Origin of the sequence: Aeromicrobium alkaliterrae (genome assembly GCF_039529015.1) — a bacterium.
Taxonomy (GTDB): domain Bacteria; phylum Actinomycetota; class Actinomycetes; order Propionibacteriales; family Nocardioidaceae; genus Aeromicrobium; species Aeromicrobium alkaliterrae.
Genome location: NZ_BAAAME010000002.1, coordinates 758,471 through 805,533 on the forward strand (window position 1 = coordinate 758,471; position 47,063 = coordinate 805,533).

A 47,063-nucleotide genomic window follows, 5' to 3' on the forward strand; every position below is an offset into this window, starting at 1 on the left:
GCGGGACGCTCAGTCCTGCTTGCGGTTCGCCTCGCGCTCGGCCAGCGCAGCGGCCTCCTCGGCCTCCTGCTCCGGCGTGCGCTCGGTGCCGTCGGGGTTGAGCCCGGCCCGCACGCGGCGACCCGAGACCGTCAGGCTGACGATCGCGGTGATCGACAGCGTGCCGACGATGACGCCGAGGCTGAGCAGCGTCGGGATCTCCGGGACCGGCACGTGCTCGCCGCCGTTGATGAACGGCAGCTCGTTCTCGTGCAGGGCGTGGAGCAGCAGCTTGACGCCGATGAACGCCAGCAGGAACGACAGGCCCTGCGACAGGTAGATCAGGCGCTTCAGCAGGTCACCCAGCAGGAAGTACAGCTGACGCAGACCCATCAGGGCGAACACGTTGGCCGTGAAGACCAGGTACGGCTCCTTGGTGAGGCCGTAGATCGCCGGGATCGAGTCCAGCGCGAACAGCAGGTCCGTCGTGCCCAGCGCGATGATCACCAGGAACATCGGCGTGATGGCGCGCTTGCCGTTCTCCCGGATGACGAGCTTGAGGCCGTCCCACTGCTCCGAGACGTTGAAGCGCTTGCGCGCGAACTTCACGACCGCGTTGTCGCCGTCGTCGTCGTGGTTCGTGTCCGCCACGAGCTTGACTGCGGTGTAGATCAAGAAGGCACCGAACAGGTAGAAGACCCACGAGAAGTTGTTGATCGCGACGGCGCCCAGGGCGATGAAGATGCCGCGGAAGACGATCGCGATGATGATGCCGACCAGCAGGGCCTCCTGCTGGTACTTCCTCGGCACCTTGAAGCTGGCCATGATGATGAGGAAGATGAACAGGTTGTCGACCGAGAGGCTGTACTCGGTCAGCCATCCGGCGAAGAACTGCAGACCGTAGTCCTCGTCCTTGCCGGGCCCGTCGTGGAAGTAGATGACCCACAGGCCGAAGGCGATCGCCATCGAGACGTAGATGCTCAGGTAGATCGAGCACTCCTTGATGGAGGGCTCGTGCGGCTTCCGCGCGACGATGACGATGTCGAACAGCAGCACCGCGATCGTGACGCCGATCGTGATGCTCCACTCGAGCGTAGAGACGTTCAAGGTGTGATCCTCCGGTTGAGCTGACCGGAGGTCTCTTCCGCCGCCTCACGGGCGACCCACCTGCCGGACCGCAAGGGCGCGATCGTGATGACGAACAGGTGGCTGGGGAGTACTCCCCTCCGCGGAGCATTCTGACAGGCCCGGTGGAACGGGGCGAATCGAGACACGCCCACCGGGCCGCAGACGTGCAGCTCAGGCGGTCGTGACCTCGTCGATCGCGCCCGTGGCGACGTCGAACACGAAGCCGCGCACGTGGTCCTTCTTCGGCACGAACGGGCTGGCCTTGATCCGGTTGATGCCCTGCACGACGTCAGCGGCGGCGTCGGGGAAGGCCTCGGCCGACCAGCTGGGTCGGATGCCGGTCTCGGCCTCGATGCCCTGACGGAACTCGTCGTCGCTGAAGGTGACCATGCCGCAGTCGGTGTGGTGCACCAGGACGATCTCCTCCGTGCCGAGCAGGCGCTGGCTGATCGCGAGCGAGCGGAGCGCGTCCTCGGTCACCACACCACCGGCGTTGCGGATCACGTGGGCGTCCCCCTCGGCGATGCCGAGGATCTTCGCCGGGTCCAGGCGTGCGTCCATGCAGGCGACGACGGCGACCTTGCGGGCGGGCGGGAGCGGGAGCGGGCCGTCGAAGCCCTGCTGGTAGGCCTTGTTGGCCTCGACGAACTCGTCGGTGGTGGTCATGGTTCCTCCGGAACGTGGGGGGGGTGGTACCCCCACCGTGCCCCTGATCCCCGTGCTCGGACCGCCGTGTCAGCGGGCAAGACGATCGGCTGGACGACGACATCCGTGCTACCGGCCAACCCGTTCATACCCTGGCGCGCATGAATCACCCATCCCACCGCACCCAGGAGGAGCGGACGGCACACACCCGCGGTCGCATCATCGACGCAGCGATCACCTGCCTGCAGGAGCGAGGCTACGGTGCGACCTCCGTTGGTGCCGTCCAGGCGCAGGCCGGAGTGGCTCGCGGCACCCTCCTGCACCACTTCCCGACCCGTGCGTCCCTCATGGCAGCCATCGGCGAGCACGCCGTGGACCAGCGGCTCGAGCTGCTGACGGCCGACGTGACGCCGGGCGAAGACCCGTGGGACGTCGTGGTCGAGCTGGTCTGGCGCGACTTCCAGTCAGCGACGTCGGCCGCCGTGTTGGAGCTCTGGGTCGCTGCTCGTACCGATCCGTCACTGCGCGACGCACTGCTGCCGGCGCAGGAGCGCCTGGTCGTCGGCTTCACCGAGCGGGTCAGCGAGCTGCTCGGCACCAACGACGATCCACGCGTGCCGACGCTCCTGCTGCTCACGATCGATCTGCTGACCGGCAGCGCGATGACCAGCATCCTGGTCGACCCGGAGCAGATGGCTCAACGGGTCGGGACCTGGCGGCGGACGTTGCCGGTGCTGGCCCGCACCGCCGCTGCACTCTAGGCATCGGCGGCGATCATGCCGCGCAGCTCCTTCTTGAGGTCGCCGATCTCGTCGCGCAGGCGAGCCGCGACCTCGAACTGCAGGTCGGCGGCCGCCGCGTGCATCTGCTCGCTGAGCGACTCGATGAGCGCGGCGAGGTCGGCGGACGGGAGGTCGGCCAGCGAGGCGGTGTGCTCCCCCAGCGGCACCGCGGCACCCTTGCGGCGCCGGTCGCCCGTGGCGGCGAGCAGCCGGTCGGTGTCGGCGTCCTCGCGGGCCAGCATGTCGGTGATGTCGCCGATCTTCTTGCGCAACGGCTGCGGATCGACGCCGTGCGCGAGGTTGTAGGCGACCTGCTTCTCGCGCCGTCGGTTCGTCTCGTCGATCGCCAGCGCCATCGAGTCGGTGATGCGGTCGGCGTACATGATGACCTGACCGGAGACGTTGCGCGCCGCGCGACCGATGGTCTGGATCAGCGAGCGCCCCGACCGCAGGAAGCCCTCCTTGTCGGCATCGAGGATCGCCACGAGGCTGACCTCGGGAAGGTCGAGGCCCTCACGCAGCAGGTTGATGCCGACCAGGACGTCGTACTCGCCCATGCGCAGCTCGCGCAGCAGCTCGACGCGGCGCAGCGTGTCGACCTCGCTGTGCAGGTAGCGCGTGCGGATGCCGGCCTCGACGAGGTAGTCGGTGAGGTCCTCGGACATCTTCTTGGTCAGCGTGGTGACCAGGACGCGCTCGTTGCGCTCGACGCGCTCGCGGATCTGGGTGATCAGGTCGTCGATCTGCCCCTTGGTGGGCTTGACGACGACCTCGGGGTCGATCAGGCCGGTGGGCCGGATGATCTGCTCGACGAACTCGCCCTTGGCCTGCTCCATCTCGTACGTGCCGGGCGTGGCCGACAGGTAGACGGTCTGGCCGGTGCGCTGCAGGAACTCGTCCCACGTGAGGGGGCGGTTGTCCATCGCACTGGGCAGCCGGAAGCCGTGCTCGACCAGGGTGCGCTTGCGGGACATGTCGCCCTCGTACATCGCGCCGATCTGCGGCACGGTGACGTGCGACTCGTCGAGGACCAGCACGAAGTCCTCGGGGAAGTAGTCGAGGAGGCAGTTGCCGGGGCTGCCGGGCTCGCGGGCGTCCATGTGCCGCGAGTAGTTCTCGATGCCGTTGCAGGTGCCGATCTGCTGCATCATCTCGAGGTCGTAGGTCGTGCGCATGCGCAGGCGCTGCGACTCGAGCAGCTTGCCCTCGCCGTCGAGCTCGGCCAGGCGCTCGTCGAGCTCGGTCTGGATCGTGCCCATCGCGCGCTGCATCGTGCTGGAGCCCACCGCGTAGTGGGTGGCGGCGCCGACGTACAGCTCGTCGTCCTCGCTCAGGACCTCACCGGTGAGCGGGTGCAGCGTCATAAGGCGCTCGATCTCGTCGCCGAAGAACTCGACCCGTACCGCGAGCTCCTGGTACACGGGGAAGATGTCGACCGTGTCGCCCTTGACGCGGAACGTGCCACGCGTGGAGGCGACGTCGTTGCGGACGTACTGCGCCTGCACGAGGGTGCGCAGCAGCTGCTCGCGCGGCATCTCCTCGCCGACCTTGAACCCGATCATGCGGTCGAGGTACTCCTGGGCCGAGCCGAGGCCGTAGATGCACGAGACCGTGGCGACCACGATGACGTCGCGGCGGGTCAGCAGCGACCAGGTGGCGGAGTGGCGCAAGCGCTCCACCTCCTCGTTGATCGAGGAGTCCTTCTCGATGTAGGTGTCGGTCTGGGGCAGGTACGCCTCGGGCTGGTAGTAGTCGTAGTACGAGACGAAGTACTCGACCGCGTTGTCGGGGAAGTACTCGCGCAGCTCGGTGGCGAACTGCGCCGCCAGGGTCTTGTTGGGCAGCATGACCAGGACCGGGCGCTGCAGCTTCTCGGTGAGCCAGGCCACCGTCGCGGTCTTGCCCGTGCCCGTGGCGCCGAGCAGGACGTTGTGGCGCTCACCTGCGTCGATGCGCTTCTCGAGCGCGGCGATGGCCGCCGGCTGGTCGCCCGCAGGCTGGTAGTCGGAGACGACGTGGAACGGCGCCACCTGGCGGCTGAGCTCGGAGACAGGCCTCATGCCCTTGAGCCTACGACCGACCACCGACAGGACCCAGCGGGCGACGGATCGTTAGGGTGACCCGCATGGGAGTCGACGAGAGGCGCGCAGCGCGGAGGCGCGAGATCATCGCCGCCACGCGGGCGCTCTTCGACGAGCGCGGCGTGCGCGACGCGCAGATCGAGGACATCGCGCGGGCCGTCGGCATCAACCGCGCCATCATCTACCGGCACTTCTCCAGCAAGGAGGAGCTGTTCGCGGTCACGCTCGTGGAGTACCTGCACGAGCTCGAGGCCGCCTTCGCCGCAGGCGTCGACCCGTCCGACCCGCCGCGACGACGCCTCGCCTCGATCGTCGCCGCGTTCTTCGACTACGGCGTCGCCCACCCGGCGTTTGTCGACTGCGCCCAGACGCTGCTGCGCCGCCGCGGCACCGAGCTGCAGCAGGAGGTCGGCGACGCGGTGCTGATCGAGCTCGGCACGGCCATCAGCGCCTGCCTCGCCCACCTGGTCACGACGTTGACCGAAGGCACCGACGCCGGGGACTTCCGGGTCACGGACCCCTCGCTGGTCGCCAACGTGCTCTACGCGCAGGGCCTCGGCGCGCTGAACCTGGCCCACCTGCAGTGGTCGATCCGCGAGCACAACACCGGCATGCCGGTCGTCGACGACGTCGCCTCCGACACCCTGCGCACCCTGCTGGTCCACGGCGCCCTGGCCATGGCCACGGGCTCCAGTCCACGCCCCGCCTGACCCACCCCACCCCGCCCGGGGCGGTGAGCGAGGGACGTGTCGCTGGCTCACCGCTCGCCGGGGTGAGGGACAAGCGGCACGGACAGGGAGCCGGGCTGGACGAGGTCTGATGCGTTGCGGCTGCCCCAGCGACCGAAAAGCATCAGACCCGGTCCGTGCCAAGGCAGGTCTGATGCCTTCCGGCTGCCCTGGCAACCGCAAAGCATCAGGCCCGGTCACCCGACGGTCGGCGCACGCCCGGCTCGTCCGTCCATGCCCGCTTGTCCCCCGCCCCGGGTAGAGGAACCCCCGGGACGGCCGGACGGCCGAACCGGGGGTTCCTCAGCAGTGCGAGAGGCTCAGCTCTCCAGGATCGCGACGACGCCCTGGCCGCCGGCGGCGCAGATCGAGATCAGGCCGCGCTTGCCCGGGCCGGCCTCGTGCAGCAGCTTCGCCAGGTTGGCGACGATGCGGCCACCGGTCGCGGCGAACGGGTGCGCCGCGGCGAGCGACGAGCCCTTGACGTTGAGCTTGGTGCGGTCGATCGAGCCCAGCGGGACGTCCAGGCCCAGCTTGTCCTGGCAGAACTCCGGCGACTCCCAGGCCGCGAGGGTCGAGAGCACCTGGCCCGCGAACGCCTCGTGGATCTCGTAGTAGTCGAAGTCCTGCAGCGTCAGGCCCTGGCGGGCCAGCAGGCGCGGCACGGCGTAGGCGGGCGCCATCAGCAGGCCCTCGGAGCCGCTGACGTAGTCGACCGCGGCGGTCTCGTAGTCCACGAAGTACGCCTGGACCTCCCAGCCACGCTTGGCGGCCTCATCCTCGGAGGCGAACAGCGCGACCGACGCGCCGTCGGACAGCGGCGTGGAGTTGCCGGCCGTCATCGTGGCCTCATCACCGAGCTGCTTGCCGAAGACCGGCTTGAGCTTGGCGAGCTTCTCGACCGTCGAGTCGGGACGCAGGTGGTTGTCCTTCGTGACGCCGTTGAACGGCGTCACGAGGTCGTCCTGCCAGCCCGCGTCCCACGACGCGGCCAGGTTCTGGTGCGACGTCGCGGCCAGCTCGTCCTGCGCCTCGCGCGTGATCTTCCAGGCGTGGGTCGTGATGGCCTGGTGGTCGCCCATCGAAAGGCCCGTGCGCGGCTCGGCGTTGCGCGGCTGGTCGGGCGCCAGGTACGACGGACGGATCTTCGTCAGGAGCTTCACGAGCCCCTTCTTGTCACCCTTGGCCGAGAGCTGGTTGGCCTCGATCAGGATCTTGCGGAGCTTGTCGTTGACCGCGAGCGGCGCGTCCGACGTGGTGTCGGTGCCGCCGGCGATGCCGGTCTCGATCTTGCCGAGCGCGATCTTGTCGGCCACGACGAACGCGGCCTGCAGACCCGTGCCGCACGCCTGCTGCAGGTCGGTGGCGGGCGTCTCGGGCGACAGCTTCGAGCCGAGCACGGTCTCGCGCGTCAGGTTGAAGTCGCGGGCGTGCTTGAGCACCGCGCCGGCGACGACCTCGCCGATCCGCTCGCCCTCGAGGCCGAACCGCTCCACCAGGCCGTCCAGGGCCGCAGTGAGCATGTCCTGGTTCGAGACGTTGGTGTAGACCGTGTTGCTGCGCGCGAACGGGATCCGGTTGCCACCGATGACCGCGACGCGGCGCACACGCTGGGCGTCGTCGGCCGCGGGCGCGGTGGCGACGGCGGTGTCCGTCACGGTGGCCTTCTCGGCGACCGGGCTGGCCGCCTTGGCCGGAGCCTTCTTCGCGGGCGCCTTCTTCGCAGGTGCCTTCTTCGCGGGGGTCTTCTTCGCGGGCGTGGTGTCAGCCATTGGCGGGACTCCTCGGGTGTGGTCGATGATGGTTCCCGAACGTGACGTGTGCCTCGTCGGAGCAGAGTGGACCGGTGTTGTCACACGAGGTTACAGTCAGGTGTCGCATTCAGATACCACCGGTATTCGAGAGATAGGACACACCCCGTGAGCGATCGTTACCAGGATCTCGCGCACAACCCCGTCGGCAAGTTCCTCGTGAAGAACCTGGGCCTGCCCAACCCGCCGTACCTCGACCGGTACTCCGGCGGCGCGCTCGTGAAGGGCAGCGTCCTCACGGGCAGCGCGACGAGCGGCGCGAAGGCCGGATCGGTCGCCAAGGAGGTCACCGCCGCGCTGAAGGCCTACGGCATCGACGCGACCGGCGTCCGCGCCGACGGCAAGAAGTACAAGGGCCTGGTCTTCGACGCGACCGGCATCGACTCCGCCGCGGGCCTCGTGGCGCTGCAGGAGTTCTTCACGCCCGTCCTGCGCCAGCTCGCCGGCAGCGGCCGCGTCGTCGTGATCGGCTCGCTGCCCGAGGAGGCCGCCACCGAGAGCGCCGCGATCGCCCAGCGCGCGCTCGAGGGCTTCACGCGCTCGCTCGGCAAGGAGATCGGCGGCGGCTCCACCGCCAACCTGGTCTACGTCGCCGCTGGCGCCGAGAAGACGCTCGGCTCCACGCTCGGCTTCCTCCTCTCCCCCAAGTCGGCCTACGTGTCGGGCCAGGTCGTCCGCCTCGGCACGACCGGCATCACCAAGGTCGCCCCGGTCAAGGACGTCACGAAGCCGCTCGCCGGCAAGGTCGCCCTCGTGACGGGGGCCTCGCGCGGTCTGGGCGAGGCTGACATGCGCACGCTCGCCCGTGACGGCGCGACCGTGATCGGTCTGGACGTCCCGCCGCTCGCCGACGACCTCAAGGCGCTCGCGGAGGAGCTCGGCGGCGGCTACATCGTCGGCGACATCACGTCGGCCGACGCCCCCGCGCAGATCGCCGAGTACATCAAGACCCACCACGGCGGCGTCGACATCATCGTCCACAATGCCGGCATTACCCGCGACAAGCGCCTGCGCAACATGAAGCCCGAGAACTGGCAGCTCGTCGTCGAGATCTCGGTCGGCGCCCCGCAGCGCATCACCGACCACCTGATCGAGGCCGGACTCGTGAACCGCGGCGGCACCGTGATCGGCATCGCCTCGATCGCCGGCATCGCGGGCAACAACGGCCAGACGAACTACGCCTCGGCCAAGGCCGGTGTGATCGGCTGGATCCAGTCGCTCGCCAAGCGTGTGGCCGACCAGGGCATCACGGCCAACGTCATCGCCCCCGGGTTCATGGAGACCGAGATGGTCAAGACGATCCCGCTCGGCATCCGCGAGGCCGGCCGCCGGATGAACTCGATGTCGCAGGGCGGTCTGCCGGTCGACGTCGCCGAGGCGATCGCCTGGCTCTCCAGCCCGGGCTCGGCCACGGTCAGCGGCAACGTCATCGGCGTCAACGGCCAGATGCTGCTCGGAGCCTCCTGACATGGGAGAGAAGGTCTTCACGCAGGCGCCGTCGACGCTGCCGCTGATGCTCAAGGCGGCGCTGCCGGCCATCCCCGTGGTCGGCAACCTGCCGGGCGTCAAGCACGCCTCCGGCGGCGCTCCGGACCTGACGCTGCGCCGCAGCGGCGTCACGACCGACGCCGACCACCTGGAGCGGTACCGCGAGGTGTGCGGCTTCGGCCGCGGCGAGGCGCTGCCGGCGACCTACCCGCACATGGCGGCCTTCGGGCTGCACATGTCGCTGATGACCGACACGTCCTTCCCGTTCGCGCCGATGGGCCTGGTCCACCTGCGCAACGCGATCACGCAGCACCGTCCGATCACGGCCGACGAGACGTTCGACGTCTCCGTGCGGGCTGCCGACCTGCGACCGCACCCCAAGGGTCGTCTGATCGACCTGCTGACCGACGTCACCGTGGACGGCGAGACGGTCTGGAGCGAGGTCACGACCCTGTTCGCCCGCGGTCGTGGCGGCTCCCCCGAGACGACCGAGGCGCCGCTGGAGGGAGTCTCGGTGCCCAGCGGCGTCGTGCACTGGAAGCTCGCGGGCAACCTGGGTCGTCGGTACGGCGCGGTCTCGGGTGACCGCAACCCGATCCACCTGTACCCGCTGACCGCGAAGGCGTTCGGGTTCCCCACGAACATCGCGCACGGCATGTGGACCAAGGCCCACGCCCTGGCCGCGCTCGCCAACCGGCTGCCCGACGCCTACCGCGTCGACGTGGAGTTCAAGAAGCCCGTCCTGCTCCCGGCCACGGTCGTGTTCGGGTCGCGCTCGGTGGGCGACACCACGGAGTTCGGCGTCGTCGGCGCTCGCAAGCCGGTGCCGCACATGGTCGGACGCGTCACGCCCCTCGGCTGAGCGCTGCTGTAACTCTGCGTCTACTGTGTCGTTGGTCACGCTGACACGGAGGTCACAGATGCGTCTCTTCACGGCCGCAGCACTCACGGCTGCCGCGCTCGTCGCTCCCGCGGCGGCGACCGCGGCTCCCCCGGCCGCAGCACCGCTCGCCGCGGAGCAGGTCGCGCCCACCGACTCGGGGTGGGAAGCGCGGCCCGAGGACTATCCCTCGACCGCGACCGAGGTCGACCTCCAGATCCCGACCTCCGACGGCACGGTGCTGCTGGCCGACCTCAAGCGTCCGGTCGACGCCGACGGCCAGGTCGTCCAGACGCCGCTTCCCGTCGTCGTGACCATCACGGCCTACAGCAAGACCGCGATCGGGAGCCCGGCCGGCGCGACGCTGGGCGGAGCCGCGCCCGACTACCTCGTGCAGCGCGGCTACACCCAGCTCACGGTCGACGCCCGGGGCACCGGCGGCTCGGGCGGGACCTGGCAGGTGTTCGGCGAGCGCGAGCAGCTGGACTCCAAGGAGATCGTCGAGTGGGCCGCGCAGCAGCCGTGGAGCGACGGCGCCGTCGCGATGTCCGGGCCGTCCTACATGGGCATCAGCCAGCTGTTCGCCGCGGGCCAGCAGCCCGAGGGGCTGAAGGCGATCTTCCCGCAGGTGCCCGGCGGCGAGGTGTACCGCGACGTCGTGGCCTCCGGCGGCCAGCTCGACACGGGGTTCATGCCGCTGTGGCTCGGTCTGGTCAACCTGACGGGCCTCGTGCCGTCGACGTCGCCCCAGGCCGTCGAGAACCTCGTCACCCACCTGGTCGGCAACGGCGCGTCCTCGCTCCAGCTGCTGCTCGAGGCCGCGCTCGGCGGCCCCCAGGCGTACGACGGCGCGTTCTACGAGGAACGCAGCACGCTGACCAGGTCGGTGCCGAACATCGACGTGCCGACGTTCCTCATCGGCGGCGAGTACGACCTGTTCCAGCGCGGGACGCCCCTCATCTACCAGGCCCTGCGCGAGCGCGGCGTTCCCGTCAAGATGATCCTGGGCCCCTGGGACCACCTGCAGGGCTCCAGCGGCAGCGAGGTGCCCGAGGCCGGTCTGGGCACGCTGTCGGAGCTGCAGCTCCGCTGGTTCGACCACTACGTCAAGGGCATCGCCGACCCGGCGCTCGACAGCGACATCCCGAGCTTCACGTACCACGAGCTCGGATCGGGAGAGTGGAAGTACCGCGACTCCTACCTGAGCGACCAGAGCGCCGCGTCCTTCAAGCTGTCGGGCTCCTCCACGACGCTGGGCGGCGCGAACGGCGTCCTGACGCAGGGCGAGGTCGTCGCCGGGTCGTCGCAGATCCTGCCGATCCCGGTCGCCGGGCTCTGCTCCCGCAGCACCTCGCAGTGGACCGCCGGCGTGCTCAACCTGATCGGTGCCTGGGAGACCTGCAACCAGAACGCCGCGCTCAACGACATGACCGGCGTCGTGTTCGAGACCGCGCCCCTGACCAGCGACCTGGAGGTCCTGGGACCGATCAATGCACGGTTCTACACCTCGAGCACGACCGGCGACGGCCTGCTGTCGGTCAGCGTCTCCCGCGTGACCCCGGACGGCGTGGTCGACCGGCTCACCGGGGGCTGGCAGGTCATCTCCCAGGCCGAGCTGGACGAGTCGCGGTCCGTGACGCTCGACGGCGAGATCATCCAGCCGTGGCACCCGTTCACGCAGGAGTCGCGCCGCGTGCTCGCTCCAGGCGAGATCGTTCCCGTGGACGTCGAGGTCTTCCCCACGGGCGCCGTGATCAGCGAGGGCGACCGCCTCCGGGTCTCGGTGCAGTCCTTCGACACCCCGCACCTGCTGTCGCCCCTGACCAACGTGGCAGGACAGCTCGGCGTCATCACGATCCACAACGATGCCGAGCACCCCTCACGCCTCACGCTGCCGACGCTGGGGTCGACGGGCTCGGAGAACGCAGCCGCCGAGGCGGCGGTGCTCGACGACGTCCGCTCCGCGCTCGAGGCGGCGGACGCCTCCACGACCGACGACACCGGCCCGGGCTACGACGGCGGCGACGTCACCGACGCGCCCGAGGGCGAGACCAGCGAGTCCTTCGTGCCCGGGTACACCGCGACGTCGGCGACCACGACGAGCCGGGAGCAGCCCGGCAGCCCGATGGTGTGGGTCCTGCTGGTCCTCGCGACGGGGCTCGTGCTCGCGTCGTCGGCGCGGACCTACGTCCGTCGTCGCCCGGTCGACTGACATCCGGCGCACTAAACCAGTACATCCGTACAAGAAAGTTGCTCGGAAGCCGTGACCCGGGTCACAGGCGCGCGTTGAACCTGGCGTGAACCCCTTGCGCCGCGCCTCCCTGATCGTCGCCGCCGTGGGCCTGCTGGCCCCGTTCCTGGTGGTCACGAGCTCGTCGCCGGCCCTCGCCGACACCGCGACCGAGCAGATCCGCTTCACGACGTCCGACGGCGTGCAGCTGCAGACGACCCTGACCGGACCCGGGCCGATCACGGCCCGTCCCACCGTCATCGAGTTCACGCCGTACGGCCCCGGCAGCGCGACCTTCACGCCGGACGAGAACTACAACCACCTGCTGGTGCAGCTGCGCGGCACGGGTTCCAGCTCCGGCTCGTTCGACGCCCTCGGCCCGCGCAGCCAGCAGGACGTCTCCGAGACCCTGCAGTGGGCCTGCCAGCAGCCGTGGAGCAACGGGCGACTCGGCCTGCACGGGTTCTCCGCCAGCGCGATCATCGTCTACAACTCGATGCACCTGGAGCTGCCGTGCGTCGACACCGCGACACTGCGGTCGGGAACGTTCGAGCTCTACCGCGACCTGCTGGTGCCCGGCGGCGTGAGCAACATCGTGCCCGGCGCCGCCGTGATCCTCGGCATCGGCGGGCTGGCCCTGATGCAGGGCCCGAACCGACTCGCGACCGACCCCCTCGCGTCGGTAGACGCGATCGTCGGCCTGCTCGACAGCGGCGTGCAGGCCGGGCTCCTGCACCCGACGCTCGACGCCTTCTGGCGCGACCGCGGCTTCCGCGGCGACGCCAACGACCTGCCGATCCTCGCGGTCAACGGCATCTTCGACGTCGAGTCGCGCGGCGCCTTCGAGGGGTACCAGGAGCTGCGTGACAACGGCTCCCACCTGCTGCTGGCCGGCGGCCACGACGGCTACCCGGCGGGCACCGACGGAGGTCAGGCCGACATGCAGGCCTGGTTCGACCACTACCTGCGCGACATCGACAACGGGATCACCGACGAGCCGGCCGTTCAGCTGACGCTGTCGGACGGCGACCGCGAGGACATGCTGGCCGGTCAGCTCCTGCACCGGGACGCGACCGACTGGCCGGTCCCGGGCACCACCTGGGAGGCGTTGAACCTCGACGCGACCAGCAGCGGCACGGCGCACACCCTCAACGACGGAAGCCTCACGTTCGGCCCGGCGAAGCAGGCAGGTCCGCAGACCTACGTCCCGCTCCCCACCAACCCGCTCGCCACCGACTCCCCCACGGCGAGCCTGCTCGGCGTGGCGGGGCTCAACATGCTGACGGCGGCGATCCCCGGCCTGAACGACATGAACGGTCTGATCGGACTGCCAGGCTTGAGCTACACCTCGCCGGCGCTCGCCGAGGACGTCGTCGCAGCAGGCCCGGCCTCGCTCGAGGTCAACCTGTCGACGACCTCCCCGGAGACGGCGATCTGGGCCGTGGTCTCCGACGTCCATCCCGACGGGACGGCGCACCCGTTGACCGTCGGTCGCCTGCTCTCCTCGTTCCCTGACATCGTCGAGGAGAAGTCGCTGAAGGACGAGAACGGCACGGTCGTGCAGCCCTACGGCGACTACAGCACCAAGACACCGCTGGCCGGCTTCCTGGCCCCCCGCCTGTACCAGGTCGAGCTCTGGCCGATCGCCAACCGGTTCAAGGAGGGACACCGCATCCGGCTCGACATCGTGGGCGCCTCGGCGTTCTCGCTGCCCACGATCCCGGGCATCAACACGGTCAACGTCGGCGGGACGAGTGGCTCGCGCCTGCTCTTCCCGGTGCTGCCCGAGAGCGACCTGAGCGCGGCGCTGCCCGCTCCCGCTGCCGTCGCACCGCCAGCGGTTGTCGCACCGCCGGCTGCACCTGCGGCGCAGCCGACTGCGTCGACTCCCCCGGCGGCGCCCGTCGCGGCGGTCCTGACGTCGCTGCTGAAGACGGTGGGCGGCCTCGTCCCGGGACTCGGGTCCCTGCTGGGTCGCCGCTAGACCTGGCGGATCAGGCCCTCCTGGGCCACCGTCGCGACGAGGGTGCCGTCCGCCTGGAAGACCCGGGCGGTGCTGAGACCGCGGGCCCCGGAGGCCGACGGCGAGGACTGGTCGTAGAGCAGCCACTCGTCGACCGCGACCGGGCGGTGGAACCAGATCACGTGGTCGAGCGAGGCGGGCTGCAGCTTCGGTGAGCCGATGTAGACCCCGTGCGGCACGAGCGACGCCCCGAGCAGGCTCAGGTCGCTGATGTACGTGAACGCGGCGTTGTGGATCAGGCGGGAGTCCGGCAGCTGACCGGACGCGCGGAACCACAGACGCTGGACCACGAGACGGCCCGACAGATCACGCTGGGCCTCGTCGCGGTTGTCGCCCACGTAGCGCAGGTCGAAGGACGACCACTCCTTGGCCCACCGCTCGTAGTACTCGTCGCCACGGGCGCGCACGATGTCGCCGAGCGGGATCGCGTCGTCCGGCGACGGCACGGCCGGCATCGGGTCCTGGTGGTCGAAACCGGGCTCGGTGACCTGGAACGACGCGGTCATGTAGAAGATGATCTTGCCGTGCTGGCGTGCGGCGACCCGCCTGGTGGTGAAGGAGCCGCCGTCGCGCACGTTCTCGACGTCGTACACGATCGGGATGCTCGGGTCGCCGCCCAGGATGAAGTAGATGTGCAGCGAGTGCAGGTGCCGGTCCTCCGGCACGGTGTGCTGCGCGGCCACGACGGCCTGCGCTGCGACCTGCCCGCCGAAGACTCGCTTCAGCATCGAGCTGGCCGGCTGGCGGCCACGGAACAGACCCACCTCGAGCTGTTCGAGCTCGAGCAGGTCCAGCAGTTCAGTCAAGGAAGCAGGCACGACGCGATCCTAGCGAGAACGCGACCTACGAGTCGCCGTCCTTGCGCTGGCGCGCCAGGTACTGCTCGAACTGGCCGGCGAGCTCCTCCGCACTGGGCAGCTCCTCGTCGCTGGCGAGCAGCGACTGCGCGGCTCCGCGGGTGAACGCGTCGTACTGCTGCTCGAGGCCGCTGACGAGCTCGGAGCCGTGCTGGTCGGCGATCTGCTGCTCGATGTCGACCATCGTGCCGGCGTGGCGCTCGCGCAGCGGCGTCAGGTCGAGCTGGAGGCCGATGCGGTCGGTGACCGCCTCGAGCAGCACGACCGCGGCGCCCGGGTAGTCGACCTGGGCCAGGTAGTGCGGCACGTGCGCCACGTAGCCGGCGGCCTCGTGGCCCCACGACCCGAGTCGGTACTCGAGCATCGACTGCGCCGAGGACGGGACGACGAGCTCGGCCGACCACAGGTTCGTGCGGTCGATCAGCTCCGGCGACGTGCCGTGCGCCGTGACGAGCATCGGCCGCGTGTGGGGAACGCCCATGGGCACGGCGCCGAGGCTCAGGGTGAGGTCGATGTCGAGGTCGTCGACGACCTCGCGGACCTCGGCGGCGAACCGCTCCCACAGGAAGTCGGGCTCGGGGCCGGCCAGCACGTAGTACGGGCGGCCGGTGAGATCGTGCTCGCGCACCACGTCGAGGCGCGGCTCGTCGTAGTCGAGGTAGTGGTCGCGGTGGAACCGCAGCGTGGGACGGCGCGCCCGGTAGTCGAACATCGCGTCGATGTCGAAGGAGTGCATGATCTCGCCGTGCCCGGAGACCAGGTGCTCGGCGGCGATCCGCGGACCGCTGCCGGCGGAGAGGAAACCGTCGAGCGCGACGATCAGGACGTTCTGGTCGTCCACGGGGCCGGGCTCGCTGGAGAGGTCGTCGGGCAGGGTGACGCCATCGGGCGCCTTGTCTTCACGTCGTCGGGACCACTGCATCGTCAACCGCCCCTCAGTGGTCGCTATTCCCGGCGAGGCGGGCGAGCGTGGCGACGGTGTCGGCGGCCACCGCGGGGGCCGTCAGACCGAGGCGGTCGAGCAGGACGTCGCGCTTGGCGTGCGGCAGGAACTCCTGCGCGACGGCGTGCACGCGCACCGGGACGGGCAGACCGGCGTCGCTGACGGCCTGGAGGATCGTGGACCCGACGCCGCCCTGGCGACCGTTGTCCTCGACCGACACGACGAGGCGGTGCCGCGCGGCAAGGTCGAGGACCTCGGCGGGCAAGGGCTTGACCCAGCGGGGGTCGACGACGGTCGAGGCGATGCCCTCGGCGGCGAGCAGCTCGGCCGCGGCCACGGCGGTGCCGGCCATCGATCCGACGCCGACGAGCAGGACCTCGGGATCGTCGTCGCGGCGCAGGACGTCGACGACGCCGACCCGCTCGATCGCCTCGAGGTCCTCGGGCACGGCACCCTTGGCGAAGCGCACGACCGACGGGGCGTCGGTGATGTCGACGGCCTCACGCAGCGCCTCACGCAGGCGTGAGCCGTCGCGCGGCGCGGCCAGGTGCAGGCCTGGGACGAGCTGCATCAGCGAGAGGTCCCACATGCCGTTGTGGGAAGCACCGTCGTCGCCCGTGACGCCGGCCCGGTCGAGCACGAACGTGACCCCGCAGCGGTGCAGGGCGGTGTCGAGCAGGACCTGGTCGAAGGCTCGGTTCAGGAAGGTCGCGTAGATCGCCACGACGGGGTGCATGCCGCCCATCGCCAGGCCGGTGGCGCAGGTGACCGCGTGCTGCTCGGCGATGCCGACGTCGAAGACGCGGTCGGGGAACTTGTCGGCGAAGGCGTCGAGCCCGACGGGGTGGAGCATCGCGGCGGTGATGCCGACGATGTCGTCACGTCCGTCGGCGATGCGCACGATCTCGTCACGGAAGACCGAGGTCCAGCCGGCCGGGGCGACGGCGAGCGCGTCGCCGGTCTCGCGGTCGAACGGCACCGACTGGTGCATCTGGTCGTTCTCGTTGTCGACCGCGATGTCGTAGCCCTGGCCCTTGGTCGTCAGCACGTGCACGAGCACGGGTCCGGCGAAGCGCTTGGCCGAGGTCAGCGCCGTCTCGACCGCCGCGAGGTCGTGGCCGTCGACGGGACCGATGTACTTCATGCCCAGGTCCTCGAACATGCCCTGGGGGGCGAAGGCGTCCTTGACGCCCTTCTTGACGGCGTGCAGCGCCTCGTACGTCGCGGGGCCGATGGCTCCGCCGCGTCCGGTGAGTCGCTCCTTGATGGCCTGCAGCGTGGGCTCGTAGCCGGGGCTCGTGCGGATGCGTGTGAGCTTGTCGGCCAGGCCTCCGACGGTGGGCCGGTAGGAACGGCCGTTGTCGTTGACGACGACCACGAGGCGCCGGTCGCGGTGCGCCGCGATGTTGTTGAGCGCCTCCCAGGCCATGCCGCCCGTCAGCGCGCCGTCGCCGATGACCGCGACGACGTGCTGCTCGGAGCCCGTCTGCTCGTGGGCGCGGGCCAGGCCGTCGGCGTAGGACAGGCTCGTGGAGGCGTGCGAGTTCTCGACCCAGTCGTGCTCGGACTCGGACCGGGCGGGGTACCCCGACAGGCCGGTCTCGGTGCGCAGGCCGCCGAACTCGCGGGCGCGGCCCGTGAGCATCTTGTGGACGTAGGACTGGTGCCCGGTGTCCCAGACGACCTTGTCGGCGGGCGACTCGAAGACGCGGTGGATCGCGATCGTCAGCTCGACGACACCGAGGTTCGGGCCGAGGTGGCCGCCACGGGCGGCGACGGCGGCGATCAGGAGGTCGCGGATCTCCGACGCCAGCTGGTCGAGCTCGGTGGCGTCGAGATGCTCGAGGTCGCGCGGACCGGTGATCCCGGCAAGGAGACCCCGCGCGTCCAGTGAGGAGTCGTTCGCGGCCATTCGGTCAGTCTACCGAGCCACGCCCATCGCGCTGGGGCACCTCTAGTGGTAGCCGCCGCGCTCGTGGCGCAACGTGGGGACGTCGGTCAACGAGGCCGACTCGATCGTGAGCTCGTGCCGGACCGACCAGCCGGTCTCGTGGTCGGCCACGACGGCGACGCGGCAGCGGGCGACCGCCGCCGCATCGGTCAGCTCCGGACCGTGGTCGCCGTCGCGCCAGACCCCCAGCGTGAACGGGCCGCCGGGCGCCGGAGCGACCCCGGCGAAGGCCTCGGCCAGGTCGCGGTGGGGTGACGCCAGCAGGTTCACGACGCACGGGACCCCGTCCGCGAGCGCCTCGGCGAGGTCGGAGAGCGGATCGAGCATCACCAGCACCACGCCGGGCTCGCCGTCCACGACGAGCAGCGACGAGACCGTCAGGCCGGTGCGCTCGCGCCCGGAGCCGGTCGTCACGACCGCCACGCCGCTGGGCCACCGCCCCCGCAGACGCCGCACCGTCGACCGCTCGCCCTCCGGCGGGAGAAAAGGATGCTCCGAGTGAACCGTCACGACACCCATCCTCCCCCGGCACCGCTCGCGAGTGAATTCCCGCCCCGCGAGGAGAGAGAAACCGCCCCTCCGCGAGTGAGTTTCGGCCCCTGGGAGGGGCGGAAACTCACTCGCGAAGGGGCGGGAATCCACTCGCGAGCGGTAGTCCTCAGAGGAGGGAGCGGAGGACGTACGGCATGATGCCGCCGTTGCGGTAGTAGTTCGCCTCGCCGGGGGTGTCGATGCGGACGACCGCGTCGAACTCGACGTCGCCGGCCTTGACCTTGACCGTCTTGGGCGTGCGGCCCTCGTTGAGCTCGGTGATGCCCGTGAACTCAAAGGTCTCCTCGCCCGTCAGGCCCAGGCTCTCGGCGTTCTCGCCGGCTGGGTACTGCAGCGGGAGGACACCCATGCCGATCAGGTTCGAGCGGTGGATCCGCTCGTAGCTCTCGGCGATGACGACCTTGACGCCCAGGAGCGCGGTGCCCTTGGCGGCCCAGTCGCGCGACGAGCCCGAGCCGTACTCCTTGCCCGCCAGGACGACCAGCGGGATGTCCTTGGCCTGGTAGCTCTCCGAGGCCTCGAACACCGTCGTGACCTCGCCGTCGGTGCTGAAGTCGCGGGTGAAGCCGCCCTCCGTGCCCGGGGCGATCTGGTTGCGCAGGCGGATGTTGGCGAACGTGCCGCGGATCATGACCTCGTGGTTGCCGCGGCGCGAGCCGAGGGAGTTGAAGTCGCGGGGCTCGACGCCCTTCTCCATCAGGTACTTGCCGGCCGGGCTGTCCTTCTTGATCGCACCGGCGGGGCTGATGTGGTCGGTCGTGACCGAGTCGCCCAGCTTGAGCAGGACGCGGGCGCCGCTGAAGTCGGTGACCGGCGACGGCTCGAGCTGCATGCCGTCGAAGTACGGCGCCTTGCGGGCGTACGTCGAGTCCTCGTCCCAGGCGAACGTGTCGCCCTCGGGCGTCGGCAGGTTCTGCCAGCGCTCGTCACCGGCGAAGACGTCGGCGTACTCGTTGCCGAAGGTGTCAGCGGTGATGGAGCTCGCGATGACGTCCTCGACCTCGGCGGGCGTGGGCCAGATGTCCTTCATGTACACCGGGTTGCCGTCGGTGTCGGTGCCCAGCGGGTCGTTGAACAGGTCGACCGTCATCGAGCCGGCCAGGGCGTAGGCGATGACCAGCGGCGGCGAGGCCAGGTAGTTCATCTTGATGTCGGGGTTGATGCGACCCTCGAAGTTGCGGTTGCCCGACAGCACCGAGACGACCGCGAGGTCGCCCTCGTTGACGGCGGCCGAGACCTCGGGGATCAGCGGACCGGAGTTGCCGATGCAGGTCGTGCAGCCGTAGCCGACCAGGTTGAAGCCGAGCTTGTCGAGGTACGGCGTCAGACCGGACTTGTTGTAGTAGTCGGTGACGACCTTCGAGCCGGGCGCCAGCGTGGTCTTGACCCACGGCTTGCGGGACAGGCCCTTCTCGACGGCCTTCTTGGCCAGCAGCGCCGCGCCGATCATGACCGACGGGTTCGACGTGTTGGTGCACGACGTGATGGCCGCGATCGTGACGGCGCCGTGGTCGATCTCGAACGACGTGCCGTCCTCGAGCGTGACCGACTGCGGGTTGGCGCCCTCGGCGTAGGTCTTGACGGTCTCCTCGAAGGAGGAGGCCGCGACCGACAGCTCGACGCGGTCCTGCGGACGCTTCGGGCCGGCGATCGAGGGCACGACCGTGGAGACGTCGAGCTCGAGGTACTCGCTGTAGCGCGGCTCGTGGTCGGCGTCGTGCCACAGGCCCTGCGCCTTGGCATAGGCCTCGGTCAGGGCGATCTGCTCCTCGGAGCGGCCCGTGAGGCGCATGTACTTGGTGGTCTCGTCGTCGATCGGGAAGACCGCGATGGTCGAGCCGTACTCGGGGCTCATGTTGCCGATCGTGGCGCGGTTCGCCAGCGGCACCGCACCGACGCCCGAGCCGTAGAACTCGACGAACTTGCCGACGACACCGTGCTCGCGGAGCATCTCGGTGATCGTGAGCACGAGGTCGGTCGCGGTGGCGCCCTCGGGCAGCTCACCGGTCAGCTTGAAGCCGACGACGCGCGGGATCAGCATGCTGATCGGCTGGCCGAGCATCGCGGCCTCGGCCTCGATGCCGCCCACGCCCCAGCCGACGACGCCGAGGCCGTTGACCATCGTGGTGTGCGAGTCGGTGCCGACGCACGAGTCGGGGTACGCGACCTGGCCACCGTCGGTGTCCTTGGTGAAGACGACGCGCGCGAGGTGCTCGATGTTGACCTGGTGCACGATGCCGGTGCCCGGCGGGACGACCTTGAAGTTGTCGAACGCGCCCTGGCCCCAGCGCAGGAACTTGTAGCGCTCGCCGTTGCGCTCGTACTCGATCTCGACGTTGCGCTCGAACGCCTCGGGCGTGCCGAAGACGTCGGCGATGACGGAGTGGTCGATGACCATCTCGGCCGGCGCGAGCGGGTTGATCTTGGACGGATCGCCGCCGAGGTCGACCATCGCCTCGCGCATCGTGGCCAGGTCGACGACGCACGGGACGCCGGTGAAGTCCTGCATGATCACGCGCGCCGGCGTGAACTGGATCTCCTGGGTGGGCTCCGAGGACGGGTCCCACGCGCCGATCGCGCGGATGTCGTCGGCGGTGATGTCAGCACCGTCCTCGGTGCGCAGCAGCGCCTCCAGGAGGATCTTGAGGCTGAACGGGAGGGAGGCGACGTCGACGCCGTCACCCGTGACCGCGTCGAGGCGGTAGTAGTCGTACGCCGAGTCGCCGACCTGCAGCGATTCCTTGGCGTTGAAGCTGTCGACGGACATCTGACGCATCTCCTTGAGGCCGAGTTGATCCCATCCTGCCGCGCCTCGCGGTGTCGCCGCTCGCTCAGGTCAACCTAAGTCGGTGCGGTGGGTGGGACCTCGATTGTGTCTTGATATCAAGATACACGACGTCAAGACAGAATGCTCACCAGAGTCCGGGCATCTGGCCGATCAAGGGCCAGAGGAAGCTCAGGTACAGCACGAACACCGCCAGCACGCCGACCACGCCGAGCGCGTCGACCACCAGCAGCGCGGAGCGGTGCGACGGGGTCGTCGTGTCAATCGAGTCGACGACCGTCGTGCCCGACAGCCGGTCGGCCAGGCCGCGGTCGGTCGGCAGCAGCAGCGGCAGCAGGAGGACCAGCACCGCGACGTAGGCGAACGCGCCGACATGCCACGCCTCCGGGGTCAGGCGGCGGAGCACCGTGGGCAGCCCCACCGGGATGACGGCGAGCGCCAGGTCGAGCAGTCCCGCGACGACCAGCCCCCGCCAGAGGCCGCGGAGCCAGCCCACGGGGCGGCCCGTCCGCGTGTCGACGACCTGGATGCCGACGCGGTGCTTGCCGATGCTGTGGCCCCGCACGCCCTGGCGGATGCCGTTGTTCCAGAGCAGGAACAGCTCGGCCAGTACCAGACCGCTCAGGATCAGCCCGTCGGACAGGCTGACCGACCAGAAGGTCTCGGCCTCGTCGAGCACGAGCGTCGCGATCGCGTAGCCGAGGGCTCCGACCGAGAACACGGTGCAGAACACCAGAGCGTCCTGCAGCAAAGCGTCCCGTCGACGCTGGCGCAGGGTCAGCGGCGGCGCCTCGGCCTCGGCCTCGAGGTCGTCGGCGAGATCGCTCGTGCCGTTCGATCCGTCGCTCATCTCCCCATCATGACCCTGTGCCCTGCCGATGTCACCGCATTGAGCGCACGAAACGCACGGCGGCGCGCCCGTCGCGGACGCGGTTCTCCCAGGTGATCCCGCCGACCAGGAGCACCAGGCCTGCGACGCCGATCAGCACCCAGCGCGGCAGCCCCCAGCCGTACGGCGCGAGCTCCACGATCGCGACGAGCGCCAGCGCGGCCCCGCCCGCCACGAACGGTGCCTGCCACCGCAGCGCGAGACCGGCCGCGAGGAACGCCGCCGCGACGGCGCCCAGCACCGCCGCGCGGATCGAGACCGGATCGGTCAGGACCACCAGCGCCGTCGGCAGCAGGCCCAGCACGAACCCGCTCCCGAGCGCGACCGTGGTCGAGAGCTCGGGATCGCGCCGCAGGGCGATCCAGCCCACCAGCAGGGCAGCGACCGCGAACGGCACGGTGTAGGCCTCGACCTGGGTGACCTCGGACGCCGCGAGCCGCAGGATCCACGCCAGACCGAGCAGGACGGCGGCGGGGATCCTGACCCAGCGACGGCCCGGCACGATCAGGCCCACGCCCATCGCGGTCACACCGACCGCGGTGAGCCACGCCGAGAGCCACGCGAGGTCGCCCAGCGCGACACCGGAGAGCAGCAGGACCAGCGCCACGGCCGACCCGACACCCTCGAGCGTCACGCCCGGTGACCAGCCCAGCGGCGGTTGCACCAGCCCTGTGCCCACGACCGCCATCACGAGCGCGACGGCGAGCAGGATGCTGATCGCGGGCCGCGCACCGAGGTCGATGTCCGGGTGCGTCACGAGCAGCAGCGAGGACGCCAGGATCCACAGGCCCGCAGCCGGCGTCGACACGACGGTGAGGTCGGAGCGGGTGCTGACGACGGCGTGGACGACCAGCACCACGACCGCCGCGGCGGCGACGACCAGGATCCCGTTCCAGACCGCGGTCGCCACCAGCGGGGACAGCACGACCACCGCGAGGCCCACCGCCTCCCAGCCCAGCCCGGCGCGACGTCCGACGACCAGCAGCACCACACCCGCGGCGAGCGTCACGGCGGCGAGGACGACCAGGGGCACTCCTGCGGCGACCAGCACCGCAGCCGCCGTCGCCAGCACCACGAGTGCCGCGGTAAGGTCACCGGCCCGTCGCAGGGCCGGTGTCGATCCGCGGCCGCGGCCGGCAGCGACCAGCATCGTCGCGAGGCCGGCGCCCACCACGACCGTGATCCACCCGTGGAGCGTCTCGACCTGCCCGAGCCCGGGCGTGTCGGCGAGCAGCGGCCGGTCGCGCGGCCCCCGTGCGGCGGCATCGACGATCGTGCCGAGCGGCGCGAGGCCGGCCAGCCAGGCGACGATCAGCGGCGCCGACAGCACCCCGCCGGCCACGACGAGCCCGGTGCCGACCTGGCTCACCCCGACCGACGCGGGAAGCCGGAGCACCATGACGAGCGCCGCGAGGGCCGCGACCCACACGAGCCACGCCTGCCCGTCGAGCGGGTCGACGAGCGGCAGGCCGACCAGGAGGGCCAGCAGCAGCACGCCTGCGGCGACACCGACGGCCCGCAGCTCCCGCCGCACCGCCAGGCAGGCCGCCGCGACGGTGACCAGCAGGAGCGGGAGCCCATGGACCTGACCGACGTAGGCGTCGAGGTCTCGGTGCGCCGCCGCCTCCACGACGGCGGCGACGGTCGTGACGACGCCGCACGCCCCGGCGACGACGCCGGACACCGCTGCCCAGACCTTCTGGCTCAGCAGCACCGCACCGGTCGCCACCGCGGCGGCCAGCAGCGTGAGGATCGCCATGACCCAGAACAGGCGCACGTCCTGCTCCCCCAGCGCGGAACCGACCGTGGCCACGACCGGCACGAGCGCCAGCCCGGCGACGACCTCCAGCGACACGACGGAGTGGTCGGCCACGCGCCGCGCGACGGTCCCGACGACCACGGTCGTCAGGCTCATCAGGACCCACCACGGCACGGCGACCTGCCAGCCCTCCAACCCGTCCAGACCGAACAGGCCGAGCCCGCACGCCGCGAACCAGTCGGCGGACACGAAGCCGACGAACACGAGCCACAGCGCCTCGGAGGATCCACGCAGGCGCCGCGCGAGCGACCAGCTGCCCGCGCCGCCCACGCCGACCGTCAGCACGGCCAGGATCGCGGCACGGCCGCCAATCCCCATCGCGCTCCAGGCGAAGGACACGAAGATGATCGCGGCGACGACGAGCAGCGTGGCGCCCAGGCCGAGCAGGACCGAGCCCGCCGAGAGACCGCCGCCGGCGGCCGGGGCTCCCGTGACCGGCGGGACGCCCGGCATCGGCGGGGGTCCCACCGCCTGCGTCGGAGGCGGCGGGACGGCAGGAGCGACCGGCGCTGCGACCGGCGGCGCCACCGGCACGGCCCGGGCCCGCGCGGTGGCGACGAGCTCGTCGATCTGCTCGAGGTGGCTCCAGATCTCGGCGACCTCGGGCGACCGGACGTCGAAGCCGCACACGCCGCAGGTCTGACGTCCCTCGAGGAGCGCTCGGCAGTCCGGGCACCTCGCCGCGTCGGCGTACTTCATGGCAGCTTCAGTCCTTTGGTCGACGGGTCCCGGCTAGGACGCGTCAGGTCCCTCGGATGTTCCCGCCGTCCCAGCATCGAGCACGACGACGCACTCCACGTGGTGCGTCATCGGGAACAGCGCGAAGGCCCGGACGTCGCGGACGCCGTAGCCGAGGTCGGCGAAGCGGGCGAGGTCGCGCGCCAGGGACGCCGGGTCGCACGAGACGTAGACGATCCGCCGCGGTCGCAGACCGACGATGTCGCGGACGGCCTTCTTCGCCCCGGCCCGCGGCGGGTCAAGCACGACGACGTCGGCCGACCCGATCGAGCGCGTGACCCGCTCGGTCGCGCCGTTGCGCACCTCGGCCTGCGGCAGGTCGGCGAGGTTGCGCCGCGCCTCGTCGGAGGCCACGCGGTCCCACTCGACGCTGACGACGTGCCCGGCGGCCCCGACCTGCTCCGCGGCGAAGGCCGAGAACAACCCCACCCCGGCGTACAGGTCGGCGACGCGGTCGCCCGGTCGGAGCTCCGCAGCTGCCATGACGGCGTCGACCAACGTCTCGGCGGCCCGCGGGTGGACCTGCCAGAAGCCCCCGGCGGCAACGCCGAAGTGACGGTGGTGGACCCGCTCGGTGACGCGGCGCGGACCCTCGACCCGGCGTCCGTCGGCGATCAGGGCGCTCTGCCCGGTCGAGGAGAGGACCGCCTCGACCCGCTCGCTCGACGCCGGAGCGTCGGCGGTCGTCGGCAGGTCCGGATGCGCGATGAGGCAGGTGTCGATCGGCACGACCTCGTGCGACCGGTGGGCGCGCAGCCCGAGCCGGCCGTCCGCGCCCCGCGTGTACTGCATGCGCGTGCGCCACCCGAGCGACGGCGCGACCTCCTCGACCTCGCCGTCCCAGTCGAGTCCGGCGAGACGGCGGAGCTGCTCGCGCACGACGTCGCCCAGCAGGCGCCGCTGCGCCGCGAGGTCGGCGTGCTGGAAGTCGCAGCCCCCACAGGTCGTGGCCCATCGGCACGGCGGGGTCACCCGGTCCGGCGACGCCTCGAGCACCTCGACCGCGTCGGCGCGCAGGAAGCTCGACGACTCGTCCGTGACGTGGATCCGCACGCGCTCGCCCGGCAGCGCGTGCCGCACGAAGACGACCTGACCGTCCAGGCGCGCGACGCAGTGGCCCCCGTGGGCGACGGGGCCCACGTCGACGATCGGCAGGTCGGCGTGCTCAGCCTCAGGCACGGGGCTCGTTCTCGCCGTCGCGCCCGCGCACCTGCACGCCGCGACGCACGTCACCGGCCAGGGGCCGCTCCGACCTCATGCGGGCCAGACCGGCCGAGCTGAGCTGGAAGGGCACGCTCGTGACCATGACGCCGGGGACGAACAGGAGACGGCCCTTGAGCCGCAGCGCGGTCTGGTTGTGCAGCAGCTGCTCCCACCAGCGACCCACGACGTACTCGGGCACGTAGACCGTGACGACGTCGCGCGGCGAGGACCTGCGGCGCTCCTTGACGTAGCGCACGACGGGCCGCACGAGCTCGCGGTAGGGCGAGTCCAGCACGACGAGCGGCACGTCGATCTTGCGCCGCTCCCACTCCTGCTGGAGGGCGAGGATCTCGTCGGGGTCGTAGGAGACCGTGACGGCCTCCAGGGAGCTGGGGCGCGACACCTTGGCGTAGGCCAGGGCCCGCATCGTCGGCTTGTGCAGCTTGGAGACCAGGACGATGCCGTGCACCCGCGACGGCAGCGTCACGTCGGCGTCGTCGATGGCGAGCTCTGCGGAGACCTGGTCGTAGTGGCGTCGCACCCCACGCATCAGCACGAACAGCACGACCATCGCCACGATCGCGATCCAGGCACCCGCGAGGAACTTGGTGAGGAGCACGATCACCAGCACCGTGGCGGTCATCGCCAGGCCGAAGCCGTTGACCGCGCGCGACCAGGTCATGCGCTTGCGCTCGGCCGGGTCCGTCTCGGTCGCGAGGAGCCGGTTCCAGTGCCGGATCATCCCGAGCTGGCTGAGGTTGAACGACACGAACACGCCCACGATGTACAGCTGGATCAGCTTGGTGACCTCGGCGTCGAAGGCGATGATCAGGGCCACCGCCGCCAGGGCCAGCAGCACGATGCCGTTGCTGTAGGCGAGCCGGTCGCCGCGGTGGTCGAGCTGGCGCGGCAGCCAGCGGTCGCGCGCCAGGATCGAGCCGAGCACCGGGAAGCCGTTGAAGGCGGTGTTCGCGGCGAGCACGAGGATCAGCCCGGTGCAGGCGATCGTGAAGTAGAACAGGATCGAGTCGCCGTACAGGGCCCCGGCGAGCTGCGCGATGACGGTGTGCTGCTCGAAGTCGTCGCCCACCGGCTTGCCGTCGATCATGAGCTGCGCCGCCGGGTCCTCGACGTAGCGCAGGTGCATCAGGTCGGCCAGCACGATGATGCTCATCAGCATCGTCACGGCGATCGTGCCCAGCAGGAGCAGGGTCGTCGCCGCATTGCGCGACTTCGGACGCTTGAACGCCGGCACGCCGTTGCTGATCGCCTCGACACCGGTCAGGGCCGCGCAGCCGGAGGAGAAGGCGCGCGCGAGCAGGAAGACCATCGCCAGTCCGGTGAACGACTCGTACGGGGACTCCCCCACGACCTCGTAGTCGGCGCTCTCGGCCAACGGCAGGTCTCCGGTCGCGTACCGCACGTAACCCCAGGCGGCCATGCCCAGGATGGCCAGCATGAAGGCGTACGTCGGGATCGCGAACGCGGTGCCCGACTCCTTGGTGCCGCGCAGGTTGATCGCCATCAGCAGCAGCACGAGCGCGGACGCCGCGAGGACCTCGTGCCCGCGGAGCCAGGGCAGCGCCGAGGTCGCGTTCTGCACGCCCGACGAGATCGACACCGCGACCGTCAGGACGTAGTCGACGAGCAGGGCGCTGGCCACGGTCAACCCGGCCTTCGGGCCGAGGTTGACCGTCGCGACCTCGTAGTCACCGCCGCCGCTGGGGTAGGCGTGGACGTTCTGGCGGTAGCTCGCGACCACCGTGAGCATCACGACGACTACGCACAGGCCGATCTGCCAGTTGTAGGCGTACGCGGAGAGGCCGCCCATCGACAGCACGAGGAAGATCTCGTCCGGCGCGTAGGCGACCGACGACAGCGCGTCGCTCGCGAACACCGGCAGGGCGATGCGCTTGGGGAGCAACGTCTCGCCGAGCTGCGTGCTGCGCAGCTGGCGGCCCACGACGGCACGCTTGGCGACTCGGAGGATGCCCACGCGGCGATGGTAGACCTGCCAGGGCCGCTCGGCCGACCTCCGCCGTGCCGGTCAGGTCGCGAAGGTCGTGTGCGTCTGCTGCGGGGTGCCGATGGCGGCCAGCGCGTCGAGGTCGTCGGCCGTCGGGACCCAGGCCGCAGCCTGCACGTTGGCGGCCACCTGGTCGGGGCGGGAGACGCCCGCGATGACGGACGCGACGGCGGGCTGGGCGGCCAGTCCGCCCATCGCGAGGGTCAGCAGATCGATGTCCCGCTCGTCGGCGAACGCCTGCAGCGCGTCGATCCGCGCCCAGTCGGCGCCCTCGAGGCGGTGGGACTGCCCGTCGCCCGCCAGGCGCGTGCCCGCCGGCGCCGCCTCGCCCCGGCGGTACTTGCCGGTCAGGAGTCCGTAGGCGAGCGGGAAGTACGGGAGCAGCCCGAGGTCGAGCTCGACGCACGCCGGGACGAGCTCGGCCTCGGCCGCTCGGTTGTACAGGGAGTACTCGTTCTGGGCCGTCGCGAACGGCGTGCCACCGCGCGTGGTGGCGCGCCAGTGGGCGTCGACGACCTCCCAGGCCGCGAAGTTCGAGCAGCCGATGGCCCGGACGAGCCCCTCCTGCACGAGCTCGTCGAGCGCCCCGAGCGTCTCCTCCAGCGGCGTGACGCGATCGGGCGTGTGCAGCTGGTAGAGGTCGATGTGGTCGGTGCCGAGGCGGCGCAGGCTGGCCTCGACCGCGGTGCGGACGTAGGCCGCCGATCCACGACGCCCGCGGTCGTCGCCGTTGGCACCCTGCATGTCCATGCCGAACTTCGTCGCGAGGACGACCTCGTCGCGCCGGCCCTGCAGCGCGGCGCCGAGCAGCTCCTCGCTCGCGCCGTAGGAGTAGACGTCGGCGGTGTCGAAGAACGTGACCCCCGCGTCGAAGGCCGCGTCGACGACCGCGCGCGTGCCGTCGGCGTCCACGCGCGCGCCGAAGGCATTGCTCCCGATGCCCACCGAGGAGACCGTGATGCCGCTGTGTCCGAGATGTCGAGTCGCCATGCGTCGAGGCTAGCCCGCACGGTTATGCTCAACCGACCGGTGTTGCACGTCGGTCGCTCCCGCCCGACCGACGAAAGCCGATCGATGACCAAGCGCGCGCCCTTCTGGCGAGCAGTCGTGGCCCTGGCGGTCATCGCCGGCGCCTTCGCCCTCACGTACACCCAGTCCGCCCAGCTCGGGCTCGACCTGCGCGGCGGGACCCAGATCGTCCTGGAGACCCAGGACACCGACCGGGTCACGGCCGACGCGGAGGCGACCGACCGCGCGCTCGAGGTGCTGCGCGGGCGCGTCGACGCCCTCGGTGTCGCCGAGCCGTCGATCTCGCGATCGGGCGAGAACCGGATCATCGTCGAGCTGCCCGGCCTGCAGGATCCCGCCGAGGCGGCCGAGGTCATCGGCAGCACCGCCCAGCTGACGTTCCACCAGGTGCTCGGGCAGGCCGACCCGGCCGCCGCGCCCGTCGACGGCGAGCTCGTGCTCCCCGACGAGAGCGGCGTCCCGCTGAACCTCGGCCCGGCTGCCCTCGACGGTGACGGCGTCTCCGACGCGAACGCGCTGCTCGACAGCCAGTCGAACCGCTGGACCGTCGCGGTGGACTTCTCCGGCGGCGGACAGAGCGGCTGGCAGTCCCTCGTGCAGCAGGCCTGCGCCCTGGGTCCGGGCGTCGGGCGCATCGCGATCGTGCTCGACGAGCGCGTGATCTCCTCCCCGACCGTCCAGTCCGACCTGTGCGCGTCCGGCGGCGGCAACCAGACCTCGATCACCGGCCAGTTCAACGCCGAGTCGGCGAAGGACCTCTCCGCCCTGATCAAGGGTGGCTCCCTGCCGGTGCCGGTCGAGACGATCGAGCAGCGCACGATCGGCGCGACGCTCGGCGAGGCCGCGATCGACGCCTCGATCGAGGCCGCCATCATCGGCATCGCCCTGACGGGCCTGTTCATCATCTTCGTCTACCGGGTCATGGGCCTGCTGGCGACGATCGCGCTCACGTCGTACGCCCTCATCTCGTTCGGACTGCTCGTCGGCATCGGAGCGACGCTGACCCTGCCCGGACTCGCCGGATTCGTCCTGGCGATCGGACTCGCGATCGACGCGAACGTGCTGACGTTCGAACGAGCGCGGGAGGAGTACGCCGAACGCGACGAGGCCGACCGCAGCCTGCCGAAGGCCGTCACGATCGGTTTCACCAAGGCCTGGTCGGCGATCATCGACTCGAACGTCACGACCCTGATCGCGGCCGGACTGCTGTTCCTGCTCGCGAGCGGACCCGTCAAGGGCTTCGGCGTCACCCTGGCGATCGGCACGATCGCGTCGATGATCTCGGCGCTCGTCATCGCCCGCGTGCTGGCCGAGTGGGCCGCCAACCGGAAGTGGCTGCAGAAGCGGCCTGCGATCAGCGGCGTCGCCTCGACCGGCTTCGTCCGTCGTCGTCTCGACGAGCGCCCGCCGCAGCTCATCAAGCGCAGCGGCACCTGGCTGCTCGTGACCGCCGCGGTCGCGATCGTCGCGATCGGCGGCATCGTCGTCCGCGGACTCGACCTGGGCGTCGAGTTCACCGGCGGCCGTCTGCTCGAGTACTCCACGACCGAGAGCGTCGACATCGACGAGGCCCGCGAGGCCGTCTCAGCCGCCGGGTTCCCCCGCGCCGTCGTGCAGGAGTCGTCCAGCGACGGCGTCAGCGAGAACGTCACGGTCCGCGTCGAGAAGGTCTCCGACGCGGAGGTCGACCAGATCACCACCGCGATCGACGAGCTCGGCGCGGGCGCACAGATCGAGCGTGACGAGCAGGTCACGGCGAGCCTCGGCACCGAGCTGCGCAACAAGGCCCTCATCGCCTTCGCCATCGCGATCGCGGTGCAGATGATCTACCTGGCGTGGCGGTTCCGCTGGACCTTCGCGATCGCCGCGCAGGTCTCGATGGTCTCGGTCGTCCTGGCGGTCGTCGGCATCTTCGCCTGGTGGGGCAAGCCGATCGACGGCGTGTTCCTGGCCGCGGTGCTGTCGATCATCGGTCTGGCCGTGAACGACACGATCGTCGTGTTCGACCGCATCCGAGAACACCGACTCGAGAACCGCAGCCGATCTCTGCGCGAGGTCGTCAACGAGGCGATCGTGCAGACGCTGCCCCGCACCGTCAACACGGGTCTCGGCGCGATGTTCATCCTGGCGGCGCTCGCCGTCCTCGGTGGCGACTCGCTGACGGACTTCGCGATCGCGCTGCTGCTGGGCCTGTCGATCGGCATCCTGTCGACCGTGTTCACGGCCTCGGCGCTCGCGGTCGTGCTCGAGGAGCGCTGGCCGGACAACCCCGACGGCAAGCCCGCGAAGGTCACCGATCCGTACGCCCACATCGAGGACGGCAAGGCCTCGGCCAGCTCCGCCAATCCCTACGGTGGCGGCGGACCCGACGGCTCCGGCGCGGTCCTCTAGCCGAGGATGGTCGGCCCACCACCCCCCTCGGCGACGGCGGACGCCCGACCGGCTCGCCGCTCGCGGTGGGCGACCTTCGGGCGCCCACCGCGCCTGATGGGCATCGACGTGGCCCGTGGTCTGGCCATCGTGGGGATGATCGGCGCGCACACCGGCTCCCTCCCCGAGCTCCTCTGGCGCGATCCGAGCACGTGGGGGTCGCTGGTCCACGGGAGGTCGGCGATCCTGTTCGCGCTGCTCGCCGGTGTGTCGGTGGCTCTCGCGAGCGGTGGCACCACCCGTCCGACGGGTGAGGCGCTGCGCAGTGCGCGGCTGAGGATGGCCGGGCGCGCCCTCGTCGTGCTGGCGATCGGTCTCTTCCTGGAGGGTCTCGGCACCGAGATCGCGGTCATCCTTCCGGTCTACGGCGTGCTCTTCCTGCTCGTCATCCCGTTCTTGGGGCTGCGTCACCGCACGCTCCTGGTGGCCGCGGCCGCGATCGCGCTGCTCGGGCCCCTCGCCGTGGCCACCCTCCAGGCGATCGCGCTCGGGCGGTCCGGTCCTGGGGTGCTCTTCCTGCTGCAGGGCACGTATCCGATCGCCGTGTGGCTGCCGCTCATGCTGACCGGGCTGGCGCTCGGTCGGCAGGCGCTCGGCACGATCCGGGCGGCCGCGCTCCTGCTCGTGGCCGGGGTGCTGCTCGCGGGTCTGGGCTACGGGGTCGGCAACGCCGTGAACTCCGCGATCGGCGGTCCGCGCGAGGGGGTGCCCGTCAGCGACACCTCATCGGGCTCGGACGAGTTCGACTACTACTACGACGACGTCGTGCCGGGCGAGGGCGGCAGCTACGTCGAGCGGCTGCAGGAGATCGGCGGTTTCTCGAACGTCCCCGAGACGGCCTTCGGCGTCACGCCGCACTCGGGCGGCACCTTCGAGACGATCGGCTCCGGTGGCTTCGCGCTGGCCGTGCTGGGCCTGTGTCTTCTGCTGGCGCGGCCGCTGCGCTGGGTGCTGATCCCCGTCGCTGCGCTTGGCTCGATGCCACTGACGGCGTACTCGACCCACGTCGTGTCGATCGCCGTGATCGTCTGGCCGTTCGGACTCGCGCCGACCGCCTTCGGATGGCCGCCATCCTTCGACGGCAACGGCCTGTGGGCGAGCTCGGTGATCGTGCTGATGGCGGCGTGCACCGCCTGGGCGCTGACGCTCGGCCGCGGGCCGGCGGAGCGTCTGACCGCCTGGGGTGCACGCCGCATCAACGGCGAACGGGACTGACGAGGCCAGCAGCGCCAGCCGCCGGATGGCCGTCAGTGGGCGGCGTCGTGCCAGGTGCGGCCGGTGCCGACCGACACGTCGAGCGGCACGGAGAGATCGGCGGCGGCACCCATCTGCTCGCGGACGAGCTCCTCGACCGCGTCGCGCTCCCCCGCCGACACCTCGAGCACGAGCTCGTCGTGCACCTGCAGGAGCAGACGTGAGGTGAGCTGCTGCTCGCGCAGGCCTCGCTGGACGCCGAGCATCGCGACCTTGATGAGGTCGGCGGCCGAACCCTGGATGGGGGCGTTGAGCGCCATGCGCTCGGCGATCTCGCGGCGTTGACGGTTGTCGCTCTGCAGGTCGGGCAGGTACCGCCGGCGGCCCAGCATCGTGGCGGTGTAGCCCGTCTGGCGGGCCTCGTCGACCACGCCGAACAGGTAGTCGCGCACACCACCGAAGGTCGCGAAGTAGTCGTCCATCAGCACCTGGGCCTCGCCCGGCTTGATGCCGAGCTGCTGGCCGAGGCCGAACGAGGACAACCCGTAGGCCAGGCCGTAGTTCATCGCCTTGATGCGGGCGCGGAGGCCGCCGTCGATGTCGTCGGGCTCGCGGTCGAACACCTTCGCCGCCATGACGGTGTGGAAGTCGCGCCCCGACTTGAACGCCTCGATGAGCTCGGCGTCCTCGGACAGGTGCGCCATGATGCGCATCTCGATCTGGCTGTAGTCGGCCGTGAGCAGCGTCTCGTAGCCGTCGCCGACGCAGAACGCCTCGCGGATGCGGCGTCCCGACTCGGTGCGGATCGGGATGTTCTGCAGGTTCGGGTCGAACGACGACAGCCGTCCGGTCGCGGCGATGGTCTGCGCGAACGTCGTGTGGATGCGGCCGTCGGCCTGCACGGTCTTCTGCAGGCCCTCGACGGTCTGCCTCAGGCGCGTGACGTCGCGGTGGGCCAGCAGGTGCGCCAGGAACGGGTGCTCGGACTTGGCGAACAGCGACTGCAGCGCGTCGGCGTCGGTCGTGTAGCCGGTCTTGGTCTTCTTGGTCTTGGGCAGGCCGAGCTGGTCGAACAGCACCTCCTGCAGCTGCTTGGGCGAGCCGAGGTTGACCTCGCGACCGATCGCGTCGAACGCCTGCTGGGCCGCCTCCGTCATGCGGGTCGTGAACTCGGCGTGCAGCGCGTCGAGGTGCTCGGTGTCGATCGCGATGCCGACGTCCTCCATCGCGAGCAGGACGTCGACGAGCGGCAGCTCGAGGTCGTGCAGCAGCGTGAGGGCCTCGGCCGACTCCAGGTCGGGCTCGAGCACGGCCCACAGGTCGAGCGCTGCGCGGGCGCGCTGCACCGCGGTCTGGTCGGTCTCGTCCTCGAACGTCAGCTGGCCCGACGAGTCGACGTCGACGAGCTCGCGCTTGAGGTAGCGCATCGTGAGGTCGGCGAGGTCGTACGCGCGCTGGTCGGGGCGCAGGAGGTACGTGGCGATCGCGGTGTCGGCCGTGACACCGGCGACCGGCCAGCCCTGGGCGGCGAGGGCGTGCAGCTGGCCCTTCGCGTCGTGCAGGACCTTCGGGCGCGAGGCGTCGGCGAGCCAGGACGCGAGGGCCGCGTCGTCGGCCGGGTCGAGCTCGGCCGCGTCGATCCAGAGCGCGTGCCCGTCGGCCGTGGCGACGGCGAGCGAGTCGACCCGGGCGCCGACCGTGGAGGTGACCCCGACGACCTCGACGCCGACGGCCTCGGCGGTGTGCTCGTCGAGCCAGGCACCGACCTGACCGGCCTCGGGCTCGGCCAGCACGATGTCGACCGCGGCGCTGGCCGCGGACTCCTCGGTGCTGGCGCCCCCGCCCAGGTAGGAGAAGAGGCGCTCGCGCAGCGCCGCGAACTCGAGCGCGTCGAAGACCCGGTGGATCGCCTCGCGGTCCCACTCGGTGCTGAAGGCGAGCTCGGCGGGCTCCGCGCCGAGGTCGAGGTCGCGGACGAGCGCGTTGATGCGGCGGTTGCGCAGCACGTCGTCGAGGTGGTCGCGCAGCGACTGCCCGGCCTTGCCGGGGATGTCGGCCACCTGGTCGACGATCTCGCCGAGCGAGCCGTAGGTGGCGAGCCACTTCGCCGCCGTCTTGGGCCCGACGCCGGGAACACCCGGCAGGTTGTCGCTCGTCTCGCCCACCATCGCCGCGATGTCGGGGTACTGCTCAGGCACGACGCCGTACTTCTCCTCGACCGCGGCCGGGGTCATGCGGGCCAGGTCGGAGACGCCGCGCTTGGGGTACAGCACGGTGGTGCGCTCGGTGACGAGCTGCAGCGCGTCGCGGTCGCCCGTGCAGATCAGGACCTCCATGTCGGCGGCCTCGGCGTCGCGGGTGAGCGTGCCGATGATGTCGTCGGCCTCGAAGCCCTCCTTCTCGAAGGTGCGGATGCCGAGGGCGTCGAGCACCTCCTTGATGAGCGGGACCTGGCTCTTGAACTCGTCGGGCGACTTCGCACGGTTGGCCTTGTACTGGTCGTACTCGGCCGTGCGGAAGGTCTGGCGCGAGACGTCGAACGCGACGGCGACGTGCGTCGGCTGCTCGTCGCGCAGGACGTTGATCAGCATCGACGTGAACCCGAACACCGCATTGGTGTGCTGCCCCGTCGTGGTGGCGAAGTTCTCGACGGGCAGGGCGAAGAACGCACGGTAGGCCACCGAGTGGCCGTCGATCAGCAGCAGTCGGTCCACGGCGACCACCCTACGGCCCAGCGCCGACAGCCGAGCCGACAGCGTGCTCGGGTCAGCCCTGACGGCCCTCGCGGCGGCGCATCGAGCGTCGGACCGCGAGCATGCGGCCCGCGGGCGACGCCGCTCCGACCGACGCGACCTTCGCCCGCAGCGTGGTCGCGGTGATGGCCCGGACCGACGCGACCGGACTGAACCCGACCTTCGCGAGGTAGCGAGCAGGCTCACGCGCGGCACCGGGGATGATCGCCAGGTAGAGCTCGCACTGCTCCTTCTCCCCGTGCTCGGCGACCTGCAGCAGCATCTGCCAGGCGATGCCGTGACGGCGGCGGGCCGGGTCGACCACGAGGTCGGTCACGACGAGGGCGCGGGTCAGGGTGACCGGCGTGATCGTCGTGATCGTCGCGGCGACGGCGCCCACGACGACGTCCTCGTGCAGCGCGACCCAGACCGTGCGGTGCGGGTGGTCCAGGTTGAAGGCCAGTGCTTCGGACGCCTCGGCGAGGTCGGGCTCGTGCCAGAGCGCGGCGTGCCCGGCTCCGGCCTCGCCGCCCTCGACCGCCGCGTCCTGCCACAGGCGCGCCAGCTCGGCGGCGTCGTCCGAGGTGGCCTCGCGGACCGTGAGGGGGAAGCGCGGTCGCATGGGTGCCAGACTACGCCGAGTCGTCGTCCGCCCGTACCCGCTTCCCGGAGGTCCCCGTGCCCATCGGTGTCGGCACCCTGACGAACATCCTGACGATCCTGCTGGGGTCGGGCCTCGGACTCCTCGTCGGACACCGCCTTCCCGAGCGGGTGCGCACGACGGTCACGGCAGCCCTCGGCCTGGTCACCCTCCTGCTGGCCGGACAGGCCGCCGTCGCGGTGAGCGACCCGGCCTTCGTCGATGCGGTCGGGACCCAGGCGCCGGTGCTGATCGTCCTCGGCTCGCTCGCGATCGGCGGCATCCTCGGATCGCTGGTGCGCCTCGAGGACCGGGTCGCCTCCGTCGGCGGGTGGCTGCGCGGGCGTCTGGTCCGCCGCGACCACGGCGGCGGGAACGATCGCTTCGTCGAGGGCTTCGTGACCGCGTCGCTCGTGTTCTGCGTCGGCCCGCTGACGATCCTGGGATCGCTCAACGAGGGGCTCGGCCGCGGCGCCGAGCAGCTGCTCGTGAAGTCGGTGCTCGACGGATTCGCCTCGCTCGCGTTCGCCGCGTCGCTCGGCGTCGGGGTCATGGCCTCGGCCCTCAGCGTCGGGCTCGTGCAGGGCCTGCTGACCGTCGTCGGGCTGCTGATCGGCGACGTCGTGCCGGACGCACAGCTCGCGGCGTTGACGTCGGTCGGCGGCCTCATCCTGGTGGGCGTGGCCCTGCGCCTGCTGGACCTCGCGCGCTTCCCCGTGGCCGACCTGCTGCCGGCGCTCGTCGTCGCGCCGCTGCTGGTCACGGCCGTCGCCGCCTTCTGAACCGGGCTCTCGGACCCGTCATCGAATCGTTACCTGCGTCCTGCGCCACTCACGAGCCAGAGCGCCCCTCGCGGGCTATGCTCCCAAGAACTCGAGCCCCACTCGAGCCCTTCCACCCCCAGGAGACCCGCGTGCGACGGACGACCCATGTGCTCGTCACGGCGGTGCTCGCTCTCATGGTGCTCCTCCTGCCCGCCACTGCGGCGAGCGCGACGGAGGACCCGAGCCCGGCACCTGCCAGCCCGTCAGCCTCGACCACGGCGCCCACCCAGAACACGCCCCCGCAGGGCGCGTTCATCGGTGTGACGCTGGTCGACAGCTCGACCGACGACCCGATCCCCGGTGTCACGCTCGTCGTGACCGATGCCGACAAGACCGAGATCGGCGAGGGCGTCACCGACACCGACGGCCGCGCGTTCATCTCGATCCCCGGCCAGGGCGAGTACACCGTCGAGCTCGAGGAGGACACGCTCCCGGACGGCATCGAGCTGAACGGCTCGACCACCCGGACGGTCAACGCCCTCCTGGACGGCGGCAACTTCGCCCAGTTCCAGATCGGTGTCGCCGAGCAGGCCTCCGTGCCCTTCAGCGAGCGGTTCATCACGGCTCTCGTCGGCGGCATCAAGTTCGGCCTGATCATCGGCCTCGCCGCCCTCGGCCTGTCGCTGATCTTCGGCACGACGAAGCTGACGAACTTCTCGCACGGCGAGCTCATCACGTTCGGCGCGATCGCGACCTACGTCATGAACCGCGCGTTCGGGCTCCCGGTCATCCTGGCCGTCGTGGCGGCGGTGGTCGTCTCGGCGGGCTTCGGCTGGCTGCAGGACAAGTTCCTCTGGAAACCACTGCGGAACAAGGGCATCGGCATCATCGCGATGATGATCGTGTCGATCGGCTTCGGTCTGTTCCTGCGGTTCGTCTTCCAGTTCGGCTTCGGCGGCTCGCGGCGCTCGCTCTCGCAGTACGTGACCCAGCCGCGCAAGGACTACGGCTTCTTCTCCCTCGCGGACAAGGAGGCCGGCATCATCATCGTCGCGATCGTCGTGCTGACCGTGACGTGCGTCGGCCTGATGAAGACCCGCCTCGGCAAGGCGATGCGGGCGGTGTCGGACAACCCGGCGCTGTCGGCCTCGTCCGGCCTGCGGGTCGACGGCGTGATCCGGTCGGTCTGGGTCCTCGGCACGGCGCTCACCGGCCTCTCGGGAGCCCTGCTGGCCATCAACAGCCAGGTCAACTTCCAGATGGGCTTCAAGCTCCTGCTGCTGGTCTTCGCGGCGGTCACGCTCGGCGGTCTCGGCACCATCTGGGGCGCCCTGCTCGGCTCGATGATCATCGGCATCCTCTACGAGGTCGGGCCGCTCTTCGGCATCCCGTCCTCGATCAAGGAGGTCGGCGCCCTCGTCGTGCTCATCCTCATCCTGCTGGTCCGACCGCAGGGCATCCTCGGTCGACCCGAGCGCATAGGCTGAAAGGAACGTCATGGACTTCGGAACCATCTTCAGCAGCGCGCTCGCCTCGGCCCTGGGCCCGACCGCGATCGTCTACGCGCTGGCGGCCATCGGCCTCAACATCCACTTCGGCTACACGGGCCTGCTCAACTTCGGCCAGGCGGGCTTCATGGCCGTCGGCGCCTTCGGGCTCTCGGTCAGCGTCGTCACGTACGACCTGCCGTTCGCGGTGGGCATCCTGATCGCGGTGCTCGCAGCGGTCGTCCTGGCCATCGTGCTGGGCGTCCCGACCCTGCGACTGCGTGCCGACTACCTGGCGATCGCGACGATCGCGACGGCCGAGATCCTGCGCCTGATCTTCGGCGCGGTCGAGACCAAGGACGTCTTCGGCGGCTCGAACGGGCTCAGCGGGTTCGCGACCACGTTCTACGACCTCAACCCGTACAACAGCGGTCTCGACCTCGGTTTCATCTCCTACCGCCGCGGCGACCTCTGGACGCTGACGGTCGGCTGGGCGCTCGTGATCCTGGCGTGCCTGCTCGTGTGGCTGCTCATGCGCAGCCCCTGGGGCCGCGTCCTGCGCTCGATCCGCGAGGACGAGGACGCCGTGCGCTCGCTCGGCAAGAACGTCTTCGCCTACAAGATGCAGGCGCTGGTCCTCGGCGGCGTGTTCGGCGCCCTCGGTGGCATCGTGCTGGCCCTGTTCCAGAACAACGTCAAGGGCTCGGACTTCTCGACCAACGTGACGTTCTACGCCTACACGGCGCTGCTGATCGGTGGCGCGGCGCGCGTCCTCGGTCCGGTCATCGGCGCGATGATCTTCTGGTTCCTCATGACCGGGATCGGGTCGTTCTTCAGCCAGGCGACCAGCGGGACCGACCCGCTGATCCCGAGCGACATCATGTCCGACACGCAGGCCAGCCTCGTCCGTCTGATCCTCGTCGGCCTCGGACTGATGCTGTTGATGATCTACCGCCCGCAAGGGATCTTCGGCGACCGGAAGGAGCTGGCCATCGATGCCCGCTGACAACCACTCCCTCGCAGGCGTCGCCGCCGAGCCCGGCGTCGTCAAGCCCGACCCGATCGTCAAGGGCAGCAAGATCACGCGGCAGTTCGGCGGTCTCAAGGCCGTCGACGTCGAGCACCTCGAGATCCAGCGCGGCGTCATCACCGCGCTGATCGGTCCGAACGGCGCCGGCAAGACGACGTTGTTCAACCTGCTGACCGGCTTCGACGTCCCCGACTCCGGCGAGTGGTCCTTCAACGGCACCTCGCTGCAGAAGGTCCCCGCCTACAAGGTGGCCCGGCGTGGCATGGTGCGCACGTTCCAGCTGACCAAGGTGCTCTCCAAGCTGACCGTCATCGAGAACATGCGTCTCGGTGCCACGGGCCAGCGCGGCGAGAAGTTCTGGTCGGCACCGTTCCGTGCCCTGTGGTCCTCCCAGGAGGACGCGAACACCAAGCGCGCCGACGAGCTGCTGGCCCGCTTCAAGCTCGACGCCAAGCGCGAGGACTTCGCCGGATCGCTCTCGGGCGGTCAGCGCAAGCTGCTCGAGATGGCTCGGTCGCTCATGGTCGACCCCGAGCTCATCATGCTCGACGAGCCCATGGCCGGCGTGAACCCGGCCCTCAAGCAGTCGCTGCTCGGCCACGTGAAGTCGCTGCGCGACGAGGGCCGCACGGTCCTGTTCGTCGAGCACGACATGGACATGGTGCGCGACATCTCCGACTGGGTCATCGTCATGGCCCAGGGGCAGATCGTCGCCGAGGGCACGCCCGACCAGGTCATGTCCAACCCGGCCGTGATCGACGCGTACCTCGGTGCGCACCACGACACCGACATCACCGAGCTGGACGAGAGCTCCCTCGAGGCCGCGGCCGAGGCGGAGCTGGACGAGGAGGCCACCCATGGCTGAGGCCACTCCGCACGACTCCGGACGCGACGCCGAGCGCAGCGCGAACTTCTCCGAGGAGAACCAGAAGCACGCGGCCGGCGCGGACGGCGCCGTCCTGCGCGCCGACGGGCTGATCGCCGGCTACCTGCCGGGCGTCAACATCCTCAACAGCGCCGACCTGTACTGCCAGCCCGGCGAGCTCGTCGGCATCATCGGCCCCAACGGCGCCGGCAAGTCGACGCTGCTGAAGTCGCTGTTCGGACTGGTCAAGATCCACGAGGGCTCCGTGACCCTCAAGGGCCAGGACATCACGAACCAGCGCGCCGACACCCTCGTGACGGCCGGCATCGGGTTCGTCCCCCAGACGAACAACGTGTTCCCGAGCCTCACGATCGAGGAGAACCTCGAGATGGGCTGCTACCAGGAGCCCAAGAAGTTCCAGCAGCGGTTCGACTTCGTGACCGACCTCTTCCCGCGCCTCGGCGAGCGTCGCAAGCAGCGCGCCGGGTCGCTGTCGGGTGGTGAGCGCCAGATGGTCGCGATGGGCCGAGCGCTCATGATGGACCCGCAGGTCCTGCTGCTCGACGAGCCGTCGGCCGGCCTCTCCCCCGTCCTGCAGGACGAGGTGTTCGTGCAGACGCGCAACATCAACAAGGCGGGCGTCTCGGTCATCATGGTCGAGCAGAACGCCAAGCGCTGCCTGCAGATCTGCGACCGCGGCTACGTGCTCGACCACGGCCGCACGGCCTACTCGGGCACCGGCAAGGCGCTCGCGGACGATCCCAAGGTCATCGAGCTGTACCTCGGCACCCTGGGTGCCAAGAAGGCGAGCTGAACCCAGCCTCGCTGACGACGAAGGCCCCCGGACCACCTCGGTCCGGGGGCCTTCGTCGTCCCGCCCTCCTTGGGTGGGCGGTAGGTCAGCCACCTTTCAAGGGTCTCGAAAGGTGGCTGACGCACCGCCCCAGCGGTGGCACCCCCGCCACGCACGAAGACGCCCCCGGGACCGAGGTCCCGGGGGCGTCGCGCTGGTGCTTTCCGTCAGCGACGGATCAGATCGTGCCGCTGATGTACTTGATCGGCGAGATCTTGTTGTCGGCACCGTACTGGTAGATGCCGATCGAGGCGGCCGTCGGGCTGCCCGTCTCACCGAGCTCGATCGGACCGGAGACACCGTCGTAGTCGATGTCCTCGCCGGCCTCGAGCAGATCCGCGCACTCGGTGAAGGAGGTGCACTTCGTGCCACCCTCGGTCACGCCCGGGATCTCCTCGGCGATCTTGTCGCCCGCGTCGCTGTCAGCCGCGATGGCCGCCAGCGCCGAGACGATCGTCGCGTCGTACGACTCCGCCGAGTAGGTGAAGTCGGTCAGCGACGGATCGACCGCGAGCAGGCGCTCACGGAAGTCGCCCGTGGCCTCGGCACCGGGGATGGTGCCCTTCGTGCCGGTCAGCGTGCCGTCGGGCAGCTTGCCGCTGTAGTCGGCCGTGTTGCCGTCGACGAAGTACGTCGCGACGTCCTGCGGGCCGACACCGGCCGACACGAGCTGCGGGACGATCGTCGTGGTCTCCTCGAAGGCGACCAGCACGACCGCGTCCGGAGCGGCGTCCGCGATCTCCTGGACCTGCGAGTCGTACGACTGCGCGTTCTCGCCGTAGAAGACCGTCGCGGCGACGGTGCTGCCGGCGTTCTCCAGGCCCTTGCCGATCTCCTCGGCCAGCGTCTCGCCGTAGGCGTCCTGGCGGGCCAGGATCGCGACGTTCTGCTTGCCGTCCTCGAGCAGGAGGTTCGCCATGACGGCGCCCTGCAGGATGTCGGAGGGAGCGGTGCGGAAGTACAGGTCCGGATCCGCGAAGTCGCCCTCGTCGAAGGCGGTCGAGGTGTTGGCGGGCGAGAACATGACGACACCGGCCGACATGATCTTCTCGACCACGGTCATCGAGACGCCCGAGGAGGCGGCTCCGACGATGACGTCGGCATCCGCGTCGAGGAGCTTGTCGGTCTCGGCCGGGGCGATGCCCGAGTCGGTGTCACCCGAGTCGGCCTTGACGCCCACGACGTCCTGGCCGAGCACGCCGCCGGCCTCGTTGATCTCCTTGATCGCGAGGTCGACACCGGCGAACTCCGGCGGGCCGAGGAACGCGAGGCTGCCGGTCTGCGGCAGCAGGGTGCCCACCGTCAGCACGCCGTCGCTCTTGGACTCGGTCGAGCTGTTGTCACTTCCACCGTCGTCATCGCCGCCGCCACATGCGGCGAGCACCAGGGCGCTCGTCGCGGCCACGGCAGCGAGACGGAACGTCTTCGTCCTGCGCGTCATCGATCCTCCGGGATTCTCAGTGGACGCACACACCCGGTCACGGGGGCGTGCGGATTAGGAGGAACCTAACCCGTTGGCGTGTCATTTGTGTGACAGTCGCCAGGTCGCCCCTTGACGTAGCCAAGTTGTAACCAACGGCCGGGAACCTCCCGCCTGAGCAGCGCGGCAGCGAGGTCAGCCGTTGAGGCCGGGACCCTTGTCGATCACCTGGTCGGCGACCTCGCGCATCGACATGCGCAGGTCCATCGCCGACTTCTGGATCCACCGGAAGGCCTCGGACTCCGTGATGCCGAACGACTCCTGCAGGACCGACTTCGCCCGCTCGACGGCCTTGCGGGTCGCGAGGCGCTCGGTCAGGTCGTCGACCTCCGCCTCGAGCGTCGAGATCTCGGCGAAACGGCTGCGCGCCATCTCGATCGCCGGTGCGAGGTCGGACTTCTGGAACGGCTTGACGAGGTAGGCCATCGCCCCGGCGTCGCGGGCGCGGTCGACCAGCTCGCGCTGGCTGAACGCCGTCAGCAGGACCACGGGCGCGAGGCGCTGCTCCGCGATGCGGGAGGCCGCCTCGATGCCGTCGAGCCGCGGCATCTTGATGTCCATCAGCACCACGTCGGGCCGGTGCTCGACCACGAGCGCCACGGCCTGCTCGCCGTCGGAGGCCTGCCCCACGACGTCGTAGCCCTCCTCGGCGAGCATCTCGGCGAGGTCGAGTCGGATCAGTGCCTCGTCCTCGGCGATGACGATCCGGGTGGCCGGGGTCGAGGGCTCCTGGGCGGTGGTCACGTGAGAAGGTTATCGGGCCTCGCACGAGGCCGACATGGCGGAATGGTAGACGCGATGGTCTCAAAAACCATTGTCCGAAAGGGCGTGCGGGTTCGAGTCCCGCTGTCGGCACCCGGTGTGCGCCGTCAGCGCACGCTCCTGATCGGCTGCACCGATGCGGCAGCCAGCAGCGCCGTCACCAGCACCAGCACGTACAGGGTCGCGTAGCCCCAGACGTTGATGACGACGCCACCGAGGGCCGCCGCCAGCACGTACGGCAGGACGTTCGCGACGCCGATGATGCCGAGGTCCTTGCCGCGGTCCTGCTCCGACGGCAGCACCTGCGTGACGAGCGCCTGGTCGACGCTCGCGTAGGCGCCGTAGCCCAGGCCGAGCAGCACCGCACCCACCGCCGCTGCGCCCATCGTGGGAGCGAACGCCAGCACGAGCCCGGCCGCACCCTGCAGCACCGAGGAGATGACGACGAGTCGCTTGCGTCGCATCGTCCGGTCGGACCACCGGCCGGCCGGGACGGCCACGCCCGCCGCCGAGAGCGCGTACAGGACCGTGAGCACGAGCAGCGCCGTGTCGGGGTCGGACGCCCCGACCTCGTCCTTGAGGTAGAAGAACAGGTACACCTGCGCCAGCGCGTTGGAGAGCTGGATGCCGAACCGTCCGACCCAGGCCCATGCGAAGTCGGCGTGCTGCAGGGGCGCGACGAGTCCGCGCAGGACGACGCGGGTGCTCGGGCGGACGGGCCGGTCCTCCGGGTCCAGCGGGGTGCTGCGAGAGCGGCGCGCGAACGGGAGGGCGAGCACGAGGCACGCAGCGGCGACGACGAGGAACTGCAGGCGCAGGCTCCCCGACGCGACCACGGCGAGGGCGATCAGCACCAACGGACCCGCGCTCAGCGCGATGCCGTAGAAGGCCGACACGTACGCGCGCTGGGTCACCGGCACGTCGTCCGGCACCACCGCCAGGACGGCCGAGCCGGCGCTCGCGTAGCCCACTGCGACGACCGACCAGCACAGGACGACGGCCACCGGCGAGGTCGCCCATCCCTGTGCGGCGACGCCGACCGCCATCACGACGACGCCCCCGACGATCCACGGATACCGGCGCCCACGACGGTGCGTCGTGCGGTCCGACAGCACGCCAACGACGATCGCGACGACGACGGTCACCGCTGCCGCCACACCGGTGGCCCAGGCCGTCAGCGTCACCTTCGCCGCGTCGGACGAGGTGACCTGCTCGGCCTGCTCGGGCAGCACGACCTGCGCGATCGCGTAGTACGCACCGAACGTGCCCATCATGACGAGGGTCCACGGCGTCAGCCAGCGACGGCCGACGTCGGTGGTCGGGGTCGTCGTCACCGGGACGACCTGATGTGGTCGGCGTACCAGGCGTAGGAGGCACGCGGGGTGCGTTCGAGCGTGTCGGGGTCCAGGTGCACCAGGCCAAACTTCTGCCGGTACCCCTCCGCCCACTCGAAGTTGTCGACGAGGGTCCACACGAAGTACCCGCGCACGTCGACGCCCCACTCCTGCGCCGTTCGCAGGGCTGCGACGTGCTCGGCCAGGAAGGAGGTGCGACGGTCGTCCTGCACGTGGCCGTCGACCATGGGGTCGTCGTAGGAGCACCCGTTCTCCGTGACGACGATCGGCGGGAGGTCCGCGCCGTACCGCTCGCGCAGCTGGACCAGCAGCGTCGCGAGGTCCTCAGGTGCGACCGCCCAGCCGAAGTCCGTCCGCTCCCCCGTCCACCCGGGTGGCACGTCGTGCACGGCGAACGGCAGTCCGTCGGGCATCGTGACACCGTTGACGTCGGCCCCCTCCCCCGTGGCCGCCCCCACGAACGCCGGGCTGTAGTAGTTCACGCCGTACCGGTCGAGCGGCGCCGCGATCAGCCGCAGGTCGTCCTCGACGGAGCCCGGCATCAGGTCCGCGAACCCCTCCGGGTAACGCCCGAGGAGCACCGGGTCGGCGAACAAGCGGTTGTTGAGCACGTCGTAGAGGTCGGCCGCTGACCGGTCGTCGTCGGTGGTTCCCACGACCCGCACCGGCTCGTGGCTCATGGCGATCCCGACGCTCGTCGCACCGGCGGCACGCAGCGCCTGCACCGCCAACCCGTGGCCGAGGAGCTGGTGGTGTGCGGCGGGCAACGCGTCGAACAACAGCTGCCGGCCCGGGGCGTGCGCACCGAGCGCGTAGCCGAGCATCGTGACCTCGCGCGGCTCGTTGATCGTGATCCAGTGCCCCACTCGGTCGCCCAGGTGCGCGGCGACGACCTCGACGTAGTCGGCGAAGCGCTGCGCCGTGTCGCGCTCGAGCCAACCGCCTGCCTGCTCGAGCTCGAGCGGGGTGTCCCAGTGGAACAGCGTCGGCAGGGGCTCGACCCCCGCGGCCAGCAGCTCGTCGACGAGCCGGTCGTAGAAGGCGAGCCCGGCCGTCGACGTGGGCCCCGAGCCGCCGGGCACGATCCGCGCCCACGAGATCGAGAACCGGTAGGCGTCGACACCCAGTCCGGCCACGAGCGCCACGTCCTCGCTCAGGCGGTGCACGTGGTCGGTCGCCACCCGGGCGTCCGAGCCGTCGGCGATCGCACCTGGCCTGCGGCAGAACTCGTCCCAGACCGACTCACCGCGCGGGACGTCGTCGCCGGTTCCCTCGATCTGGAAGGCGGACGTCGCGACGCCCCACCAGAACCTGTCGGGCGACGTCACCATGATCGACAGCGTCGAGCATGGAACGGCCCCGCGTCCAGGTTTTCGTCAGGCCTGGATGTCCTGGTAGGCCGGCACGACCCGGTTGATGGCGTCGCCGATGCGGTGGATGCGCAGCGCGTTGGTCGACCCGGGGATTCCGGGCGGGGCACCGGCGACGACCACGACCTCCTCGCCCTCGGAGCAGCGCGCCGCGTCGAGGAGTGCCTTGTCGACCTGCATCACCATCTCGTCGGTGTGGACGACCTCCTGGACCAGGAGCGTCTCGACGCCCCAGGTCAGGGCGAGCTGGTTGCGCACCAGCTCGTGCGGGGTGAACGCCAGCACCGGGATGTGCGAGCGGTAGCGCGCCATGCGACGGGCCGATCCGCCCGTCGTGGTGAACGCGACGAGGTAGCGCGCGTCGACCGACTCGCCGACCTGCTGGGCCGCCTTGCAGACGATGCCGGTGCGGGTGCGGGCCTGCCACGTGTACGCCGCCATGCGCGGGAGGCCGTGGTCCTCGGTGGACTCGATGATGCGCGCCATCGTGCGCACCGTGTGGATCGGGTACTCCCCCACGCTGGTCTCGCCGGACAGCATCACCGCGTCGGCGCCGTCGAGCACCGCGTTGGCGACGTCGGACGCCTCGGCGCGGGTGGGACGCGGCGAGGAGATCATCGACTCGAGCATCTGCGTCGCCACGATGACGGGCTTGGCGTTGCGGCGTGCCTTCTCGACGATGAGCTTCTGCACGATCGGGACGTCCTCGAGCGGCAGCTCGACGCCCAGGTCGCCGCGGGCGACCATGAAGCCGTCGAAGGCGTCGACGATGTCGTCGAGCGCCTCCACGGCCTGGGGCTTTTCGATCTTGGCGATGATCGGGCGGTGGATGCCCTCCTCGGCCATGATCCGGCGCACGTCCTCGGCGTCACGGGCCGAACGGACGAACGACAGGGCGATGAAGTCGACGCCGAGCCGCAGCGCGAAGCGCAGGTCGTCGATGTCCTTGGGCGACATCGCCGGGACGCTGACCGCGACACCCGGGAGGTTGAGGCCCTTGTTGTTGCTGATGACGCCCGGGGTCTCGACGATCGTGTGGACCTCGGTCGAGTTGACCTCGAGCGCGCGCAGGCGCACGCGGCCGTCGTCGATGAGGATCTCGTCGCCCGGCGAGACGTCGCCGGGAAGACCCTTGTAGGTCGTGGAGCAGCGGGTCTGGTCGCCGTCGACCTCGTCGATCGTGATCGTGAAGCGGTCGCCGAGGCCGAGATCGACGGGGCCGCCCGAGAAGCGCCCGAGACGGATCTTCGGGCCCTGCAGGTCGGCCAGGACCGCGATGGCCTTGCCGGTCTGGACCGCCGCCGCACGGACGAACTCGAGGTTCGCCTGGTGGTCGGCCTGCTCACCGTGGCTCATGTTGAGGCGGGCGACGTCCATGCCCGCCTCGGCGAGCTGGAGGATCCGTTCGGCCGTGTTGACGGCAGGTCCGAGGGTCGCGACGATCTTGGCTCTACGCACCCCCCGAGCCTAGCGAGGGTGTCCCATTACCCGACAGTCACGACGCCCCCCTCCCCCGAATTACCGCTCGCGAGTG

At 70.5% G+C, this 47,063-nt stretch carries 34 protein-coding genes and 1 tRNA gene; 14 read left to right on the plus strand and 21 right to left on the minus strand.

Annotated features, from left to right (window positions below; translation table 11 throughout):
• Nucleotides 1–9: 9 nt before the first annotated feature.
• Nucleotides 10–1,086, minus strand: coding sequence for a TerC family protein (locus ABD127_RS04955; RefSeq protein WP_344198337.1), 1,077 nt, complete (start codon nucleotides 1,084–1,086; stop codon nucleotides 10–12).
• Between the two features lie 192 nt (nucleotides 1,087–1,278).
• Nucleotides 1,279–1,773 carry a beta-class carbonic anhydrase gene (locus ABD127_RS04960; RefSeq protein WP_344198339.1) on the minus strand — a complete coding sequence of 165 codons (495 nt, stop codon included), beginning with the start codon at nucleotides 1,771–1,773 and terminating at the stop codon, nucleotides 1,279–1,281.
• Between the two features lie 140 nt (nucleotides 1,774–1,913).
• Here ABD127_RS04960 and ABD127_RS04965 point away from each other — a divergent pair, with 140 nt between their 5' ends.
• Nucleotides 1,914–2,513, plus strand: coding sequence for a TetR/AcrR family transcriptional regulator (locus ABD127_RS04965; RefSeq protein WP_344198341.1), 600 nt, complete (start codon nucleotides 1,914–1,916; stop codon nucleotides 2,511–2,513).
• Here the strand turns inward: ABD127_RS04965 and uvrB are convergent.
• The gene (uvrB, locus tag ABD127_RS04970) at nucleotides 2,510–4,594 is read right to left on the minus strand and encodes an excinuclease ABC subunit UvrB (protein WP_344198342.1); all 2,085 of its coding nucleotides are present in this window, start codon (nucleotides 4,592–4,594) and stop codon (nucleotides 2,510–2,512) included. The genes ABD127_RS04965 and uvrB overlap by 4 nt on opposite strands.
• Before the next feature lie 65 nt (nucleotides 4,595–4,659).
• Between uvrB and ABD127_RS04975 the strand changes: the two genes are divergently transcribed.
• Complete coding sequence (locus ABD127_RS04975) at nucleotides 4,660–5,325, plus strand: TetR/AcrR family transcriptional regulator (protein WP_344198344.1); 666 nt, start codon at nucleotides 4,660–4,662, stop codon at nucleotides 5,323–5,325.
• 338 nt (nucleotides 5,326–5,663) lie between these two features.
• On the opposite strand, the gene ABD127_RS04980 is transcribed toward ABD127_RS04975, so the two are convergent.
• Nucleotides 5,664–7,115, minus strand: a complete 1,452-nt coding sequence (locus ABD127_RS04980; RefSeq protein WP_344198346.1) for an acetyl-CoA C-acetyltransferase — start codon at nucleotides 7,113–7,115, stop codon at nucleotides 5,664–5,666.
• 147 nt (nucleotides 7,116–7,262) lie between these two features.
• Between ABD127_RS04980 and ABD127_RS04985 the strand changes: the two genes are divergently transcribed.
• From ABD127_RS04985 to ABD127_RS05000, 4 genes are all read left to right on the plus strand, one after another.
• Nucleotides 7,263–8,621 (plus strand): 3-oxoacyl-ACP reductase, encoded by a 1,359-nt coding sequence (locus ABD127_RS04985; protein WP_344198348.1) that lies wholly within the window; start codon nucleotides 7,263–7,265, stop codon nucleotides 8,619–8,621.
• Between the two features lies 1 nt (nucleotide 8,622).
• On the plus strand, nucleotides 8,623–9,504 hold the full coding sequence (locus ABD127_RS04990) for a MaoC family dehydratase (protein WP_344198350.1): 882 nt from the start codon (nucleotides 8,623–8,625) through the stop codon (nucleotides 9,502–9,504).
• A gap of 58 nt (nucleotides 9,505–9,562) precedes the next feature.
• Nucleotides 9,563–11,734, plus strand: coding sequence for a CocE/NonD family hydrolase (locus ABD127_RS04995; protein ID WP_344198352.1), 2,172 nt, complete (start codon nucleotides 9,563–9,565; stop codon nucleotides 11,732–11,734).
• Nucleotides 11,735–11,819: 85 nt separating this feature from the next.
• Nucleotides 11,820–13,736, plus strand: coding sequence for a CocE/NonD family hydrolase (locus ABD127_RS05000; protein ID WP_344198354.1), 1,917 nt, complete (start codon nucleotides 11,820–11,822; stop codon nucleotides 13,734–13,736).
• Here the strand turns inward: ABD127_RS05000 and ABD127_RS05005 are convergent.
• The 10 genes from ABD127_RS05005 to ABD127_RS05050 form a co-directional block, all read right to left on the minus strand.
• Nucleotides 13,733–14,593, minus strand: a complete 861-nt coding sequence (locus ABD127_RS05005) for an acyl-CoA thioesterase (protein ID WP_344198356.1) — start codon at nucleotides 14,591–14,593, stop codon at nucleotides 13,733–13,735. The two genes, ABD127_RS05000 and ABD127_RS05005, sit on opposite strands and share 4 nt — an antisense overlap.
• A 25-nt stretch (nucleotides 14,594–14,618) precedes the next feature.
• Complete coding sequence (locus ABD127_RS05010; RefSeq protein ID WP_344198358.1) at nucleotides 14,619–15,554, minus strand: PAC2 family protein; 936 nt, start codon at nucleotides 15,552–15,554, stop codon at nucleotides 14,619–14,621.
• A gap of 13 nt (nucleotides 15,555–15,567) precedes the next feature.
• Nucleotides 15,568–17,487, minus strand: a complete 1,920-nt coding sequence (gene dxs / locus ABD127_RS05015) for a 1-deoxy-D-xylulose-5-phosphate synthase (RefSeq protein ID WP_344198360.1) — start codon at nucleotides 17,485–17,487, stop codon at nucleotides 15,568–15,570.
• Between the two features lie 42 nt (nucleotides 17,488–17,529).
• Nucleotides 17,530–18,036, minus strand: a complete 507-nt coding sequence (locus ABD127_RS05020) for a flavin reductase family protein (protein WP_344198362.1) — start codon at nucleotides 18,034–18,036, stop codon at nucleotides 17,530–17,532.
• Between the two features lie 148 nt (nucleotides 18,037–18,184).
• Entirely contained in the window at nucleotides 18,185–20,845 is a 2,661-nt protein-coding gene (acnA, locus tag ABD127_RS05025; RefSeq protein WP_344198364.1) for an aconitate hydratase AcnA, read from the minus strand.
• Between the two features lie 145 nt (nucleotides 20,846–20,990).
• The gene (locus ABD127_RS05030) at nucleotides 20,991–21,713 is read right to left on the minus strand and encodes an RDD family protein (RefSeq protein WP_344198366.1); all 723 of its coding nucleotides are present in this window, start codon (nucleotides 21,711–21,713) and stop codon (nucleotides 20,991–20,993) included.
• Nucleotides 21,714–21,744: 31 nt separating this feature from the next.
• A complete protein-coding gene (locus tag ABD127_RS05035; RefSeq protein ID WP_344198368.1) occupies nucleotides 21,745–24,270 on the minus strand; it encodes an SCO7613 C-terminal domain-containing membrane protein in 2,526 nt (841 codons plus the stop codon).
• Nucleotides 24,271–24,303: 33 nt separating this feature from the next.
• Entirely contained in the window at nucleotides 24,304–25,488 is a 1,185-nt protein-coding gene (locus ABD127_RS05040) for a class I SAM-dependent RNA methyltransferase (RefSeq protein WP_344198371.1), read from the minus strand.
• Nucleotides 25,481–27,508, minus strand: a complete 2,028-nt coding sequence (locus ABD127_RS05045; RefSeq protein ID WP_344198373.1) for an APC family permease — start codon at nucleotides 27,506–27,508, stop codon at nucleotides 25,481–25,483. The genes ABD127_RS05040 and ABD127_RS05045 overlap by 8 nt, the downstream gene beginning before the upstream one ends.
• Before the next feature lie 51 nt (nucleotides 27,509–27,559).
• Complete coding sequence (locus ABD127_RS05050; protein WP_344198375.1) at nucleotides 27,560–28,528, minus strand: aldo/keto reductase; 969 nt, start codon at nucleotides 28,526–28,528, stop codon at nucleotides 27,560–27,562.
• An 84-nt stretch (nucleotides 28,529–28,612) separates the two neighbouring features.
• On the opposite strand from ABD127_RS05050, the gene secD reads away from it, so the two are divergent.
• Together secD and ABD127_RS05060 are read left to right on the plus strand one after the other, a co-directional pair.
• The gene (secD, locus tag ABD127_RS05055; RefSeq protein ID WP_344198377.1) at nucleotides 28,613–30,958 is read left to right on the plus strand and encodes a protein translocase subunit SecD; all 2,346 of its coding nucleotides are present in this window, start codon (nucleotides 28,613–28,615) and stop codon (nucleotides 30,956–30,958) included.
• A gap of 96 nt (nucleotides 30,959–31,054) precedes the next feature.
• Nucleotides 31,055–32,212, plus strand: coding sequence for a heparan-alpha-glucosaminide N-acetyltransferase domain-containing protein (locus tag ABD127_RS05060; RefSeq protein ID WP_344198380.1), 1,158 nt, complete (start codon nucleotides 31,055–31,057; stop codon nucleotides 32,210–32,212).
• 32 nt (nucleotides 32,213–32,244) lie between these two features.
• Here the strand turns inward: ABD127_RS05060 and polA are convergent, their stop codons facing one another.
• Both polA and ABD127_RS05070 read right to left on the minus strand, forming a co-directional pair.
• The gene (polA, locus tag ABD127_RS05065) at nucleotides 32,245–34,905 is read right to left on the minus strand and encodes a DNA polymerase I (RefSeq protein ID WP_344198382.1); all 2,661 of its coding nucleotides are present in this window, start codon (nucleotides 34,903–34,905) and stop codon (nucleotides 32,245–32,247) included.
• A 52-nt stretch (nucleotides 34,906–34,957) separates the two neighbouring features.
• The gene (locus ABD127_RS05070; RefSeq protein WP_344198384.1) at nucleotides 34,958–35,545 is read right to left on the minus strand and encodes a GNAT family N-acetyltransferase; all 588 of its coding nucleotides are present in this window, start codon (nucleotides 35,543–35,545) and stop codon (nucleotides 34,958–34,960) included.
• A gap of 56 nt (nucleotides 35,546–35,601) precedes the next feature.
• On the opposite strand from ABD127_RS05070, the gene ABD127_RS05075 reads away from it, so the two are divergent.
• The 5 genes from ABD127_RS05075 (at nucleotide 35,602) to ABD127_RS05095 (ending at nucleotide 40,523) form a co-directional block, all read left to right on the plus strand.
• Nucleotides 35,602–36,345, plus strand: coding sequence for a DUF554 domain-containing protein (locus ABD127_RS05075; RefSeq protein WP_344198386.1), 744 nt, complete (start codon nucleotides 35,602–35,604; stop codon nucleotides 36,343–36,345).
• 131 nt (nucleotides 36,346–36,476) lie between these two features.
• Nucleotides 36,477–37,814: an ABC transporter permease subunit gene (locus ABD127_RS05080; RefSeq protein ID WP_344198388.1), complete on the plus strand. Its 1,338-nt coding sequence runs from the start codon at nucleotides 36,477–36,479 to the stop codon at nucleotides 37,812–37,814.
• Between the two features lie 10 nt (nucleotides 37,815–37,824).
• Nucleotides 37,825–38,820 carry a branched-chain amino acid ABC transporter permease gene (locus ABD127_RS05085; RefSeq protein ID WP_344198390.1) on the plus strand — a complete coding sequence of 332 codons (996 nt, stop codon included), beginning with the start codon at nucleotides 37,825–37,827 and terminating at the stop codon, nucleotides 38,818–38,820.
• Nucleotides 38,810–39,709, plus strand: a complete 900-nt coding sequence (locus ABD127_RS05090) for an ABC transporter ATP-binding protein (RefSeq protein ID WP_344198392.1) — start codon at nucleotides 38,810–38,812, stop codon at nucleotides 39,707–39,709. Before ABD127_RS05085 ends, ABD127_RS05090 begins: the two co-directional genes overlap by 11 nt.
• Nucleotides 39,702–40,523 carry an ABC transporter ATP-binding protein gene (locus tag ABD127_RS05095; RefSeq protein ID WP_344198394.1) on the plus strand — a complete coding sequence of 274 codons (822 nt, stop codon included), beginning with the start codon at nucleotides 39,702–39,704 and terminating at the stop codon, nucleotides 40,521–40,523. Before ABD127_RS05090 ends, ABD127_RS05095 begins: the two co-directional genes overlap by 8 nt.
• A gap of 217 nt (nucleotides 40,524–40,740) precedes the next feature.
• On the opposite strand, the gene ABD127_RS05100 is transcribed toward ABD127_RS05095, so the two are convergent.
• Nucleotides 40,741–42,003 carry an ABC transporter substrate-binding protein gene (locus ABD127_RS05100; protein WP_344198396.1) on the minus strand — a complete coding sequence of 421 codons (1,263 nt, stop codon included), beginning with the start codon at nucleotides 42,001–42,003 and terminating at the stop codon, nucleotides 40,741–40,743.
• A 174-nt stretch (nucleotides 42,004–42,177) separates the two neighbouring features.
• A complete protein-coding gene (locus ABD127_RS05105; RefSeq protein ID WP_344198398.1) occupies nucleotides 42,178–42,786 on the minus strand; it encodes an ANTAR domain-containing response regulator in 609 nt (202 codons plus the stop codon).
• Nucleotides 42,787–42,814: 28 nt separating this feature from the next.
• Between ABD127_RS05105 and ABD127_RS05110 the strand changes: the two genes are divergently transcribed.
• Nucleotides 42,815–42,897: transfer RNA gene (locus ABD127_RS05110), tRNA-Leu, on the plus strand.
• A 14-nt stretch (nucleotides 42,898–42,911) separates the two neighbouring features.
• On the opposite strand, the gene ABD127_RS05115 is transcribed toward ABD127_RS05110, so the two are convergent.
• The 3 genes from ABD127_RS05115 to pyk are packed head-to-tail and all read right to left on the minus strand — an operon-like array spanning nucleotide 42,912 to nucleotide 46,987.
• Nucleotides 42,912–44,138 (minus strand): MFS transporter, encoded by a 1,227-nt coding sequence (locus tag ABD127_RS05115; protein WP_344198400.1) that lies wholly within the window; start codon nucleotides 44,136–44,138, stop codon nucleotides 42,912–42,914.
• Nucleotides 44,135–45,490: a GH1 family beta-glucosidase gene (locus ABD127_RS05120; protein ID WP_344198402.1), complete on the minus strand. Its 1,356-nt coding sequence runs from the start codon at nucleotides 45,488–45,490 to the stop codon at nucleotides 44,135–44,137. The genes ABD127_RS05115 and ABD127_RS05120 overlap by 4 nt, the downstream gene beginning before the upstream one ends.
• Nucleotides 45,491–45,535: 45 nt before the next feature.
• Nucleotides 45,536–46,987, minus strand: a complete 1,452-nt coding sequence (pyk, locus tag ABD127_RS05125) for a pyruvate kinase (protein ID WP_344198404.1) — start codon at nucleotides 46,985–46,987, stop codon at nucleotides 45,536–45,538.
• Between the last annotated feature and the right edge of the window lie 76 nt (nucleotides 46,988–47,063).

What these genes read in the sequence shown, in the direction of transcription:
- ABD127_RS04975 (WP_344198344.1), top strand. Translation starts at nt 4,660, where the DNA reads ATGGGAGTCGACGAGAGGCGCGCAGCGCGGAGGCGCGAGATCATCGCC.
- acnA (WP_344198364.1), bottom strand. Translation starts at nt 20,845, where the DNA reads ATGTCCGTCGACAGCTTCAACGCCAAGGAATCGCTGCAGGTCGGCGAC.
- ABD127_RS05085 (WP_344198390.1), top strand. Translation starts at nt 37,825, where the DNA reads ATGGACTTCGGAACCATCTTCAGCAGCGCGCTCGCCTCGGCCCTGGGC.
- ABD127_RS05060 (WP_344198380.1), top strand. Translation starts at nt 31,055, where the DNA reads ATGGGCATCGACGTGGCCCGTGGTCTGGCCATCGTGGGGATGATCGGC.
- ABD127_RS05070 (WP_344198384.1), bottom strand. Translation starts at nt 35,545, where the DNA reads ATGCGACCGCGCTTCCCCCTCACGGTCCGCGAGGCCACCTCGGACGAC.
- ABD127_RS05010 (WP_344198358.1), bottom strand. Translation starts at nt 15,554, where the DNA reads ATGCAGTGGTCCCGACGACGTGAAGACAAGGCGCCCGATGGCGTCACC.
- ABD127_RS05090 (WP_344198392.1), top strand. Translation starts at nt 38,810, where the DNA reads ATGCCCGCTGACAACCACTCCCTCGCAGGCGTCGCCGCCGAGCCCGGC.
- ABD127_RS04980 (WP_344198346.1), bottom strand. Translation starts at nt 7,115, where the DNA reads ATGGCTGACACCACGCCCGCGAAGAAGACCCCCGCGAAGAAGGCACCT.
- uvrB (WP_344198342.1), bottom strand. Translation starts at nt 4,594, where the DNA reads ATGAGGCCTGTCTCCGAGCTCAGCCGCCAGGTGGCGCCGTTCCACGTC.
- ABD127_RS05100 (WP_344198396.1), bottom strand. Translation starts at nt 42,003, where the DNA reads ATGACGCGCAGGACGAAGACGTTCCGTCTCGCTGCCGTGGCCGCGACG.
- ABD127_RS04995 (WP_344198352.1), top strand. Translation starts at nt 9,563, where the DNA reads ATGCGTCTCTTCACGGCCGCAGCACTCACGGCTGCCGCGCTCGTCGCT.
- dxs (WP_344198360.1), bottom strand. Translation starts at nt 17,487, where the DNA reads ATGGCCGCGAACGACTCCTCACTGGACGCGCGGGGTCTCCTTGCCGGG.
- ABD127_RS04960 (WP_344198339.1), bottom strand. Translation starts at nt 1,773, where the DNA reads ATGACCACCACCGACGAGTTCGTCGAGGCCAACAAGGCCTACCAGCAG.
- ABD127_RS05120 (WP_344198402.1), bottom strand. Translation starts at nt 45,490, where the DNA reads ATGGTGACGTCGCCCGACAGGTTCTGGTGGGGCGTCGCGACGTCCGCC.
- ABD127_RS05050 (WP_344198375.1), bottom strand. Translation starts at nt 28,528, where the DNA reads ATGGCGACTCGACATCTCGGACACAGCGGCATCACGGTCTCCTCGGTG.
- secD (WP_344198377.1), top strand. Translation starts at nt 28,613, where the DNA reads ATGACCAAGCGCGCGCCCTTCTGGCGAGCAGTCGTGGCCCTGGCGGTC.
- ABD127_RS05035 (WP_344198368.1), bottom strand. Translation starts at nt 24,270, where the DNA reads ATGAAGTACGCCGACGCGGCGAGGTGCCCGGACTGCCGAGCGCTCCTC.
- ABD127_RS04990 (WP_344198350.1), top strand. Translation starts at nt 8,623, where the DNA reads ATGGGAGAGAAGGTCTTCACGCAGGCGCCGTCGACGCTGCCGCTGATG.
- ABD127_RS04965 (WP_344198341.1), top strand. Translation starts at nt 1,914, where the DNA reads ATGAATCACCCATCCCACCGCACCCAGGAGGAGCGGACGGCACACACC.
- ABD127_RS05030 (WP_344198366.1), bottom strand. Translation starts at nt 21,713, where the DNA reads ATGAGCGACGGATCGAACGGCACGAGCGATCTCGCCGACGACCTCGAG.
- ABD127_RS05095 (WP_344198394.1), top strand. Translation starts at nt 39,702, where the DNA reads ATGGCTGAGGCCACTCCGCACGACTCCGGACGCGACGCCGAGCGCAGC.